The sequence below is a fragment of the Escherichia sp. 94.0001 genome (assembly GCF_013369155.2).
Classification (GTDB): domain Bacteria; phylum Pseudomonadota; class Gammaproteobacteria; order Enterobacterales; family Enterobacteriaceae; genus Escherichia; species Escherichia coli_F.
Genome location: NZ_JABWMS020000002.1, coordinates 115,343 through 171,920 on the forward strand (window position 1 = coordinate 115,343; position 56,578 = coordinate 171,920).

General features: G+C 49.9%; 60 protein-coding genes and 1 other annotated feature (1 of these 61 only partly in view). Of the genes, 35 read left to right on the top strand and 25 right to left on the bottom strand.

The features are described 5' to 3' along the window. Positions 1-162: the 3' end of a DNA topoisomerase III gene (gene topB, locus HEN33_RS01640; RefSeq protein WP_105271083.1), read on the top strand. Its footprint begins 1,794 nt before the window's first position; 162 of the gene's 1,956 nt are visible here — the last part of the coding sequence; the start codon falls outside the window, past its left edge; the stop codon is at positions 160-162. A gap of 83 nt (positions 163-245) precedes the next feature. Here topB and gdhA read toward each other — a convergent pair whose 3' ends face one another. Further along, a complete protein-coding gene (gdhA, locus tag HEN33_RS01645) occupies positions 246-1,589 on the bottom strand; it encodes an NADP-specific glutamate dehydrogenase (protein WP_000373043.1) in 1,344 nt (447 codons plus the stop codon). 234 nt (positions 1,590-1,823) lie between these two features. Here gdhA and HEN33_RS01650 point away from each other — a divergent pair, with 234 nt between their 5' ends. After that, positions 1,824-2,096 carry a YnjH family protein gene (locus HEN33_RS01650; protein WP_105271084.1) on the top strand — a complete coding sequence of 91 codons (273 nt, stop codon included), beginning with the start codon at positions 1,824-1,826 and terminating at the stop codon, positions 2,094-2,096. On the opposite strand, the gene nudG is transcribed toward HEN33_RS01650, so the two are convergent. After that, positions 2,062-2,469, bottom strand: coding sequence for a CTP pyrophosphohydrolase (nudG, locus tag HEN33_RS01655; RefSeq protein ID WP_105271085.1), 408 nt, complete (start codon positions 2,467-2,469; stop codon positions 2,062-2,064). The two genes, HEN33_RS01650 and nudG, sit on opposite strands and share 35 nt — an antisense overlap. A gap of 86 nt (positions 2,470-2,555) precedes the next feature. Here nudG and HEN33_RS01660 point away from each other — a divergent pair, with 86 nt between their 5' ends. After that, a complete protein-coding gene (locus tag HEN33_RS01660; RefSeq protein ID WP_001353164.1) occupies positions 2,556-3,176 on the top strand; it encodes a CDP-alcohol phosphatidyltransferase family protein in 621 nt (206 codons plus the stop codon). An 8-nt stretch (positions 3,177-3,184) separates the two neighbouring features. On the opposite strand, the gene ynjE is transcribed toward HEN33_RS01660, so the two are convergent. The 9 genes from ynjE to xthA all read right to left on the bottom strand — a co-directional run bounded on the left by ynjE (position 3,185) and on the right by xthA (position 11,531). Beyond that, the gene (gene ynjE / locus HEN33_RS01665; protein ID WP_176263753.1) at positions 3,185-4,492 is read right to left on the bottom strand and encodes a thiosulfate sulfurtransferase YnjE; all 1,308 of its coding nucleotides are present in this window, start codon (positions 4,490-4,492) and stop codon (positions 3,185-3,187) included. 66 nt (positions 4,493-4,558) lie between these two features. Further along, positions 4,559-5,212 carry an ATP-binding cassette domain-containing protein gene (locus HEN33_RS01670; protein WP_176263752.1) on the bottom strand — a complete coding sequence of 218 codons (654 nt, stop codon included), beginning with the start codon at positions 5,210-5,212 and terminating at the stop codon, positions 4,559-4,561. Then, positions 5,212-6,747: an ABC transporter permease subunit gene (locus HEN33_RS01675; protein WP_176263751.1), complete on the bottom strand. Its 1,536-nt coding sequence runs from the start codon at positions 6,745-6,747 to the stop codon at positions 5,212-5,214. Before HEN33_RS01675 ends, HEN33_RS01670 begins: the two co-directional genes overlap by 1 nt. Further along, complete coding sequence (locus tag HEN33_RS01680; protein WP_176263764.1) at positions 6,720-7,886, bottom strand: ABC transporter substrate-binding protein; 1,167 nt, start codon at positions 7,884-7,886, stop codon at positions 6,720-6,722. Before HEN33_RS01680 ends, HEN33_RS01675 begins: the two co-directional genes overlap by 28 nt. 9 nt (positions 7,887-7,895) lie before the next feature. Further along, positions 7,896-8,444, bottom strand: a complete 549-nt coding sequence (locus HEN33_RS01685) for a carboxymuconolactone decarboxylase family protein (protein ID WP_000524105.1) — start codon at positions 8,442-8,444, stop codon at positions 7,896-7,898. Then, positions 8,444-9,151, bottom strand: coding sequence for a TVP38/TMEM64 family protein (locus tag HEN33_RS01690; RefSeq protein WP_000977148.1), 708 nt, complete (start codon positions 9,149-9,151; stop codon positions 8,444-8,446). The genes HEN33_RS01685 and HEN33_RS01690 overlap by 1 nt, the downstream gene beginning before the upstream one ends. A gap of 14 nt (positions 9,152-9,165) precedes the next feature. Next, positions 9,166-9,843 carry a lipoprotein YdjY gene (gene ydjY, locus HEN33_RS01695; protein ID WP_160530700.1) on the bottom strand — a complete coding sequence of 226 codons (678 nt, stop codon included), beginning with the start codon at positions 9,841-9,843 and terminating at the stop codon, positions 9,166-9,168. Between the two features lie 4 nt (positions 9,844-9,847). Further along, positions 9,848-10,558, bottom strand: coding sequence for a TVP38/TMEM64 family protein (locus tag HEN33_RS01700; protein ID WP_176263750.1), 711 nt, complete (start codon positions 10,556-10,558; stop codon positions 9,848-9,850). A gap of 166 nt (positions 10,559-10,724) precedes the next feature. Beyond that, positions 10,725-11,531, bottom strand: coding sequence for an exodeoxyribonuclease III (gene xthA / locus HEN33_RS01705; RefSeq protein ID WP_115738666.1), 807 nt, complete (start codon positions 11,529-11,531; stop codon positions 10,725-10,727). A 445-nt stretch (positions 11,532-11,976) separates the two neighbouring features. Here xthA and astC point away from each other — a divergent pair, with 445 nt between their 5' ends. The 7 genes from astC to ves all read left to right on the top strand — a co-directional run bounded on the left by astC (position 11,977) and on the right by ves (position 19,597). After that, the gene (gene astC, locus HEN33_RS01710) at positions 11,977-13,197 is read left to right on the top strand and encodes a succinylornithine/acetylornithine transaminase (RefSeq protein WP_000081972.1); all 1,221 of its coding nucleotides are present in this window, start codon (positions 11,977-11,979) and stop codon (positions 13,195-13,197) included. Next, positions 13,194-14,228 carry an arginine N-succinyltransferase gene (gene astA / locus HEN33_RS01715; RefSeq protein WP_000989430.1) on the top strand — a complete coding sequence of 345 codons (1,035 nt, stop codon included), beginning with the start codon at positions 13,194-13,196 and terminating at the stop codon, positions 14,226-14,228. The genes astC and astA overlap by 4 nt, the downstream gene beginning before the upstream one ends. Next, positions 14,225-15,703 carry a succinylglutamate-semialdehyde dehydrogenase gene (gene astD, locus HEN33_RS01720; RefSeq protein ID WP_000177310.1) on the top strand — a complete coding sequence of 493 codons (1,479 nt, stop codon included), beginning with the start codon at positions 14,225-14,227 and terminating at the stop codon, positions 15,701-15,703. Before astA ends, astD begins: the two co-directional genes overlap by 4 nt. Further along, on the top strand, positions 15,700-17,043 hold the full coding sequence (astB, locus tag HEN33_RS01725) for an N-succinylarginine dihydrolase (protein WP_000994976.1): 1,344 nt from the start codon (positions 15,700-15,702) through the stop codon (positions 17,041-17,043). The genes astD and astB overlap by 4 nt, the downstream gene beginning before the upstream one ends. Further along, the gene (astE, locus tag HEN33_RS01730; protein WP_000368482.1) at positions 17,036-18,004 is read left to right on the top strand and encodes a succinylglutamate desuccinylase; all 969 of its coding nucleotides are present in this window, start codon (positions 17,036-17,038) and stop codon (positions 18,002-18,004) included. The genes astB and astE overlap by 8 nt, the downstream gene beginning before the upstream one ends. 329 nt (positions 18,005-18,333) lie before the next feature. Continuing rightward, positions 18,334-18,819, top strand: a complete 486-nt coding sequence (gene spy, locus HEN33_RS01735; protein ID WP_001228990.1) for an ATP-independent periplasmic protein-refolding chaperone Spy — start codon at positions 18,334-18,336, stop codon at positions 18,817-18,819. A gap of 202 nt (positions 18,820-19,021) precedes the next feature. Next, positions 19,022-19,597, top strand: a complete 576-nt coding sequence (gene ves / locus HEN33_RS01740; RefSeq protein WP_001353168.1) for an environmental stress-induced protein Ves — start codon at positions 19,022-19,024, stop codon at positions 19,595-19,597. Here the strand turns inward: ves and cho are convergent. Next, positions 19,557-20,444 (bottom strand): excinuclease Cho, encoded by an 888-nt coding sequence (cho, locus tag HEN33_RS01745; protein WP_000252370.1) that lies wholly within the window; start codon positions 20,442-20,444, stop codon positions 19,557-19,559. The two genes, ves and cho, sit on opposite strands and share 41 nt — an antisense overlap. 229 nt (positions 20,445-20,673) lie before the next feature. Continuing rightward, positions 20,674-21,501 (bottom strand): ammonia-dependent NAD(+) synthetase, encoded by an 828-nt coding sequence (gene nadE / locus HEN33_RS01750; protein ID WP_000175037.1) that lies wholly within the window; start codon positions 21,499-21,501, stop codon positions 20,674-20,676. A gap of 201 nt (positions 21,502-21,702) precedes the next feature. Between nadE and osmE the strand changes: the two genes are divergently transcribed. From osmE to chbG, 7 genes are all read left to right on the top strand, one after another. Continuing rightward, complete coding sequence (osmE, locus tag HEN33_RS01755) at positions 21,703-22,041, top strand: osmotically-inducible lipoprotein OsmE (RefSeq protein WP_001039044.1); 339 nt, start codon at positions 21,703-21,705, stop codon at positions 22,039-22,041. 298 nt (positions 22,042-22,339) lie between these two features. Continuing rightward, positions 22,340-22,660 (top strand): PTS N,N'-diacetylchitobiose transporter subunit IIB, encoded by a 321-nt coding sequence (gene chbB, locus HEN33_RS01760; protein ID WP_000412169.1) that lies wholly within the window; start codon positions 22,340-22,342, stop codon positions 22,658-22,660. An 84-nt stretch (positions 22,661-22,744) separates the two neighbouring features. Beyond that, a complete protein-coding gene (gene chbC / locus HEN33_RS01765; RefSeq protein ID WP_000073040.1) occupies positions 22,745-24,103 on the top strand; it encodes a PTS N,N'-diacetylchitobiose transporter subunit IIC in 1,359 nt (452 codons plus the stop codon). Positions 24,104-24,153: 50 nt separating this feature from the next. Further along, positions 24,154-24,504 carry a PTS N,N'-diacetylchitobiose transporter subunit IIA gene (chbA, locus tag HEN33_RS01770; protein ID WP_000968919.1) on the top strand — a complete coding sequence of 117 codons (351 nt, stop codon included), beginning with the start codon at positions 24,154-24,156 and terminating at the stop codon, positions 24,502-24,504. 7 nt (positions 24,505-24,511) lie between these two features. Beyond that, positions 24,512-25,354: a transcriptional regulator ChbR gene (gene chbR, locus HEN33_RS01775; protein ID WP_000983653.1), complete on the top strand. Its 843-nt coding sequence runs from the start codon at positions 24,512-24,514 to the stop codon at positions 25,352-25,354. A gap of 102 nt (positions 25,355-25,456) precedes the next feature. Further along, a complete protein-coding gene (gene celF, locus HEN33_RS01780) occupies positions 25,457-26,809 on the top strand; it encodes a 6-phospho-beta-glucosidase (RefSeq protein WP_176263749.1) in 1,353 nt (450 codons plus the stop codon). Positions 26,810-26,821: 12 nt separating this feature from the next. After that, positions 26,822-27,580, top strand: a complete 759-nt coding sequence (gene chbG / locus HEN33_RS01785; protein ID WP_176263748.1) for a chitin disaccharide deacetylase — start codon at positions 26,822-26,824, stop codon at positions 27,578-27,580. A 46-nt stretch (positions 27,581-27,626) separates the two neighbouring features. On the opposite strand, the gene katE is transcribed toward chbG, so the two are convergent. Beyond that, positions 27,627-29,888 carry a catalase HPII gene (gene katE, locus HEN33_RS01790; RefSeq protein ID WP_176263747.1) on the bottom strand — a complete coding sequence of 754 codons (2,262 nt, stop codon included), beginning with the start codon at positions 29,886-29,888 and terminating at the stop codon, positions 27,627-27,629. 182 nt (positions 29,889-30,070) lie between these two features. Here katE and cedA point away from each other — a divergent pair, with 182 nt between their 5' ends. Next, positions 30,071-30,334 (top strand): cell division activator CedA, encoded by a 264-nt coding sequence (gene cedA, locus HEN33_RS01795; protein WP_001241561.1) that lies wholly within the window; start codon positions 30,071-30,073, stop codon positions 30,332-30,334. 289 nt (positions 30,335-30,623) lie between these two features. After that, positions 30,624-31,427, top strand: a complete 804-nt coding sequence (locus HEN33_RS01800; protein ID WP_183083411.1) for a hypothetical protein — start codon at positions 30,624-30,626, stop codon at positions 31,425-31,427. Between the two features lie 3 nt (positions 31,428-31,430). Here HEN33_RS01800 and tcyP read toward each other — a convergent pair whose 3' ends face one another. The 3 genes from tcyP to hxpB form a co-directional block, all read right to left on the bottom strand. After that, complete coding sequence (tcyP, locus tag HEN33_RS01805) at positions 31,431-32,822, bottom strand: cystine/sulfocysteine:cation symporter (RefSeq protein ID WP_001010714.1); 1,392 nt, start codon at positions 32,820-32,822, stop codon at positions 31,431-31,433. A gap of 132 nt (positions 32,823-32,954) precedes the next feature. Then, positions 32,955-33,545: a metal-dependent hydrolase gene (locus HEN33_RS01810; RefSeq protein ID WP_001295408.1), complete on the bottom strand. Its 591-nt coding sequence runs from the start codon at positions 33,543-33,545 to the stop codon at positions 32,955-32,957. A gap of 162 nt (positions 33,546-33,707) precedes the next feature. Further along, a complete protein-coding gene (gene hxpB, locus HEN33_RS01815; protein ID WP_000106834.1) occupies positions 33,708-34,376 on the bottom strand; it encodes a hexitol phosphatase HxpB in 669 nt (222 codons plus the stop codon). A gap of 146 nt (positions 34,377-34,522) precedes the next feature. Between hxpB and HEN33_RS01820 the strand changes: the two genes are divergently transcribed. After that, positions 34,523-35,059: a YniB family protein gene (locus HEN33_RS01820; protein WP_000222172.1), complete on the top strand. Its 537-nt coding sequence runs from the start codon at positions 34,523-34,525 to the stop codon at positions 35,057-35,059. Between the two features lie 40 nt (positions 35,060-35,099). Here the strand turns inward: HEN33_RS01820 and HEN33_RS01825 are convergent, their stop codons facing one another. From HEN33_RS01825 to pfkB, 3 genes are all read right to left on the bottom strand, one after another. Continuing rightward, positions 35,100-35,960 carry a fructosamine kinase family protein gene (locus HEN33_RS01825; RefSeq protein ID WP_000267670.1) on the bottom strand — a complete coding sequence of 287 codons (861 nt, stop codon included), beginning with the start codon at positions 35,958-35,960 and terminating at the stop codon, positions 35,100-35,102. A 105-nt stretch (positions 35,961-36,065) separates the two neighbouring features. Beyond that, entirely contained in the window at positions 36,066-36,356 is a 291-nt protein-coding gene (ghoS, locus tag HEN33_RS01830; protein ID WP_176263873.1) for a type V toxin-antitoxin system endoribonuclease antitoxin GhoS, read from the bottom strand. Between the two features lie 100 nt (positions 36,357-36,456). Next, complete coding sequence (gene pfkB, locus HEN33_RS01835; protein WP_000251742.1) at positions 36,457-37,386, bottom strand: 6-phosphofructokinase II; 930 nt, start codon at positions 37,384-37,386, stop codon at positions 36,457-36,459. A 286-nt stretch (positions 37,387-37,672) separates the two neighbouring features. On the opposite strand from pfkB, the gene HEN33_RS01840 reads away from it, so the two are divergent. After that, the gene (locus HEN33_RS01840; RefSeq protein ID WP_000771396.1) at positions 37,673-38,431 is read left to right on the top strand and encodes a DUF481 domain-containing protein; all 759 of its coding nucleotides are present in this window, start codon (positions 37,673-37,675) and stop codon (positions 38,429-38,431) included. Between the two features lie 52 nt (positions 38,432-38,483). On the opposite strand, the gene yniD is transcribed toward HEN33_RS01840, so the two are convergent. Both yniD and espL1 read right to left on the bottom strand, forming a co-directional pair. Next, on the bottom strand, positions 38,484-38,591 hold the full coding sequence (yniD, locus tag HEN33_RS01845; protein WP_001142445.1) for a small membrane protein YniD: 108 nt from the start codon (positions 38,589-38,591) through the stop codon (positions 38,484-38,486). 162 nt (positions 38,592-38,753) lie between these two features. Next, a complete protein-coding gene (espL1, locus tag HEN33_RS01850) occupies positions 38,754-40,652 on the bottom strand; it encodes a type III secretion system effector EspL1 (protein WP_176263872.1) in 1,899 nt (632 codons plus the stop codon). Between the two features lie 520 nt (positions 40,653-41,172). On the opposite strand from espL1, the gene thrS reads away from it, so the two are divergent. From thrS to selO, 14 genes are all read left to right on the top strand, one after another. Beyond that, positions 41,173-43,101, top strand: coding sequence for a threonine--tRNA ligase (gene thrS / locus HEN33_RS01855; RefSeq protein ID WP_001144202.1), 1,929 nt, complete (start codon positions 41,173-41,175; stop codon positions 43,099-43,101). A gap of 3 nt (positions 43,102-43,104) precedes the next feature. Then, positions 43,105-43,647, top strand: coding sequence for a translation initiation factor IF-3 (infC, locus tag HEN33_RS01860; protein ID WP_001700733.1), 543 nt, complete (start codon positions 43,105-43,107; stop codon positions 43,645-43,647). Between the two features lie 96 nt (positions 43,648-43,743). Beyond that, positions 43,744-43,941, top strand: a complete 198-nt coding sequence (gene rpmI / locus HEN33_RS01865) for a 50S ribosomal protein L35 (RefSeq protein WP_001124225.1) — start codon at positions 43,744-43,746, stop codon at positions 43,939-43,941. Positions 43,942-43,993: 52 nt separating this feature from the next. Then, on the top strand, positions 43,994-44,350 hold the full coding sequence (gene rplT, locus HEN33_RS01870; RefSeq protein WP_000124850.1) for a 50S ribosomal protein L20: 357 nt from the start codon (positions 43,994-43,996) through the stop codon (positions 44,348-44,350). A 116-nt stretch (positions 44,351-44,466) separates the two neighbouring features. Next, positions 44,467-44,591: a sequence feature (Phe leader region), on the top strand. Continuing rightward, entirely contained in the window at positions 44,473-44,517 is a 45-nt protein-coding gene (pheM, locus tag HEN33_RS01875; protein WP_001386830.1) for a pheST operon leader peptide PheM, read from the top strand. It overlaps the preceding feature by 45 nt. Before the next feature lie 209 nt (positions 44,592-44,800). Then, on the top strand, positions 44,801-45,784 hold the full coding sequence (gene pheS, locus HEN33_RS01880; protein ID WP_000018588.1) for a phenylalanine--tRNA ligase subunit alpha: 984 nt from the start codon (positions 44,801-44,803) through the stop codon (positions 45,782-45,784). 14 nt (positions 45,785-45,798) lie between these two features. Then, positions 45,799-48,186, top strand: a complete 2,388-nt coding sequence (gene pheT, locus HEN33_RS01885) for a phenylalanine--tRNA ligase subunit beta (protein WP_032303156.1) — start codon at positions 45,799-45,801, stop codon at positions 48,184-48,186. Between the two features lie 4 nt (positions 48,187-48,190). Then, positions 48,191-48,490, top strand: coding sequence for an integration host factor subunit alpha (gene ihfA / locus HEN33_RS01890; protein ID WP_001229265.1), 300 nt, complete (start codon positions 48,191-48,193; stop codon positions 48,488-48,490). Positions 48,491-48,590: 100 nt separating this feature from the next. Beyond that, positions 48,591-49,571, top strand: a complete 981-nt coding sequence (gene btuC, locus HEN33_RS01895) for a vitamin B12 ABC transporter permease BtuC (protein WP_176263871.1) — start codon at positions 48,591-48,593, stop codon at positions 49,569-49,571. A 60-nt stretch (positions 49,572-49,631) separates the two neighbouring features. Beyond that, positions 49,632-50,183: a bifunctional thioredoxin/glutathione peroxidase gene (gene btuE / locus HEN33_RS01900; RefSeq protein WP_001154187.1), complete on the top strand. Its 552-nt coding sequence runs from the start codon at positions 49,632-49,634 to the stop codon at positions 50,181-50,183. Beyond that, on the top strand, positions 50,183-50,932 hold the full coding sequence (gene btuD, locus HEN33_RS01905; protein ID WP_176263870.1) for a vitamin B12 ABC transporter ATP-binding protein BtuD: 750 nt from the start codon (positions 50,183-50,185) through the stop codon (positions 50,930-50,932). The genes btuE and btuD overlap by 1 nt, the downstream gene beginning before the upstream one ends. Before the next feature lie 77 nt (positions 50,933-51,009). After that, entirely contained in the window at positions 51,010-51,474 is a 465-nt protein-coding gene (locus HEN33_RS01910) for a C40 family peptidase (protein WP_001209785.1), read from the top strand. 246 nt (positions 51,475-51,720) lie between these two features. Further along, positions 51,721-52,434: an anti-FlhDC factor gene (gene ydiV / locus HEN33_RS01915; RefSeq protein ID WP_176263869.1), complete on the top strand. Its 714-nt coding sequence runs from the start codon at positions 51,721-51,723 to the stop codon at positions 52,432-52,434. 62 nt (positions 52,435-52,496) lie between these two features. Further along, positions 52,497-53,933, top strand: a complete 1,437-nt coding sequence (selO, locus tag HEN33_RS01920; protein ID WP_032184347.1) for a protein adenylyltransferase SelO — start codon at positions 52,497-52,499, stop codon at positions 53,931-53,933. Between the two features lie 3 nt (positions 53,934-53,936). Here selO and hemP read toward each other — a convergent pair whose 3' ends face one another. The 3 genes from hemP to ppsR form a co-directional block, all read right to left on the bottom strand. After that, positions 53,937-54,128 carry a hemin uptake protein HemP gene (hemP, locus tag HEN33_RS01925; RefSeq protein WP_001270810.1) on the bottom strand — a complete coding sequence of 64 codons (192 nt, stop codon included), beginning with the start codon at positions 54,126-54,128 and terminating at the stop codon, positions 53,937-53,939. 131 nt (positions 54,129-54,259) lie between these two features. After that, positions 54,260-55,306 carry a 3-deoxy-7-phosphoheptulonate synthase AroH gene (aroH, locus tag HEN33_RS01930; RefSeq protein ID WP_001082226.1) on the bottom strand — a complete coding sequence of 349 codons (1,047 nt, stop codon included), beginning with the start codon at positions 55,304-55,306 and terminating at the stop codon, positions 54,260-54,262. A 156-nt stretch (positions 55,307-55,462) separates the two neighbouring features. Further along, the gene (gene ppsR, locus HEN33_RS01935) at positions 55,463-56,296 is read right to left on the bottom strand and encodes a posphoenolpyruvate synthetase regulatory kinase/phosphorylase PpsR (RefSeq protein WP_000368046.1); all 834 of its coding nucleotides are present in this window, start codon (positions 56,294-56,296) and stop codon (positions 55,463-55,465) included. Positions 56,297-56,578: the final 282 nt, after the last annotated feature.

Consider the following 56,578-nt stretch of genomic DNA (forward strand, 5'->3'; position numbering starts at 1 on the left):
CTGTATCAGCTAATTGATCAAGCCAAACGTACACCGGTGCGGCAGTTTCGCGGCATAGTGGCTCCAGATGGCGGAGAAGGAAATAAAAAGACTTCATCACGTAAGCGAGCAGCGAAAAAAAGCCCGCCAGCAGCAGAGGCGGGCAGTGGAGTGATAATGTAATGCTCTGATGCAGTCAGTTTTCGTAGGCCAGATAAGGCGTTCACGCCGCATCTGGCATAAACGCCTGAAACGGCGCTAATGACTTAAATCACACCCTGCGCCAGCATCGCATCGGCAACCTTCACAAAACCGGCAATGTTCGCGCCCTGCACGTAGTTGGTTTGCTCACCTTCACCACCATGCTCAACACAGGCATGGTGGATATCCAGCATGATGTGATGCAAACGTGCGTCAACTTTCTCGGCTTTCCAGCCCAGGCGCGCAGCGTTTTGCGCCATTTCCAGGCCGGATGTAGCTACGCCACCAGCATTAGCCGCTTTACCCGGTGCAAACAGTACGCCTGCCTGCTGGAACAGTTCAGTCGCTTCGATGGTGGTCGGCATATTTGCCCCTTCGGCGACGGCTTTAACGCCATTGGCGATAAGCTGATGCGCGGCGTCTACATCCAGTTCGTTCTGGGTGGCGCAAGGCAGGGCGATATCAACTGGTACAGACCACGGCTGTTGGCCTTCGAGATAGACCAGACCAAATTCTTTGGCGTAATCTGCCACACGACCATCGCGGCTGGCTTTGATTTCGATAAGACGCGCCAGTTTCTCTTTCGTGAATCCGCTTTCATCAACGACAGTGCCACTGGAGTCTGACGCAGTGATCACACGAGCACCAAATTCCATCGCTTTTTCGATAGCGTACTGAGCGACGTTGCCGGAGCCAGAAACGGAAACGCGCATCCCTTCAAAACCCATACCGTGGCGTTTTAGCATTGCTTCTGTGAAATAAACCAGACCGTAGCCGGTTGCTTCCGGGCGAATAAGACTGCCGCCAAAAGAAAGCCCCTTACCGGTGAAGACGCAGGCGGTATTGTTGGAGAGCTTTTTCATCATCCCCGCCATAAAGCCGACTTCACGACCACCAACGCCGATATCGCCCGCCGGAACGTCGGTATCTGCGCCCAGGTGGCGATACAGTTCAGTCATTAGCGCCTGGCAGAACCGCATCACTTCGCCTTCGCTTTTCCCTTTCGGGTCAAAATCGCTGCCGCCTTTACCACCGCCCATCGGCAGAGTTGTCAGGGCATTTTTGAAGGTTTGCTCGAAGCCGAGAAATTTGAGAATGGAGAGGTTAACTGACGGATGGAAACGCATACCGCCTTTGTACGGGCCGATGGCGGAGCTGAACTGCACGCGCCATGCACGGTTGACCTGCACCTGGTTGCGATCGTCAACCCATACCACGCGAAACTGGATCACGCGCTCCGGCTCAACCAAGCGCTCCAGTAATGACATTTGGCGATATTTTGGATTTTGTTCAAGAAAAGGCCAGAGTGTGGTCATTACTTCACGAACGGCTTGCGCGAACTCGGTTTGATTCGGGTCGCGCTTTTGGACATGGTTGAGGAATGACTCCAGAGAATATGTCTGATCCATAGATATAAAACCCTTATATATTAATACGATTATGCTTATGTTGTTTATGTCATGTGCTTTTGCAGTTTTCGACTATACCATCAAGAATGTGACGGTAAGCAAGAAAAAAATGACTCACGAAAGCAAATTAATAACGGGAGAAATCTCATAACCAAAAGCGATAACTCAGACGCTAAAGTTTTGCCGCCAGGCTACCGTTATCAGTAACAGAGACAAAACGTTAAGGAGTTCCCTGTGAGTCGAGCATTGTTCGCCGTAGCATTGGCATTTCCATTCATTGCACTGGCTAACCCGCATTATCGTCCGGACGTGGAGGTGAACGTACCGCCAGAAGTGTTCAGTTCAGGCGGGCAGTCAGCGCAGCCCTGTAATCAGTGCTGCGTCTATCAGGATCAAAACTATTCTGAAGGGGCGGTAATTAAAGCCGAAGGAATACTGCTGCAATGCCAGCGGGATGACAAAACTCTTAGCACTAATCCGCTGGTCTGGCGGCGCGTAAAGCCATAAACGCCTTTAATAGTGGAATGTCAGCAGGGGCCAGCGGATATTGCAGAGCCTCTTCAGGTGAGCACCAGACCAGCGCCTGATGTTCATGTGCCTGTAACGTCCCGTGGAAGTGGGGTACGTGCCAGGCATGAAGATGGATAATCCGCCCCGACACTTCTCGCTGATGGCTGGCAACATACTCACCCACAGTTGCTTCGATGCCCAATTCTTCGCGTAACTCACGCACCAGCGCCTGCCGCTGGCTTTCATCCGGCTCGACTTTACCACCGGCAAACTCCCATAATCCCGCCTGATCGCTATGGGCGGGGCGTTGAGCGAGTAAAATTTTGCCATCACGTTCGATGATGGCGGCAACAACTTCAATCATATTCATAAATTACACACGGGCAGATAAGCGAAAAATGCCATAATATCCGCACTGTTGCTCAATCAGAAAGGCTTTATATTTAAGGAGTGCCTGTGTTAGACCGCCATCTTCATCCCCGAATTAAACCTTTGTTGCATCAGTGTGTGAAGGTGCTGGATAAACCCGGCATTACGCCAGATGGTTTAACATTAGTGGGATTTGCCATCGGCGTGCTGGCACTGCCGTTTCTGGCGCTGGGCTGGTATCTGGCGGCGCTAATCGTCATTTTGTTGAACAGGCTGCTTGATGGTCTGGACGGCGCGTTGGCGCGGCGAAGAGGACTTACCGACGCGGGTGGCTTTCTCGATATTTCTCTCGATTTTCTTTTTTACGCACTGGTGCCTTTTGGGTTTATCCTCGCCGCACCGGAGCAAAACGCGCTGGCAGGCGGCTGGCTGCTGTTTGCGTTTATCGGCACGGGCAGCAGTTTTCTCGCTTTTGCTGCGCTGGCGGCGAAACATCAGATTGATAATCCCGGTTATGCGCATAAATCGTTTTATTATCTGGGCGGGTTAACCGAAGGCAGCGAGACGATTTTGCTGTTTGTTCTGAGTTGCCTCTTGCCAGCTTATTTTCCGTGGTTTGCGTGGGTATTTGGTGCGTTGTGCTGGATGACGACCTTTACGCGGGTGTGGAGTGGGTATCTGACGCTGAAGTCGCTCCAGCGCCAGTAATTGCAATGTTATTTGCTGCTGTCCGGGCCGCGCTCACCGGTTGCTACGGGATTTTTCGGATCGCTGCTCCATTCATACCAGCCGCCATCATATACGGAGACGTTATTCCAGCCCATTGCTCGTGCGTACATAAAGGTTTCGGACGCGCGCCAGCCGGTGCCGCAGTAGAATGAAACTTGCTGATCTGGTTTGATATTCCATGCTTTCCACATAGCGGCAATATCATCGGCGCTACGCATGGTGCCATCCGGGTTATGGAAATCCTCCATATGCGTCGAGTCGCTACCAGCGTGTCCCCAACGGGCTCCGGCTATTTCACCTTTTGGCTTAATATAGCTGTAACCACTGGTCGTACCGATAAATTCTGGCCACGAACGAATGCTCACCAGCGATGCATCCTGGCGATGCAGCAGCCTACGGGCCTGTTCCATATCAAGCATCAACTGCGGTTGCGCCGGGATCTTCACGCCGAAATCCGGTTCAGCTTTCACTTTCGGTGGCGTTCCGCGCTCAACAGGCAGTCCCGCGTCGGACCAGGTTTGCCAGCCGCCGTCCAGCAGGCGCATATCTTTCACCCCTGCATAGAGCATAATCTGTGCTACACGCGCTGCTGCGTATACATCACGACCATATAGAATCACCGTGGTGTCATGACGAATGCCATGCTTTGCCAGCATCGCTTTCAGTTGTTCATCAGAGACTTTATTCCACAGCGGTTCGCTTTCCACTTCGTTGGTATCGATGTAATCCGCGCCAGGAATATGGCTAATAAGATAAAGTTTCGGTGCGCCCCAGGCTGCTTCAATGATTTTCCAGTCACCGGCAGGTTTCGCTGTAACGTCTTTTCCTTGTTGCAGGTCATGCAGCCATTGTGGATAAACCAGCTGCTCAAAGTGCGGAAGTTTTTGCAGACGGGAAGGTTCGCTTAGCGCGTCACTCAAAATGGAGATATGCGTAAAGCCTGCTTTTTGCAGACGCGTTTTGACGGCGTTGACATCTTTGTCATTACCGTACAGCGCCACCGGAGCATCGGTTTTCAGGTTATGTAGCTTGATCCACTCGTTGAGCTGTTCGGTGCTCATTTTGTCGAGCCAGCTAGCAGAAAGGTTTAAGGCGGCAGGTTCATGACCGGAAGGGCCATTTAAGGTTTGTGGCCAGCCGTTATAAAACGCGCTGGGGCGAGTATCTATCGCTTTGCCATTTTGTTGTTGAAGCTGGTCAAGAGTAAGAGGCTTCGCCAGTTCAGCGGCCCACGAAGAAGCGCAAGCCAGCCCTAAAGCCATTGCCAGCGCGGTCATTTGAGAAACACGTTTCATCGAAAATCCCGACATTGTAGTTTTGAGTGCGCCATTCTGAACTGACACATTGGGAAAAACTTTGCGTTATCGCAGTTTGTTGTAATTTTCTGACCACTGCGCCATATCCAGAACAGAACTATCAGCAGGAACATCCTGGAGATCGTGCGTTACCTGAACGACGGGGATCGCCAGTTCGCGAACTTCGCTGAACACCCACTGGCGAAAATTATCGCGCAGAGCCACATCAAGACGGCTGAACGGCTCATCCAGGAGTAACGCTTTTGGCTGGGCGAGAAGGGCGCGTAGCAGAGCAACGCGCGCTCGCTGACCACCAGACAAAGTGGCAGGATCCTGATGGAAAGCTCCGTCAAGGCCTGAACGCTCAAGTGCATCATTCACGGCATTATGTCGGGCATTCCCCTTAAGTGTCGCCGGTAGCGCCAGCAGTAAATTTTGCCCGACGCTGAACTGGTCAAATAACAGTGCATCCTGGAAAAGAATGCCAATCTGACGCTGTGCGGTGGGTAGCATGTCAATCCGTTGCTCATTGAGCCATAGCTCACCTGCACAAGAAAACTGTCCGGCCAGCGCACCAATCATCCATGAAAACAGTGTAGATTTTCCACAGCCAGACGGCCCCATTAACGTGACAATGTCACCTTTATCCACCGTAAAGTTAACGTTTGTCAGCAAGCGGCTTTCTGGTAAACGTAGCGAAACATTTTTCACGCAGAGCATTAGCGGAGTCCTTGTCTGACATAACCTACCCATTTTGCGACTAACGCGGTCAGGGCAAAAATAATAAGCGGCAACAGTAGTTGCCATAAAGCCTGGGCGGCGAGAATGCCGTTGCTGCCGCCGCTGCTTAATGCCACCGCTTCAGTGGTGAGCGTCGGAAAACGCCCCGCGCCCAGCCACAGCGTCGGCATATACTGCGCAATACTGACTGAAAATCCCACCGCGAAGGCAATCAGCGCAGGGCGCAACATGAGTGGGCATTTCACGTAAAAGAAGATTTTGGCCCGCGACCAGCCCAGTGTTTGCGCAATCAAAATTAACCGTGAATCAATGCGCTGCCAGGCGGGTTGCAGGATAAACAGCATCCACGGCATTACCCACAGCAGATGCCCCCAGACCACCGCTGTCCAGCTCCCATCTATGTTCAGCCATAGCGCCAGCATGTACTGGCCCGCCACCAGCGGCAGAGCGGGTAATAAAATGGGCAACCAGAGCCACAACTGGCGACGCTTTGCCCCCCATTCCAGCCACAGCAGCAACAGGACCAAAGCGATAAACGTCGCCACCAGCCCCATTGTCAGGCTGTTGATGAGCGCTTCACTATTGATCGTCGACGGATCCGCGAGGATCGCCAGCAGAACCACACACAGCACACCGGTTAAGGGTAAAAAAATCGCCAGCGTAATCCCTGGCAATAAAGGCGTGGCAGGCTTACGAACGCCATCTACGCGGGGAATAGTACGCCGCCAGCCACGCCATAGCAGATAGCCCAGCAAAACGTAGGCGGCAAGTAACAGCATCAGCAGCAGACTGGCAAGCGCGCCTTTTGTCTGTTGGTCAATGCCACCCTGGGTTAGCCACTGCCAGCTAATTACCGCCAGCGTCGGTGGATTACCCGGCCCGAGAATAATTGCCACATCCACGACCGACAACGACCATGCCACAATAGCCAGCATCGCCATTGCCAGTGCAGGCGCGACGGAGGGCAACAACAACCAGTTCAGACATTGCCAGCGGCTGTAGCCCAGCGAATCCAGTACAATAACCTGCTGCAACAGCCGTTTCTCGCTCAATACTGCCGCTAAGATCCACAGCAGAAATGCGCTTTCTTTCACCGCCAGGGTAAGGCCCAGCCCAATACCCAATTTGTCCATCGGCGGAGTGAGAAAAGGAAAAACCTGATAAACCAGGCCACCTTCAGCAAACAGCAACAGGGCGCTGGTGGCAAAAGCCACATGGGGAATGGCGAGCAGCCACGGCAGACGGGCGCACATACGCTGCCATTTCGGCCCAGGCCACAGCGCCATAATTACCAGCAGGGCAATCGTCAATGCGCCGAGCGCCGCGATGGTTGTTGACACCAGCGTTTCCAGTAAGGCCTGCGGTAGCTGCGGATCGGCAAATAACGCCTGCCAGTGTGCCAACGACAAAGCAGGCGATATCAGCGTGAGAGCTGCCGGGATCAGCGGTGCATAAATCACCGCCACCATCGCCCACAGCAACAAGATTAATGCGTACCGTAACGGTGTAGCCATTCTTGTTCCAGCGCATTTACCCAACCTGCGTGCGGTTCAGCCAGTACCGGCGGCAGATCCTGCGGCATTCTTGATTGCAATATTTCACGCTGCCCGTCAGGCAGTTTTTGTGGATCGAGAACCGATGGATCGCCCCAGACAGCAGGATCTGCCTTACGCAGCTGTGCATCAGGTGAGAGCAGGAAATTGGCAACCACCTTCGCCGCAGCACTGGCATTCGCGTTGACCGGAACGGTGACAAAATGCACGTTGCCAATCATCCCCTCGTTAAAACCAAAACTGTAACTGCTTGCCGGCAAATCGCCACTGGCGATTTTTTGCTGGGCATGTGCAGGATTAAAGGTCAGCGACAGGCGCAATGTGCCAGCTTTCAGCAGAGCATCCATCCGCGCGGGCGAAGGTGGGAAATCCTTTCCTTCGCGCCATAGATACGGATGCAGCGCATCAAGATATTGCCACAAGGGCGCAGTGATACGGGCGAAAGTCGCATCGTTCGGCGCTTCTTTTAATGCTGCGGGATCTGGCGTCAGCATAATCAGTAACTGTTCAAGAAATGCGGTGCCAGTAAAGTCTGGCGGGCGCGGATAGGTAACCGTGCCAGGATTGGCTTTAGCAAATTCCAGTAAGTCTTGCGGTGTTTGTGGTGGCTGTGGCGTAACATCGCGGCGGGCGATAAACGTCAGTTGTGCGCCGCCCCACGGTGATTCTGCGCCTTCTGTAGGCACTGAAAAATCTTCCCGTACCGGCAGTTGTGTGTCGACATAGCGCCAGTTGGGCAGAGTCTCCGCCCAGCCTGTTTGTAATAAATTAGCCTCTTTTAAGGTGCGGAAGTTTTCGCCGTTCACCCAGAGCAGATCCACCGAACCGCCTGTCTCGCGCCCGGCTGCGGCTTCGGTCTGAATGCGCTTCACCGCGTCTGCGGCATCCGCCAGGCGGACAATCTTCAGGTTTATATCATAATGGGTTTTCATCTCGCCGCTAACCCAGTCGAGATAGCGGTTAATTGCGGTATCGCCGCCCCAGGCGTTAAACCAGACGGTTTGCCCTTTGGCCTCATTTTTAACTTCCTGCCAGTCACTGGCATGTGTTGCCAGAGAAAACAGCGATAACAATCCCAGCAACCACCCACAATGGCGCATCATCTCTCCTTAAGAACGTTTTTCAGGAATACGGCACAGCCCCTGAGCGGGAATGTCCATGGCAGAATTAAAACGGGCTGACAGGTTTTGCAGGCCGATCAATGCCGTCAGTTCGGTGAGCGCCTGGGCGTCAAAATGCGCAGCCAGTCGGGTACGCAGGGCATCATCGACCGTTGGCGGCGTTACGCTTGCGGCTTCGGCGTACTCCAGCGCCAGCCGTTCTTCATCGCTAAAGAGCGGGCTTTGCCGCCAGTCAGCCACTGCCAGCAGTTTATCGGTGCTGCCAGTGCGCTCGGCGACTTTCATACTGGTGATATCCACGCAAAACTCACACAGGCACATTTGCGCAATGCGCGCGCTGACAAGCGATCGCACTACCGGATCGAGCGGTGAGCGTTTACGCTCCAGCCAACCGACAAACATCGACACCAGATAAAAGATAAACGGGATCCGTCCCCACCAGCGAATTGGACTTAGCACCTCGCCGTAATGGCGACGATGCAGCCACGCCTGCGGACGTAAACTTAAAGGAATTTTGCTAAGCGGTGGTAAACCCATCAGGCATTCCTCTTCTGGCGTTCAAGCCATATTTTTTTCGCCATAAAAATCACCACGGTCAGGGCAAACAGAATAAACAGTCCGGTGACAAACCAGAAGGTACCGCCCGTTAACATACTGCCCGCCCAGGAATAAACAATAGTCGCCGGTAATTGACCAAGCCCGGTGGCGATAAAAAACGAGCGAAAACGTATTGACGTCAAACCGGCAGCATAGCTGATTGGATCGAAAGGGACAAAAGGCAATAACCGGCATACCAGGATAGTGTGTTTGCCGTAGCGAGTGAAAAAGCCGTCCATACTGTCAAGCACGGTTTTACCGGTTAATTTTTCCACCACTTCGCGGCCCATCACTCTGGCAATAAAAAAGCATAGCGCCGCGCCCGCCATAGAACTGGTCCACGACAGCAAGCCACCCCAGAACGCACCGAACAGCGAGGCATTGGCAAAGGTGATCAAAAATGCAGGCAGCGGTGCAGCAATGGCCTGTAAAATCATCAACATGAACGAGACAACTGCTGCCAGTGCGCCGTAAGACTGAATAAAGCGTTCTATACCCTGTTGGTCCACGGCGGCAAACGCCGCAACGCTGCGATTGATAAACTGATGGACGCCGGGAAGCAGTGCCCATGCCAGCAGCATAGCGAACAACAGGATGATGAGGGTTATACGGTAGTACCAGATTTTACGCGATTGCATCTTCATCATCCTTTATCGTGGCTTTATTCGGTGATTTTAAAGGTAACCGTAGCCAGCGTGTTATCTGCCGGGAGAACCGAGGCATTGCCTTTGAATTGCACTTCACCACGTTTTTCCACCGCACCATAAGTGTATGTTGCATTGCTGACGATGCCGACCGGGCAGCTATCCAGACATACCAGGCAGCCCGTTTTCTTCTCTTCTGCGGCGGCTAAATTACCGCCAAAGCGCATGTCCAGTTTTTTACCGTTATTGTCGACAATCACCTCATCGAAGGAATACGCTTTTGCTGCCCCTTGCCAGTTGACCGAAATATCCAGTTTGCTGCCCGCTACATGAGTCGTTTCTTTATTCTCCATGGTCATGTTTTCGCCCGGGATACCACCGGCTTGTTTCAGTGCTTCATAAAATGCTTTCGGGGTCGCATAACCCATAAACAGCGATTTATGTCCGTTGGAGCCATCTTTAAACACTATGCCGTGTCGAGTGTCGTCTGTCAGGAAACGGCCATTAATTTGTACCAGCATGGTGACCGTATGGTTATTGGCATCGACACGCAGCGGTTGGCTGTTCGAAAGTCCGTCGTATTCCACTTTTGCAGCCGCATTCTCTTTTTGATCGCAGCCGCTAAGCCCGGCAACAGCCAGTAAGCAGAGTGCAGCCAGTCCTTTTTTCCATGACGCTGAATAATGTTGCAACATCGTTCTATCCTTCATTTTTTGGGTGAGTAAGTGGGCTGCGGCGCGAAGCAGACAGATCCACGTGTTTGTGTCGGGCGTAGAGTTTGGCAAGCTGGACGAGAATAAACAGTGCCAGGCCCGCCAGACAGAGTTGTAAAATAAAGCGCAGCGTAATGCCTTCACTGGCGAGATCGCTGGCCATCACGGTATAAATAACGATACCGGGCAGGGTAGTGAGTGCCGAAATAAAGGTATAAGGCCAGAAGGCGATAGTGGTTAATCCGTAGGCGTAATTTTGAATATTGTAAGGAAACAGCGGGATTAAGCGGGTAAGAATTAAAAAATCGATACCGTTACGTGCAATGCCTTTTTCAATGGCCTGGAAGGTATGGCTGTGACCAACGTATTTCAGCAATAAATCGCGCCCCAAAAAGCGTGCCAACAGGAATGAACTCGAGGAGGCCAGCGTGGCGGCAATTAATGATAGTAGTGTCCCTAAGATCGGGCCAAAAACTATGCCTCCAGCGATCACCAGTATGCTTCCTGGTAACAGAAAGAGGGTGGCAATGATGAATAACAGAATATAGAGGCTATAACCGAACAATCCGCTCTGGCGAATGAGTGTCTGTAAGTGGGGTAAATCGGTGAGCAGATCGAATAAACCGAAAGCGTGGATAGCGTAAATGACCAGCGCAAAAATAAGACAGGCAAAAAGAAATTTACGCTCAGCGTTCATCGTGGAGTTTCCTATATCAAACTTGATAATAGAGAAGTGGTCAGACAACTAAAAACGCAGTGACGGTATAACAAAGGACGGCAGGCAACAAATCATTACTGACAGTTTGTTGATTTTTCTCAAGGTTAATTCTCCTGACTCCGTTTGAGTCAGGAGAGCAGCTAAATTAGCGGCGGAAGGTCGCCCAGACGGGGGCGTGATCGGACGGTTTTTCCATGCTGCGGATTTCATAGTCGATGCCGGTTTCTACGCAACAGTCTGCCAGCGGTTGGCTGGCGAGCAGCAGGTCGATACGCAGACCACGGTTATCGTCAAAACCTTTTGAGCGGTAATCAAACCATGAGAAACGATCTGCTGTTTGCGGATTCGCATGGCGGAAGGTATCCACCAGCCCCCAACTTATCAGCCTGTCCATCCATTCACGTTCTTCAGGCAGGAAAGAACATTTACCAGTACGCAGCCAGCGTTTGCGGTTCTCTTCGCCAATGCCGATATCCAGGTCGGTGGGGCTGATATTCATATCGCCCATAATCAGCACCGGATTTTCGCGCTTAAGTTCGGTTTCGAGATAGTTTTGCAGGTTCTGATAAAACTGCGCTTTCGCCGGGAATTTAATCGGATGGTCGCGACTTTCGCCCTGTGGGAAGTAACCGTTGATCACGGTGACATTACCCAGCGGCGAGGGGATTTCCGCCATAATAATTCGCCGTTGTGCCTCTTCGCCGTCGTCAGGGAAGCCGCGACGCACAGCAATCGGCGTCTCTTTGGTCAACAATGCCACGCCGTAATGGCCTTTCTGCCCGTGATAAAACACGTTGTAGCCGAGCTTTGCCACCTCTTCGAGCGGAAACATATCGTCATGAACTTTTGTCTCCTGCAGGCCAATCACATCCGGCTGGTGCTTTTCGACAATGGCTTCAAGCTGGTGAGGTCTGGCGCGCAGGCCGTTGATATTAAAAGAGACAAATTTCATAGTCGCTGCCATTTATTCAGATAAAGAGTGCGTGGATGGTAGCAGAATTTCGCTTTGCTTACCGCCTGTTGTTAAGTGATTTGATCGATGGTTGTTAATGATGTCAACGATGGCGCAAAAATTGCCCGCTTTTGGTGCGCGCTGCGTCAGAATGGCGCAGTAATTTCCAGTAAATTTCGTCAATGATCACAATTCCAGAATTATATTTTACTTTTGCATAATATTGCGTTTTTTATTCTTTCTATTCACCATCATCGCAAACATATTCACTTTTTATGCACTTTAAATGCATAGCGTACAGTTATAACTCCTTGATTATCAGTTAATCGCCCCCTTTTATGCACTTTTATCACTGGCTGGCACGAACCCTGCAATCTACATTTACAGCGCAAACATTACTTATTATTAACATATAAATAACGAATCATTTACTGTAGAGGTCGCTATGTCTCAGCCAATTACGCGTGAAAACTTTGATGAATGGATGATACCTGTTTACGCTCCGGCACCATTTATTCCGGTACGTGGCGAAGGTTCGCGCTTGTGGGATCAGCAGGGGAAAGAGTATATCGACTTCGCGGGTGGCATTGCGGTGAACGCACTGGGCCATGCGCACCCGGAACTGCGCGAGGCGCTGAACGAACAGGCGAGTAAGTTCTGGCATACCGGTAATGGTTACACCAACGAGCCGGTACTGCGACTGGCGAAAAAATTGATCGACGCCACTTTTGCCGATCGCGTGTTCTTCTGTAACTCTGGTGCGGAAGCCAATGAAGCGGCGCTCAAACTGGCACGTAAATTCGCTCACGACCGCTTCGGCAGCCATAAGAGCGGCATCGTGGCGTTTAAAAATGCGTTCCACGGGCGCACGCTGTTTACCGTCAGCGCGGGCGGGCAGCCAGCCTATTCACAGGATTTTGCGCCACTGCCGCCGGATATTCGTCATGCTGCATATAACGATATTAACTCTGCCAGTGCGCTGATTGACGACTCCACCTGTGCGGTGATTGTCGAACCCATCCAGGGAGAAGGTGGTGTGGTGCCTGCCAGCAACGCATTTTTACAGGAGCTTCGCGAACTGTGTGACCGCCACAACGCATTGCTGATTTTTGATGAAGTACAAACGGGCGTCGGGCGTACCGGGGAACTGTATGCCTATATGCACTACGGCGTGACGCCCGATCTGTTAACTACCGCAAAAGCACTGGGCGGCGGTTTCCCCGTTGGCGCTCTGTTGGCAACCGAAGAATGCGCCAGCGTGATGACCGTGGGCACTCATGGCACCACTTATGGCGGTAATCCGCTGGCCTCGGCGGTGGCAGGCAAAGTGCTGGATCTCATCAACACGCCAGAGATGCTTATTGGCGTTAAACAGCGTCACGACTGGTTTGTTGAGCGTCTTAATACCATTAATCACCGCTATGGTTTGTTCAGTGAAGTTCGCGGCTTAGGTCTTTTAATTGGCTGTGTACTGAATGCTGATTACGCCGGGCAAGCGAAACAAATTTCTCAGGAAGCGGCGAAAGCAGGCGTGATGGTACTGATTGCGGGTGGCAACGTGGTGCGTTTTGCACCAGCGCTCAATGTCAGCGAAGAAGAGGTGACGACCGGACTGGATCGCTTTGCAGCTGCTTGCGAACACTTTGTTAGCCGAGGTTCATCATGATGGTCATCCGTCCCGTTGAGCGCTCAGATGTCTCGGCGCTGATGCAGCTTGCCAGCAAAACGGGCGGCGGCCTGACGTCGCTTCCCGCCAATGAAGCCACGCTTTCGGCGCGTATCGAAAGGGCAATCAAAACCTGGCAAGGCGAACTGCCCAAAAGTGAGCAGGGCTATGTGTTTGTACTGGAGGATAGTGAGACAGGCACTGTGGCGGGAATTTGCGCTATAGAGGTAGCGGTTGGTCTGAACGATCCCTGGTATAACTATCGCGTCGGCACGCTGGTTCACGCCTCAAAAGAGCTAAATGTCTATAACGCGTTACCGACGCTGTTTCTCAGTAACGATCACACCGGCAGCAGCGAGTTGTGCACGCTATTTCTCGATCCGGAGTGGCGCAAAGAGGGCAACGGCTATTTGCTGTCGAAATCGCGCTTTATGTTTATGGCGGCTTTTCGCGACAAGTTTAATGACAAAGTGGTCGCCGAAATGCGCGGGGTGATAGACGAACACGGCTATTCACCGTTCTGGCAAAGCCTCGGTAAACGCTTCTTTTCGATGGATTTTAGCCGCGCCGATTTTCTCTGCGGCACCGGGCAAAAGGCGTTTATTGCAGAACTGATGCCGAAACATCCGATCTATACCCACTTTTTATCCCAGGAAGCGCAGGACGTCATCGGTCAGGTACATCCGCAGACCGCGCCTGCCCGCGCGGTGCTGGAGAAAGAAGGTTTTCGCTACCGTAACTATATCGACATTTTTGACGGCGGACCGACGCTTGAGTGTGACATCGACCGCGTGCGCGCCATTCGCAAAAGTCGGCTGGTGGAAGTGGCAGAAGGTCAGCCTGCGCAGGGCGAATTCCCGGCCTGCCTGGTCGCCAATGAAAATTATCACCATTTCCGCGTGGTGCTGGTGCGTACCGATCCAGCGACCGAGCGTTTGATTTTAACCGCCGCACAACTGGATGCCCTCAAATGCCACGCAGGGGATCGCGTTCGTCTGGTGCGCCTGTGCGCAGAGGAGAAAACAGCATGACTTTATGGATCAACGGTGACTGGGTGACCGGCCAGGGTGCATTGCGTGTGAAGCGTAATCCGGTATCGGGCGAGGTGTTATGGCAAGGCAATGATGCCGATGCCGCTCAGGTCGAGCAGGCTTGTCGGGCTGCCCGAGCGGCGTTTCCGCGCTGGGCGCGACTCTCCTTTGGCGATCGTCAGGTAAGAGTTGAACGCTTTGCCGGATTGCTGGAAAGCAATAAAGCCGAATTAACCGCGATTATTGCCAGAGAAACCGGTAAGCCGCGCTGGGAAGCGGCAACCGAAGTGACGGCGATGATCAATAAAATCGCGATATCAATTAAGGCGTATCACGTTCGTACCGGCGAGCAGCGTAGCGAAATGCCGGACGGCGCGGCGAGCTTGCGTCATCGTCCACACGGTGTGCTGGCGGTGTTTGGACCGTACAATTTCCCCGGACATCTGCCTAACGGGCACATCGTTCCGGCGTTACTGGCTGGCAACACGGTAATCTTTAAACCCAGCGAACTGACCCCCTGGAGCGGCGAGGCAGTCATGCGTTTATGGCAGCAGGCTGGCTTGCCGTCTGGCGTGCTGAACCTGGTGCAGGGCGGGCGCGAAACCGGTCAGGCGCTGAGTGCGCTGGAGGATCTCGACGGCTTGCTGTTTACCGGCAGCGCCAATACCGGTTACCAGCTACATCGCCAGCTCTCTGGTCAGCCGGAGAAAATTCTCGCCCTTGAGATGGGTGGTAATAACCCGCTAATAATCGATGACGTGGCGGATATCGACGCGGCTGTCCATCTGACCATTCAGTCGGCATTTGTCACAGCCGGGCAACGCTGCACCTGCGCCCGCCGTTTATTGCTGAAAAGCGGGGCGCAGGGCGATGCGTTTCTTGCTCGTCTGGTTGCCGTCAGCCAGCGATTAACGCCGGGCAACTGGGATGACGAACCGCAGCCGTTTATTGGCGGGCTGATATCAGAGCAGGCCGCACAGCAGGTGGTTACTGCCTGGCAGCAACTGGAAGCGATGGGCGGACGAACCCTGCTTGCGCCACGTTTACTGCGCGCAGGAACATCGTTGCTGACGCCGGGGATCATTGAAATGACAGGCGTTGCTGGCGTACCAGATGAAGAGGTGTTCGGACCGTTATTGCGCGTCTGGCGGTATGATACTTTCGATGAAGCGATTCGAATGGCGAATAACACTCGCTTCGGACTCTCTTGCGGTCTGGTTTCCCCCGAGCGGGAAAAATTCGAGCAACTGTTGCTGGAGGCGCGGGCGGGGATTGTTAACTGGAATAAACCGCTTACCGGCGCTGCCAGTACCGCGCCATTCGGCGGTATTGGCGCTTCCGGTAACCATCGCCCCAGCGCCTGGTATGCCGCCGATTACTGCGCCTGGCCGATGGCGAGCCTGGAGTCGGACTCGTTAACATTGCCCGCCACGCTTAACCCTGGGCTGGATTTTTCCGAGGAGGTGGAGCGATGAACGCCTGGGAAGTCAATTTCGACGGACTGGTGGGGCTGACGCATCATTACGCGGGCCTGTCGTTTGGTAATGAAGCTTCTACCCGTCATCGTTTTCAGGTGTCTAACCCGCGACTGGCAGCGAAACAGGGCTTACTGAAAATGAAAGCCCTTGCCGATTTGGGATTCCCCCAGGCGGTGATCCCGCCGCACGAGCGTCCGTTTATTCCGGTGCTGCGTCAACTGGGATTCAGTGGTAGCGATGAGCAGGTACTAGAAAAAGTTGCACGCCAGGCACCGCACTGGCTTTCCAGCGTCAGCTCCGCTTCGCCAATGTGGGTAGCCAATGCGGCAACGATCGCGCCATCTGCCGATACGCTGGATGGCAAAGTGCATCTCACCGTTGCCAACCTGAACAATAAATTTCACCGTTCGCTGGAAGCCCCCGTCACCGAATCACTGTTAAAAGCGATTTTTAACGACGAAGAGAAATTTAGTGTCCATTCGGCGTTGCCGCAGGTAGCGTTGCTCGGTGATGAGGGGGCGGCAAACCACAATCGTCTCGGCGGTCATTACGGTGAACCGGGTATGCAACTTTTTGTCTACGGGCGAGAAGAGGGCAATGATACCCGGCCTTCCCGTTATCCGGCGCGACAGACTCGCGAAGCCAGCGAGGCGGTGGCAAGGCTGAATCAGGTGAATCCCCAACAGGTGATTTTCGCCCAGCAAAACCCGGACGTTATCGACCAGGGCGTTTTTCATAATGACGTGATTGCCGTGAGTAACCGCCAGGTGCTGTTTTGTCATCAACAGGCGTTCGCTCGACAGGTGCAGTTACTGGCAAACCTGCGTGCGCGGGTGAACGGTTTTATGGCGCTAGAAGTTCCGGCGACTCAGGTTTCCGTGTCAGATGCGGTGTCTACATATCTGTTTAACAGCCAACTGCTGAGCCGCGATGATGGTTCCATGATGTTGGTGCTGCCTCAGGAGTGTCGGGAACACGCCGGAGTATGGGGTTATCTCAATGAACTCCTTGCCGCTGACAACCCGATTAGCGAACTAAAAGTTTTTGATTTACGTGAAAGTATGGCAAACGGCGGCGGCCCGGCGTGCCTGCGGTTGCGCGTGGTGTTGACAGAAGAAGAACGCCGGGCGGTGAATCCGGCGGTGATGATGAACGATACGCTGTTTAATGCGCTCAATGACTGGGTGGAGCGTTACTACCGCGATCGTCTTACTGCTGCGGATCTTGCCGACCCGCAATTGCTGCGCGAAGGGCGGGAAGCACTGGATGTATTGAGCCAATTACTGAATCTCGGTTCGGTTTATCCGTTCCAGCGCGAGGGAGGGGGAAATGGATAATTTTCTTGCTCTGACCTTAACGGGTAAAAAACCGGTTATCACCGAGCGAGAAATCAACGGCGTTCGCTGGCGCTGGCTGGGCGATGGCGTGCTGGAACTGACGCCATTAACGCCACCGCAAGGCGCACTGGTGATTTCAGCGGGAATACACGGTAATGAGACGGCACCTGTGGAAATGCTGGATGCGTTGCTTGGCGCGATATCTCACGGTGAGATCCCGTTACGTTGGCGGCTGCTGGTGATCCTCGGGAATCCTCTTGCGCTGAAGCAAGGGAAACGTTATTGCCATAGTGATATGAACCGAATGTTTGGCGGTCGTTGGCAGCTATTTGCTGAAAGCGGGGAAACCTGTCGGGCGCGCGAACTGGAACAGTGCCTGGAAGATTTTTATGACCAGGGCAAAGAATCTGTGCGCTGGCACCTTGATCTACATACCGCAATTCGTGGCTCCTTGCATCCGCAGTTCGGTGTATTACCGCAACGCGACATTCCCTGGGACGAGAAATTTCTGACGTGGCTGGGTGCGGCGGGGCTGGAGGCACTGGTGTTCCATCAGGCGCCTGGTGGTACGTTTACCCATTTCAGCGCCAGACATTTTGGCGCGCTGGCCTGTACGCTGGAACTTGGCAAAGCGTTACCCTTTGGGCAAAACGATCTTCGCCAGTTTGCAGTCACTGCCAGCGCAATTGCTGCGCTGCTATCTGGTGAGAGTGTCGGTATCGTGAGAACGCCGCCACTACGTTATCGGGTGGTTTCGCAAATTACTCGCCACTCGCCGTCCTTCGAAATGCATATGGCAAGTGACACGCTGAATTTTATGCCGTTTAAGAAAGGAACGTTGCTGGCGCAGGACGGTGAGGAACGTTTTACCGTAACCCATGATGTAGAGTATGTGTTATTCCCTAATCCGTTGGTAGCGTTGGGATTACGCGCGGGATTAATGCTCGAAAAAATAAGCTAATACTTACCCGCAGAAATCATTCTGCGGGTATTAAGTTACTTTCTTATAAATTAATACAGATTAATCCTGGTTATTTGCTTTATTTATCACCAGTCATCCGGTATAGTTCTTCATAATCTCTGCAAAATCATCGTGTTGTAATATTCTCTCATTACTCTCCATCAAATTTTCTTCTTTTCTCCATAATTGGCGCAAAAGTGTTTTTTACACTTTCATTGTTTTACCGTTGCTCTGATTAATTGACGCTAAAGTCAGTAAAGTTAATCTCGTCAACACGGCACGCTACTTAAGAAAGCCGTAATAAATAACTGAAAGGAAGGATATAGAATATGCGTAAATTAACTGCACTGTTTGTTGCCTCTACCCTGGCTCTTGGCGCGGCTAACCTGGCCCATGCCGCAGACACCACTACCTCAGCACCGGCTGACGCGAAGCCGATGATGCACCACAAAGGCAAGTTCGGTCCGCATCAGGACATGATGTTCAAAGACCTGAACCTGACCGACGCGCAGAAACAGCAGATCCGCGAAATCATGAAAGGCCAGCGTGACCAGATGAAACGTCCGCCGCTGGAAGAACGCCGCGCAATGCATGACATCATTGCCAGCGATACCTTCGATAAAGCAAAAGCTGAAGCGCAGATCGCAAAAATGGAAGAACAGCGCAAAGCTAACATGCTGGCGCACATGGAAACCCAGAACAAGATTTACAACATCCTGACGCCGGAACAGAAAAAGCAATTTAATGCTAATTTTGAGAAGCGTCTGACAGAACGTCCAGCGGCAAAAGGTAAAATGCCTGCAACTGCTGAATAATCTTTCAGCCAAAAAACTTAAGACCGCCGGTCTTGTCCACTACCTTGCAGTAATGCGGTGGACAGGATCGGCGGTTTTCTTTTTTGTTCTCAAACAGATGCAAAAAAAGCCTGATCGCCACTAACGTAAATCACCCGAGTTGCCGATAACCATCCACGGTTACCTGAACGATAACAATGAAAAGAACGGGCCGGGAGCGAGTATGGAATACTTTGATATGCGTAAAATGTCGGTGAATTTGTGGCGAAACGCTGCCGGTGAAACGCGCGAAATTTGCACTTTCCCACCGGCAAAACGTGATTTTTACTGGCGCGCCAGCATTGCATCCATCGCGGCGAATGGGGAGTTTTCTTTGTTTCCTGGTATGGAAAGGATAGTGACGTTGCTGGAAGGCGGCGAGATGTTCCTTGAAAGCGCAGACCGCTTTAACCATACCCTAAAACCGTTACAGCCTTTTGCCTTTGCGGCGGACCAGGTGGTTAAAGCGAAACTGACGGCAGGGCAGATGTCGCTGGATTTCAACATCATGACACGCCTGGATGTCTGTAAGGCGAAAGTCAGAATTGCCGAACGTACGTTTACTACCTTTGGCTCACGCGGCGGGGTAGTATTTGTCATTAACGGGGCGTGGCAATTGGGCGATAAACTGCTCACTACCGACCAGGGCGCGTGCTGGTTCGATGGCAGGCACACCCTGCGGCTTTTACAACCGCAAGGTAAACTGTTGTTCAGTGAAATCAACTGGCTCGCTGGTCATTCGCCGGATCAAGTTCAGTAATTTCATAGTTACCGGAAAGCAGCGGCTTACAAAGAATTTTATAACCGTCGTGATCAAACCCGGCGGGTGTCCGAATTAACATTGTCGCTTCTTCCAGCGAATTAACCGCCCCCAGCCACAGCCAGTTTTGAATAATATGATATTGAGTCATTTCCGGGTGCTGTTCTTTCAGTGCCACCGCACCTTGCCAAGGCCAACACACCACCCGCAAACGCTCCAGAGCCTGGCGCAAGCGTAGCGCATGATCGTCAGGGCTCTCTTTACCGCAACACGCCCCGGCGCAACGTTTTAATGCAGAACGAAAACATGCACGCCCGCGGCTTAACGGTTCCAGTCCCAACAGGCCATAACAAAGTTTTTGTTCATCAGCGATGGTCTGCAATGCTTGCAAAGCTGCGCGCCTATTGGCAAACAGGCCAAACAGGTTGGGGGCTCGTGAAAAATCCACCTCTTTGGCATACACCACATCGACGCGCTTTTCATTTAATTGCAGGGCGCAGAGCTGGCGATTGCGGCGCAATCGTTTATTAAATAGCGGCTGCTGCTCTTTGATTAATCGCGCTTCAAGGAGCAGTGCGCCGATTTCACCGGCGGTACATATCCAGCTGATGCGTCGGGATTGTCGCAGCATGGCGGCTTCATCCGGGGTACGTAAATGAGAAAGGACGCGGCTGCGGATGTTAATGCTTTTGCCGATATAGAGCGGCATGGTGTCACTTTCGCCATGAAACAGATACACCCCTGGTCGGGTGGGTAAGTCATTAAGGAATGAACGTAAATGTTCGGGATATTCATAAATTGCCGCAGCTTCAAATTCGAGCCGCGGAGAAGTTAAACGCCGTACCACTGTTGACTCCGAATGCTGGTTATCTATCCAGTGTAACAGGCGGGATGCGATTAAAAAAGAGGCGGGTCGATAACAAAGGTTACACCGTCTGACGTGCTACGCATGTCAGGCCTATTCGACTCCTGCAATGTATTGAATTTGCATAGTTTTGTAGGTCGAATAAGACGTTCACGCCGCATCCGGCGTGAACAAAGTACTCTTTTTCGCACAAACCAATATGTGCAAATTATTACTTTTTCCAGAAATCATCGAAAACGGTAATTGGCGGACGGCGTTTATGTTCGGTTTTCAGATACCAGTTCTCTATTGTTCTGGCGACCTGTTCAGGTACGTTTTTCCCTTCCAGATAGTCGTCGATATTGTCATAGGTCACGCCGAGTGCCACTTCATCTGGCAGAGAAGGGCGATCATCTTCCAGATCGGCCGTTGGGGCTTTCTTATAAAGATGTTCCGGACAACCTAATGCCGCCAGTAACTGTTTACCCTGACGTTTGTTGAGGCGATACAGCGGATTAATGTCCGTACCGCCGTCACCATATTTAGTGAAGAATCCGGTAATGGCTTCTGCTGCATGATCGGTGCCCACCACGACACCGCTGGTCATACCCGCAATGCTATATTGTGCTTTCATCCGCTCACGCGCTTTTTCATTGCCACGGACAAAATCACTTAATTCAATACCCGCTTCGCGCAGCGCCTGTTCGCTGGCCAATACCGCGCCCTTGATATTAACGGTTAATACGCGATCCGGTTGAATAAAGGCAATGGCATCCTGACAATCTTGTTCGTCGGCCTGAACACCATAGGGCAGGCGTACGGCAATAAATTGCAGCGATTCGTTGCCGGTTTCCTGGCGCAGCTCATTAATCGCCATCTGGCACAGCTTACCGGCAAGCGTGGAGTCCTGACCGCCGCTGATCCCGAGCACCAGTGATTTAATGAACGGATAAGTTTGCAGGTAGCTTTTCAGAAAATCGACACTACGACGAATTTCCTCTTCAGCATTAATCTGCGGTTTTGCGCCCAGCGCCTTTATTATTTGTTGTTGCAATGTCATTGAACCCCTCCAGACAGAAAAGACAAAACTTCCTTAAAGCTAACCCGTTGCTACTGAAACGACAAGCGACAGCGGGCTGAATGGTGGTTAAAACGTCATACAGGAATCCTCTGAAAGCGGAGCCGTTTCGTTCACGGGCTTGAAAAAGCGCCCAATGTATTCCAGGCTTATCTAACACGCTGATAAACAAGAGGACGGAATATGAACAAGAATATGGCAGGAATTCTGAGTGCAGCGGCGGTATTAACCATGCTGGCGGGTTGTACGGCTTATGATCGTACCAAAGACCAGTTTGTACAGCCTGTGGTGAAAGACGTCAAAAAAGGCATGAGCCGGGCGCAGGTTGCACAAATTGCGGGTAAACCTTCGTCTGAAGTGAGCATGATTCATGCTCGTGGTACTTGCCAGACCTACATCCTGGGTCAACGTGATGGTAAAGCAGAAACCTACTTTGTCGCGTTAGATGATACCGGACATGTCATCAACTCCGGTTATCAGACCTGTGCTGAATACGACACTGATCCACAGGCTGCGAAGTAATCACTTCGTCTGAAAGCTTGAGTAACAACGGAAACCGGCCATTGCGCCGGTTTTTTTTGGCCTGTGTTCTTAATTATCTTCGCGAATTATTTGCCCGAAATGTGAAGAGGGTCATAACCACAGGTCAAGGAGAGACAATTTATAAGGTCAAAGAAATACTATTGCTCAGGTCTATACCGTATACTCCTTTCAGCCACAAAAAAAGTCATGTTGGTTTCGCAAGTTACCCAGAGCATGGAAGCAGGTTAAGGCTTGCGGAGTGTCTGGCTGACAGATAATCGTCGATGAGGGCAGTTTTATGGAAAAGAAACACATTTATCTGTTTTGTTCTGCGGGCATGTCTACCTCTTTACTGGTATCAAAAATGCGCGCACAGGCAGAAAAATATGAAGTTCCGGTCATTATTGAAGCATTTCCGGAAACACTGGCTGGTGAAAAAGGTCAGAATGCCGATGTCGTGTTATTAGGGCCACAGATTGCTTATATGTTGCCCGAAATCCAGCGTTTGTTACCCAACAAACCGGTCGAAGTAATTGACTCGCTGCTTTATGGCAAAGTCGATGGTTTAGGCGTGCTTAAGGCTGCGGTTGCGGCGATTAAAAAAGCCGCAGCAAATTAATTTATTTTAAATTTTCCCGTCAAAGAGTTATTTCATAAATCAATACCGCAATATTTAAATTGCGGTTTTTAAGGGTATTTTTCTATGAGTAATGTTATTGCATCGCTTGAAAAGGTACTCCTCCCTTTTGCAGTTAAAATAGGAAAGCAGCCACACGTTAATGCAATCAAAAATGGTTTTATTCGCTTAATGCCGTTAACCCTTGCGGGAGCCATGTTTGTATTAATTAACAACGTTTTTCTAAGCTTTGGGGAGGGGTCGTTTTTTTATTCCTTAGGTATTCGCCTGGATGCCTCAACCATTGAAACACTTAATGGTCTGAAAGGTATCGGCGGCAACGTATATAACGGAACATTAGGGATAATGTCTTTAATGGCACCGTTCTTTATTGGCATGGCGCTGGCAGAAGAGCGTAAAGTCGATGCGCTGGCGGCTGGGTTGTTATCCGTTGCAGCATTTATGACCGTCACCCCATATAGTGTCGGTGAGGCCTATGCGGTTGGCGCAAACTGGTTAGGTGGGGCGAATATCATCTCCGGGATTATTATTGGCCTGGTGGTGGCAGAAATGTTTACCTTTATTGTCCGCCGCAATTGGGTCATTAAATTGCCCGACAGCGTACCTGCTTCAGTATCGCGTTCCTTCTCGGCATTAATTCCCGGCTTTATTATTCTTTCCGTGATGGGGATTATTGCCTGGGCGTTGAATACCTGGGGCACCAACTTCCATCAGATCATTATGGATACCATCTCAACCCCACTGGCATCGTTGGGTAGCGTGGTGGGCTGGGCCTATGTGATCTTTGTTCCACTGCTCTGGTTCTTCGGTATTCATGGTGCGCTGGCGCTGACCGCACTGGACAACGGCATTATGACGCCTTGGGCGCTGGAAAATATCGCGACCTATCAGCAATATGGTTCCGTCGAAGCGGCGCTGGCAGCCGGTAAGACCTTCCATATCTGGGCCAAGCCGATGCTGGACTCCTTTATTTTCCTCGGTGGCAGTGGTGCGACTTTGGGTCTGATCCTGGCTATCTTTATCGCTTCTCGCCGTGCTGATTATCGTCAGGTGGCAAAACTGGCGCTGCCGTCCGGCATCTTCCAGATTAACGAACCGATTCTGTTTGGTCTGCCAATTATCATGAACCCGGTGATGTTTATTCCGTTTGTACTGGTACAACCGATTCTGGCGGCAATCACCCTCGCAGCGTACTACATGGGCATTATTCCTCCGGTGACCAATATTGCACCGTGGACCATGCCAACCGGTCTGGGAGCCTTCTTTAACACCAACGGTAGTGTCGCCGCATTGCTGGTCGCATTCTTCAACCTTGGTATCGCAACGTTAATTTATCTGCCCTTTGTTGTGGTCGCTAACAAAGCACAAAACGCGATTGATAAAGAAGAGAGTGAAGAAGATATTGCTAATGCCCTGAAATTTTAATCGATGCCGGTACGGGTAATCGTGCCGGTAAGAAAAGAGAGGAACGATGTATGATGGATCTCGATAACATTCCCGATACGCAAACAGAAGCTGAAGAGCTGGAAGAAGTGGTGATGGGGCTTATCATCAACTCCGGACAAGCGCGCAGCCTGGCGTATGCCGCACTGAAACAGGCGAAGCAGGGCGATTTTGCCGCAGCAAAAGCGATGATGGATCAGTCACGGATGGCATTGAATGAAGCGCATCTGGTACAGACGAAACTGATTGAAGGCGATGCGGGCGAAGGTAAGATGAAAGTGAGTCTGGTGCTGGTCCACGCTCAGGATCATTTAATGACGTCCATGCTTGCGCGTGAACTGATTACTGAATTAATTGAGCTTCATGAAAAACTGAAGGCATAAGGAGTCGATGATGCAGCCAGTGATTAACGCGCCGGAAATTGCCACTGCCCGAGAACAGCAGTTGTTTAATGGCAAAAACTTCCATGTGTTTATCTACAACAAAACTGAGAGTATCAGCGGACTGCATCAGCACGACTATTATGAATTTACTCTGGTATTAACCGGGCGTTACTTCCAGGAGATTAACGGTAAGCGCGTGTTACTGGAACGGGGGGATTTTGTTTTTATTCCGTTAGGTTCGCACCATCAAAGTTTTTATGAGTTTGGTGCCACGCGCATATTGAACGTTGGGATCAGTAAACGCTTTTTTGAGCAGCATTACCTGCCGTTGTTGCCTTATTGCTTTGTCGCTTCGCAGGTATACCGGACCAATAACGCTTTTCTCACCTATGTGGAAACCGTGATTTCTTCATTGAATTTCCGCGAAACAGGGCTGGAAGAGTTTGTTGAGATGGTGACTTTTTATGTCATTAACCGTTTGCGTCATTACCGCGAAGAACAGGTGATTGATGATGTACCGCAGTGGCTGAAAAGTACGGTAGAAAAGATGCATGATAAAGAGCAGTTTAGTGAATCGGCGCTGGAGAATATGGTGACGTTGTCAGCCAAATCACAGGAATATTTGACGCGAGCGACTCAACGATATTATGGCAAAACGCCAATGCAGATTATTAATGAAATCCGTATTAATTTTGCCAAAAAACAACTGGAAATGACTAACTATTCAGTGACAGACATTGCGTTTGAGGCCGGTTATAGTAGCCCGAGTTTGTTTATTAAAACGTTTAAGAAATTAACGTCCTTTACGCCTAAGAGCTATCGTAAGAAATTGACTGAATTTAATCAGTAAGTCGTTATACCTGACAATTAACATATCTGTCCTGTTGCTGGATTATTTATGTCCGGGGGCAGATATGCCAGATATCAGTATTCTGTACTGAAGGGAGAAATTATGAGCCAGAAATTAAAAGTCGTCACTATTGGTGGCGGGAGCAGCTATACCCCGGAGTTACTGGAAGGATTTATTAAGCGTTATCACGAATTACCTGTCAGCGAATTATGGCTGGTGGATGTTGAAGGTGGTAAAGCTAAACTTGATATTATTTTTGATCTCTGCCAACGGATGATTGATAACGCTGGCGTCCCGATGAAGCTTTATAAAACGCTGGATCGCCGCGAAGCATTGAAAGATGCTGATTTCGTTACTACCCAACTGCGCGTAGGCCAATTACCGGCGCGCGAACTGGATGAACGTATTCCATTAAGTCATGGTTATCTTGGTCAGGAAACTAACGGTGCGGGCGGTTTGTTTAAAGGTCTGCGTACCATTCCGGTGATTTTTGACATCGTAAAAGATGTCGAAGAACTTTGTCCGAATGCATGGGTGATTAACTTTACTAACCCGGCGGGAATGGTCACTGAAGCCGTCTATCGTCATACCGGATTTAAACGCTTTATCGGCGTGTGTAATATTCCGATCGGCATGAAGATGTTTATTCGCGATGTTCTGACTCTGAAAGACAGCGATGATTTATCTATCGATTTGTTCGGCCTCAACCATATGGTGTTCATTAAGGATGTGCTGGTAAATGGCAAATCACGCTTTTCCGAATTGCTTGATGGTGTGGCATCCGGGCAGTTAAAAGCATCTGGCGTTAAAAATATTTTCGATCTGCCGTTTAGTGAAGGCTTAATTCGTTCGTTGAATCTGCTGCCATGTTCTTATCTACTGTATTACTTCAAGCAGAAAGAGATGCTGGCGATTGAAATGGGCGAATACTACAAAGGCGGTGCGCGTGCGCAGGTAGTACAGAAAGTCGAGAAAAACCTTTTTGACCTGTATAAAAATCCTGAGCTGAAAGTTAAACCGAAAGAGCTGGAACAGCGTGGTGGGGCTTATTACTCCGACGCAGCGTGTGAAGTGATTAACGCTATTTATAACGATAAGCAAACGGAACACTACATTAATATTCCACATCATGGGCATGTTGATAATATTCCGGCAGACTGGGCAGTAGAAATGACCTGCACGCTGGGGCGCAATGGTGCGACGCCTCATCCGCGCATTACCCATTTCGATGACAAAGTGATGGGGCTAATTCACACTATTAAAGGCTTTGAGATTGCTGCCAGCCATGCAGCACTAAGCGGTGAATTTAATGATGTGTTACTGGCGCTGAATCTTAGCCCGCTGGTGCATTCCGATCGCGATGCTGAGCTGCTGGCACGCGAGATGATTCTGGCGCACGAGAAATGGCTGCCAAATTTTGCCGACTGCATCGCAGAGCTTAAAAAAGCACATTAACCGAGGCTGATTATGGAACGCTTACTGATTGTTAATGCCGATGATTTTGGCTTAAGCAAAGGTCAGAACTACGGCATTATCGAGGCCTGTCGCAATGGGATTGTCACATCGACGACGGCGCTGGTGAATGGGCAGGCTATTGACCATGCAGTGCAGTTGAGTCGTGATGAACCGAGTCTGGCCATAGGGATGCACTTTGTCCTTACTATGGGCAAGCCACTGACAGCTATGCCGGGGTTAACCCGCGAGGGTGTGCTGGGAAAATGGATCTGGCAGTTGGCAGAAGAAGATGCTTTACCGCTGGAAGAAATTACTCAGGAGCTCGCCAGTCAGTATTTGCGTTTCATTGAGCTATTTGGACGCAAACCTACGCATCTTGATAGCCATCATCATGTGCATATGTTCCCGCAGATTTTCCCGATTGTTGCCAGGTTTGCGGCTGAAGAGGGGATAGCGTTGCGCATCGACCGTCAGCCGCTATCTAACGTTGGTGATTTACCGGCTAATCTGCGCAGTTCGCAGGGATTCAGTAGCGCGTTTTATGGTGAAGAGATTAGCGAGACACTGTTCCTGCAAGTGCTTGATGACTCCAGTCATCGCGGCGAGCGCTCTCTGGAAGTGATGTGCCACCCGGCGTTTATCGATAATACGATTCGCCAGAGTGCTTATTGCTTCCCTCGGTTAACGGAACTGGATGTGCTGACTTCAGCATCGTTGAAGTATGCCATCGCCGAGCGTGGTTATCGGTTGGGTAGTTATCTTGATGTGTAAGTAAGGTGGTAAGGTCACTCCCCAGGGGGCGTGACCTTATCCATATTTACGCCGGGATTTTGTCAATCTTAGGAATGCGTGACCACACGCGGTGTGCTGCCATCAGCGTTAACAGTTCATCCATAAAACTACCATCGGCGCTGTCAGCTTCCACAATCCCTTCTTCACCCTGGTCAGCGACCTTGATTGTTGCTTTAAACTTGCGCGCGTCTCCCGCCAGCGCAATCGGTTTAAGGTGTTTGTAGGCTTCCATCAGGTAGTAGTTGGCATCGCCGTTGTCAGCGATATCCGCGATATTGCCGCAAGGGACAATAATCGCATCGACCGTCAGCGAAGGCGCTCCGGCAAATGTAGCGGCTATAGGCAGCACCGTACCGTCATCCGCAGTCACTTCACCCATTCGGGAGTAGAGCAGTTTGGCATGAACGCCTTTGGCCTTCAGCGCCTTGAGAATGGCCAGAAGGTCTGCCGATCTCACTTCATCATTAAGCAAAATCGCTACCACGCGACCTTTTACATCACCGTCAGGAATGGCGTACAGACTTAAGGATGGATCCTTTTTCAGACCGTTGACGTCCGGAGGCGGGGTGATATTCAGCTGGTCGTCAGTCAGTTCGATACCGAGATTTTTCGCCACCGCCTGGGCCAGAGTGAGATCAATATGCGCCAGCTGATCAACAACGCGCTCACGAATATACGGACGAACTACTTTGCTTAACTCAAAGCTGAAACCATCGACAATATGGCGCTGCTCGAATGGCGTCTGACTTAGCCAGAACAGACGCGGATGGGAATAATATTCGCCAAACGATGGGCTGCGCTCGCGAACTTTATTGCCTTCCACGCGCTCCTGGTATGATTCAAAACCGCCGCGTTTCGGCCCCGGCGGTGTTTCGCGCGGCCAGTTATCGTTGATCGAGTTCGGTTCGTAATTCGCCGGGTTAGTGTCGATCCCCATACGATGCATGCCGTCACGCTGGAAATTATGGTAAGGACAGGTCGGGCGGTTAATCGGAATCTCATGGAAATTTGGTCCGCCAAGACGACTGATTTGTGTATCGGTATAAGAGAACAAACGCCCCTGCAACAGGGGATCGTTGGTGAAGTCCAGACCGGGGACAATATGCCCAGGATGGAAAGCCGCCTGTTCGTTTTCGGCAAAGAAGTTATCCGGGTTGCGATTGAGCACCATTTTGCCAACACGCTGAACGGGTACCAGTTCTTCCGGGATGAGTTTGGTTGGATCGAGAAGATCGAAGTCAAACTTGAATTCATCTTCTTCAGGAATCAACTGGAAGCCCAGTTCGTATTCCGGAAAATCGCCTGCTTCGATGGCTTCCCACAACTCGCGGCGTTGGAAGTCCGGGTCACGTCCGGTTAGTTTTTGTGCTTCATCCCAAACGAGTGAGGCTTTACCTGCCAGTGGTTTCCAGTGGAAACGTACGAACGTTGCCTTCCCTTCGGCATTAATCAGGCGGAAGGTGTGAATACCGAAGCCTTCCATGGTGCGATAGCTGCGCGGGATCCCGCGATCCGACATCGCCCACATCACGTTGTGCAGAGTTTCAGGTTGCAGAGAAACATAATCCCAGAAAGTATCGTGGGCGCTTTGCCCTTGTGGGATTGCCCAGTGCGGTTCTGGTTTTACCGCATGAACAAAATCGGGGAATTTATGCGCATCCTGAATAAAGAAGATCGGTGTGTTGTTACCAACAAGGTCAAAAATACCCTCTTCAGTGTAGAACTTGGTCGCGAAGCCACGGATATCTCGCACCGTATCCGCCGAGCCAGCACCACCCTGAACGGTGGAGAATCGGACAAAGACCGGGGTAATTTTGTTGGGGTCTGACAGAAAATCCGCTTTGGTGATATCGCTTAAGCTTTTATATGGCTGGAAATAACCGTGAGCGGCTGAGCCGCGCGCATGAACAATTCGTTCCGGGATGCGCTCATGGTCAAAGTGAGTGATTTTCTCGCGCAGAATAAAATCTTCCAGCAGTGTTGGGCCACGGCTACCGGCGCGTAGGGAGTTTTGATCATCGGCGATGCGTACACCCTGATTAGTGGTCAGCGCAAAATTTTCACTGCCTTTGCGTACGTCTTCCAGAGAATTAAGTTTTTCGTTACGCGTATCAGGGGCTTTCAGGCTCCCAGGGGCGGTTGGCTGCGCTCCCGGTGGCGTCGGTTCAGCCGCTGGACGATGAGATCCGTCCTCAGGTGCCAGTGAGTCCATCCCCGGTTTCGCTTCGCTGGAATCGTGTAGTGGTGACTGGTGCTGATGTGGGTTCTTTTCGTTATGTTGCGACATTGAACTCGTCTCCTTAATGTATTACTGAAAGGGCCGCTGTTTTGGTCAAAAAACTCTCTAACTATAGACCACCGGCCAGATCCCGCTTCGGAGACTATTCTGGAAACGGTGTTATGAAATACACGCAAAGCGGGACGTACAGGGGCTAAATCGGCTAAACTACAGTTTTTCTGATTTTTAATATGCGTTTAGTGAAGCCAGTAATGAAGAAACCGCTCCGTCAGCAAAACCGCCAGATTATTAGCTATGTCCCACGCACGGAACCCGCGCCGCCAGAACATGCGATAAAGATGGATTCGTTTCGTGATGTCTGGATGCTGCGTGGCAAATATGTTGCGTTTGTACTGATGGGAGAGTCATTTCTGCGCTCACCGGCGTTTACTGTGCCTGAATCCGCCCAGCGTTGGGCAAATCAGATCCGCCAGGAAGGGGAAGTGACTGAGTAAGGATTACGTACCTCCCGGTTTTGCCGGGAGTTACATGGCCTGAAATTCTGTATTTCGATGCTACATTCATTCAAATCACCTGTAACAAAAAACTGCATTTAACGATCTACTGCTATAAAATAAATGCTCTTTTTTCTTTAACTGGTTATTAGTTCTAAAATGTCAAAATTATCCTGGTCAGGATGAGCTATTTTTGATAGTTCATTCTGTGACGTTACTCTTAAACTTAGATTGTCAATTACTCAAATCAAAATGCGTAATGATTAGGGTTTATAAACTGAGGTGATAGATGATTTATACAAGTCTAATACAGAGTAATTATTACAATGTGAATATTCAAAATCAGGCATTCGAACTCTATAAGGGAAAGCTTCAATCGACCCTGACAGAACTCGCTTTCTTTATATCAACGGGGCAATGTGGCAGCGATGAAATCGTTGAATCACACTTTAATTATATGATTGCCTCTATGTCTAATATTAAGTTTGACGTATCCATACCCAGAGCACCAGTGCTTAGTTTTGACACGTCTCTGCCAGATAATATTAAATATAAAGTTATAATTGACAATCCCAATGGTAGTGAACTTCGTATAAGAAGTGTTAATGAGAGTTTTGCCGGAATGGATTTCGCTTTTGTCTTTCGCCCAGATAAGATGACTAATTTGATTAATATAAAAAATAAGTTGGTGATTTATTATTTGACAACCATTTACTATGATCAAGATTATATACATCCTGCCGGGAGTATTTTTTCTGCAATTCAAAATAATGAACGTTTGTTAAACTTCCCTTCGATAATATCAATGCTTAATGTCAATCTTCTTTTTAATCCACTGAATCTTCCGGGAATGGGAAGTGGTGTGCTTGAAGAGATTATGAGTATTTCAGATAGTTCACTTAGAAAACGTCTTGGGTATGAGGTTTTAAGCTTCTCGCTACAAGCACATTCATTGAGTCAGGAATGTATTGATAAGTTAGCCATTTTTTTCGCTGACGATCTGTTTAAATATGAGTCAGTATGCATCGCCGCGATGGAACATTTAAAAAGTAAGGCAACGGCCCCTATACAAAACGGACCGTTGCCAGCATAAGAATTAACGGTGTGCCAGTTCGGCGTCGTCTTCGCTATCCAGAATGGCTTTATCGGTTTGCTTCAGCCACTGGCTGGTCAGCGTGCCAGCGGTCATCGAGCCACTAACGTTTAGCGCCGTACGGCCCATGTCGATAAGCGGTTCAACGGAGATTAACAATGCCACCAGCGTTACAGGCAGGCCCATCGCAGGCAGCACAATCAGTGCGGCGAAAGTTGCGCCACCACCGACACCGGCAACGCCTGCGGAACTAACGGTAACAATACCGACCAGCGTCGCAATCCACATCGGGTCCAGCGGGTTAATGCCAACCGTAGGCGCAACCATCACCGCCAGCATTGCCGGATACAAACCGGCACAGCCGTTCTGACCAATGGTCGCACCGAAAGAGGCGGCGAAACTGGCGATAGATTCAGGTACACCCAGACGACGCGTTTGTGCTTCCACATTAAGCGGGATAGACGCGGCGCTGGAACGGCTGGTAAAGGCAAACGTCAGTACTGGCCATACCTTACGGAAGTACTTCAGCGGGCTCACGCCATTAATGCCCAGCAGAAGGCCATGCACTGCAAACATAATTAGAAGACCGAGGTAGGACGCGACAACGAAACTACCCAGTTTGATGATGTCTTGCAGGTTAGAACCTGCAACCACTTTGGTCATCAGCGCCAGAACGCCGTAAGGGGTCAGCTGCATGACCAGGCGAACCAGTTTCATCACCCAGCTTTGCAGGGTATCGATAGCGGTTAAGACGCGTTCACCTTTCGGCGCATCATCCTTCAGCAGCTTCAGCGCAGCTACGCCGAGGAATGCGGCAAAAATTACCACGCTGATAATTGACGTCGGATTGGCTCCGGTCAGATCGGCAAACGGGTTTTTCGGGATAAAGGACAAGACCAGCTGCGGAACGCTCAGGTCAGAGACTTTACCAACATAGTTACTTTCGATGGCATTCAAACGTGCAGTTTCTGCACCACCCTGAACCAGACCTTCAGCCGTCAAACCAAACAGGTTGGTGACCAGCACACCGACCAGCGCCGCAATCAGCGTGGTAAACAAAAGCGTTCCGATGGTCAGAAAACTGATTTTGCCTAACTGTGATGCGTTATGCAGACGGGCAACCGCGCTCAGAATAGAGGCGAAGACTAACGGCATAACGATCATTTGCAGCAGTTGAACATAGCCGTTACCAACGATGTTAAACCACTGTACAGAATCTTTAAGTACCTGGCTGTCAGAACCATAAATGGTATGCAGGGCGAGGCCAAAAACCACACCCATCACCAGACCCACCAGCACTTTTTTCGCCAGACTCCACTGTTTATGGCGGGTCTGAGCCAGCGCAAACAGCAGTACAACGAACACCACGATGTTCGCAATTAATGGAAAGTTCATCCCCGTTCTCCTGATCTTATTATTTCTATCACTGCGTAGCAGTCATAGTGTTGGCGCAAGATTAACAGAACTGTGAGCTGGCTCTTATATTCAAATGGAATTGCTTATTCCAGAAAGGCGATTTTTGCCTTTTTAGTATTCAACCTGATGCTTAATAAGCCGATGAAACTGGATCTGCAAGGTATTGATCATTTGCGATGACCAACGAACAGCGCTGTTTTCGGGTAATGAATGGGGCATCCATACCGACCAGACAAATAATGCCATGCAGATAAAACGTTCCAGTTGGTTGCCCTTTTGGGGAACCAGGATAGGCAAGCGGAAACGCCAGCGGCATGGCCAGAGCAGGGGAACACCGGCGGGTGTCAGCATATCGGCAAGTATGTGGCTCAAATAACCCAGTACCATTCCCTGCAACGCATCAGCAGGAATAAACCAGCTTTCAGGAACCTTAAGGTAAAAGGTTGCCAGCAGCGCAAATACCGCCAGCAGACTGTGGGTAAAACCACGATGCCCAAAAGCGCGGGCGATCGGTTTTGATATCCACTTTAATCGCTGCCCAAGAAACGACTTTGGGTGATCGATGTCCGGTAACAAACACGTCAGGATTGCGGAAGGGACAATATGCCACCAGTCACCCTGTGCCAGCACGGGCGTCAGCTCGGCATTTTTGGCAAATACCGCACAAGCAATAGAAAAGAGAAGGTGACCTTCCGCCGTCATGATAAAACTCACTAAACTGTCGATACGTACAGTATAGGATTTTTATACAGTGCACGGAAGTAGTGACGGTGTAACTCTTTCTCTTAAATTGACGATTAATCCGCCAGTTGAATGCAAATTCAGATAAAGAACCAGGGGCAGCGTGATAACTGCCCTTGGTTATTAACCGAGAAGGTCTTTTGCGGTGAGTTCTGTCAGCGATGAGAGTTTGACGTTTGCTAATACAAAACGTGGATCATTTTGCGCTTCTGGCGCAGGAACGACGATGGAACGCATGCGGGCTGCTTTAGAGGCGATCATGCCATTTACCGAGTCTTCCAGCGCCACGCAGGTCAGTGGGTCAACGCCCAGTTTTGCTGCGCAGTCGAGATATACTTGCGGATGCGGCTTGCTGTAAGGCAGTTTTTCAGCCGAGGCGAGGGCATCGAAACTGTCGCGTAAGTCAAACATGGTCAACACTTTTTCCAGCATATGTAGTGGTGACGCGGAGGCCAGTCCCACCAATAAACCTTGTTCTTTGCATAACGCAACGGCTTCACGCACGCCTGGCAATAATGGGCGTGTCTCTTCAACCAGTGAAATGGCACGAGCAATAACCCGTTCAACCACCTCCTGACGGCTCGGCCCATTCCACGGTTGCCGGGCGTACCATAGATCGACCACCATATCGATGCGTAAACCTAAGGTGTCCGGCAGCTCGTTACGACGGGAGATATCCACCCCCAGGCTTGCCATCACATCCAGTTCGGCCCGATCCCATAAAGGTTCTGAGTCGATAAGTAATCCATCCATATCAAAAATTGCAGCAAGAATCTGACGCGGGGTTGACATTACAACCTCTCCTTTAGAGCATTATGTGTAAGGTATTAAGCCGTGCTTATGATTAAGCGCCTATCATATCGCCTTTAAAGAATGGGCGAAAACAGATATCTACAGGTAAACTAAGTGAAACGACGCGTCTTAATCAAGGAGAACTCATGACGTATCAACAAGCTGGACGCATTGCTGTTTTGAAAAGGATTTTAGGTTGGGTGATTTTTATACCTGCATTGATCTCTACATTGATTTCTTTGCTGAAATTTATGAATACCCGGCAGGAAAACCAGGAAGGCATTAATGCGGTCATGCTCGACTTTACTCATGTCATGATCGATATGATGCAGGCGAATACGCCTTTTTTGAATCTGTTCTGGTATAACTCCCCGACGCCCAATTTTAATGGTGGCGTGAACGTTATGTTCTGGGTGATTTTCATCCTGATTTTTGTCGGACTAGCGTTGCAGGATTCCGGTGCCCGGATGAGTCGCCAGGCGCGCTTCTTGCGGGAAGGTGTTGAAGATCAACTCATTCTGGAAAAAGCCAAAGGGGAAGAGGGGCTAACGCGTGAACAAATTGAGTCACGTATTGTTGTGCCGCACCATACTATTTTCCTGCAGTTTTTCTCGCTGTATATCCTGCCGGTTATTTGTATTGCTGCAGGTTATGTGTTCTTTTCTCTGCTGGGGTTTATTTAATCAAAAGGCCGCACGGAGCGGCCATTATCCTCACCCCATATTATGCTGCTAATAATCTATCCAGTGACTGCTGAGCAATAACCAAATGCTGACCGCCAAATAACCTTGCACGATTTAACAGCGTGTAGAGTTGGTAAACCGGTTGACGTTCAAGGAAATCGGCAGGTAGCGGGGATACTGACTGATAGCCGTCATAGATTTGTGGCGGCTGTTCAGTATGCAGCGGTAACATCGCCAGGTCGCACTCTCGGTCACCCCAGTAGCAGGCCGGGTCGAAAATGTACGGGCCATCCGGACCCAGCGCACAGTTGCCGGACCATAAATCGCCGTGCAACAGAGAAGGCTGCGGTTGATGCGAGGCCAGACGCTGCTGAATATGCTCGACGATGGCATCGATATTGCCGAAAGCGATCCCTTTTTCTGCCGCCAGTTCCAGCTGCCAGCCAATCCGTTGTTCAGCAAAAAAAGTTGACCAGCGACGTTGCCAGGTGTTGGGCTGGGGAGTTGTGGAGAGCGCGTTATCGAAATCGAGGCCAAATTGCGGTTGGTCGCTCCATTGATGTAAACGCGCAATTTGCTGACCAAGAATAAATGCGCTATGCGCATCCAGCGGGCGAGGTGGGAGATAATCCATCACCAGAAAACTGTAGTCACGGTCAGCGCCAACTGCCCAAACCTTAGGCACGGTGACGGTTTTACTACGCGACAGTAACTCCAGTTGGTCGGCTTCAGCGGTAAAACCGGGAAGCAGTTCCCTTTCATCACATTTGACGAAAAAGTCACGTCCTGCATAGCGCAAATGCCATGCGGCATGGACTTCTCCGCCAGGCAGTTCATTACGCAGTTCGATTTCGCCTTCACCTAACTGCTCGCTCAAAAGACGACTGATTGCCTGCCACATGATGTCTCTCCCATGTTGTCTGCCAGATCATAAGGTTAGCGCAAGAATGCGGTGTAAAAACACGAGCTAACGCACACCACAGACTGATTATTGCCCAAAAACCATTTATTTTCTGTTGCTATTCCATTCCTCCCAGGTCGTGATGGTGATTTCAGGATCTTTGCCGGTTGCACTTTGGGTAAGCCCCGAAACCAGCTCTCTAATTTCTTCTTCACTTTGGGTACTGATAAGTCCAAAAGTGTTAGTCCCCAGCTCATGGATATTTCCATCATCATCCGTCATGGTGAGCAAAAAACCGTCGCGAGTCAGGTAATTATTCAACTCGTTAATTTCAGTCAATGTATCCTCGTGCAACATGACGGTTATGACATAACGGACAAGAGCGCCACTGGCCATAGTTCACCCCTTTGTTATCACATGACTTTTGAGCATAGTCGGAGAAACGCGTTGCCGACAGGTTGGTGGTGATTCCCCCAATGCAGGGGGAATGTTTCAGTTAGCGGGAAAGGTAAGCGTAAATTTTTTGTGTATCGTCATGGGAGCACAGGCGTGTTCCCTGATTGAGTGTGGCTGCACTCCCCGCAGCTACGCCAAAACGGACCATCTCTTCAAGAGAGGCATTTTCTGCCAGTTTCAGTGTCATCGCGCCGACCATGCTGTCACCAGCGCCAACGGTGCTCTGGCTTTTCACCGGTGGTGGCACAACCTGAATGCAGTTTTCACTATCAACGCCCAGCGCCCCTTGTGGACCCAGGGAAACGACAACTCGTTTGGCCTTGCCGCTATTAACGATTTCCTGCGCGGCTTTGCGGACATCGTCTGGCTGGGTGAGTTCGCGATTCACCAGCGCACTGAGTTCTTTTTGGTTAGGCTTAACCAACTCGATGTTACCAATCGCCAGTGCTGCACTTAACGCTTCGCCAGAACTGTCGACGATACAGCGGATCCCTTGGTTTTGCGCAGCGGAAATCAGTTGGGTTAATTTTTCTAGCTTCACACCTGGCGGCAGGCTTCCGCTTATGACCAGGATAGCACCGGATTCAATTTCCAGAACTTGCTCTTCAAGCTGGCGAAACTCATCTTCACTTAATGCCGCGCCTGGCATGACAAAACGATACTGCTCACCGCTTGCTTCCACATGTACGTGTAAATTCTGCCGGGTCCAGTCTTTGGCTTCTACAGTAGCGACGGGGACATTTTCATCTGCCAACAGTGAAACCAGATGTTCGCCGGTCGCACCACCCGCCGGGAAGATCGCTGTGGCACTGCCTCCAAGATGGGCAATGGCGCGGGCGACGTTGATGCCGCCGCCTCCGGGTTCGAATACCGGTGCGGTACAGCGCAGCTTTCCTTCGGGATAAATTTGCGGGGTAATTGTTGCGCTATCGAGAGAGGGCGCAAGTGTCAACGTATAGATACGTACCATCATTTCCTCCTATAGGCTGATTTCAGTCTGGCACCGAATCAGCGGAAAGTGAAGAAATTAACAATATGATTTATTAGAGCTTTATTTAAAATTTTGCAGATAAATATATATAAATAAAAATCTGTTTTCGCCACATGCTTATTCAAAAAATGAAATAAGAATACATTGCTAAGTTATTCGCGCCTTTTTATAATTCGTTACCTTTCCAGGGACGCTAATCTTTGATCCTTAAGAAAGTTTCCGGGACCGCGAAGGTCTCTTTTTTTGTTGTACGGACTCTTGATAAATGAAGCTTTTGAAGACAGTTCCTGCCATCGTTATGTTGGCGGGGGGCATGTTTGCGTCACTGAATGCAGCTGCCGATGATTCCGTTTTTACTGTCATGGACGATCCTGCCAGCGCTAAAAAACCTTTCGAAGGTAATCTGAACGCAGGATATCTTGCACAATCAGGCAATACGAAAAGCTCCTCACTTACGGCTGACACCACCATGACCTGGTATGGACAAACCACTGCCTGGTCGCTGTGGGGGAACGCCAGTAATACTTCTTCTAATGATGAGCGTTCTTCAGAAAAATATGCGGCGGGCGGGCGTAGCCGTTTTAATTTAACTGATTATGACTATTTATTTGGGCAGGCAAGCTGGCTGACAGACCGTTATAACGGCTATCGAGAGCGCGATGTGTTGACCGCGGGTTATGGTCGCCAGTTTTTGAATGGCCCGGTACACAGTTTCCGCTTTGAATTCGGTCCAGGTGTGCGTTACGACAAATATACCGACAATGCCAGTGAAACCCAGCCGCTGGGTTATGCCTCCGGGGCTTATGCATGGCAGTTGACTGACAACGCTAAATTTACGCAGGGTGTTTCCGTCTTTGGCGCGGAAGACACAACGCTGAACTCTGAAAGCGCATTAAATGTTGCTATTAATGAACATTTTGGACTGAAGGTGGCTTACAACGTCACATGGAACTCTGAACCTCCAGAGTCTGCACCGGAACATACCGATCGTCGGACAACCTTATCGCTGGGCTACAGCATGTAACATTATCTGCCGGACCGTAGTATGCGGTCTGGCTGTTTTCGTTTGTCACTGCTCAGCCCCAAATCATTGCTGCCCAACGTAGCAACAACATAGCGCCACAGATTGCCAGTAGCACCACCACCATCTTCCAGTGTTTTTTATCAAAGCGTTTAGTCGGCATACCAGTGTCCTGCATATCTCTTGTGCGTGATAACGGAGTGTAACAAAAGGGACAGGCAACAAGGGATTTTTTGCAATTGCAGCCGTCGGGTGGCGTTGTGCACCCGGTCACTGTTATTGAGTTTAAAGTATATGTATCAACATATACATCGTAAATATTTAGTTATAAATACGCCTGTAGTTCATCTGGACTAAAGCTCAGGCTTTGGCTGATTACATTTATAGCTGCATAATATGTTTCTACCGTTTTATAATGATTATGATGAATGGCTATATGAACAGCTGATATGTTGTCATGATTTTTAGCGGCCAACAGTGTGAATAACTGATGTTGACTAAAAGAATATTTTTTTGCAAAAGTACACAGCGTCGATATATAAGATAGCACGACGTCTTCATTACCCTTGCTCATGGCGATGTATAAAGCAGGAGTTCCATGTGCTGTTGCGCCTTTTAATAAATCCATGATGTTAATTTTACTGAGGTTATATTTAAAGGCGATTCCATAAATTTTTGAGAGGAACCGTGTGACACACAAAGGGTGATTATTTTCCATTGCAGCAAATAATCCAGGCTCACCATCACGTGTTTTCATTGCTAAAATATCCATTACCAGCTTTTTGTTTAAAAGCTCTTGTGCTATTGGAGTGGTTAATGTATTAAGGAAGATATTGATTATTTCATCGAATCCATACAACATGGTAATGTAGAGTCCAGGTGTGTCATTGGCACTTTTAGTTTGCAGTAACTTAACTAGATTATTTTTATGAATGATGCGACTATTTACCAGTGACTGAATTTCTTGCATAAATATTTTTACGTTGTCAGTATGTCCGTTCATCATAGCCAGAAATAAAGCAGGTGTACCAACGCTATTCTGCGCAGTTATTATTTCAATGATTTCTTTTTCAGGGAGTATGCGCAACTGTTTGAATAATGTAATAAGCTGTTGAGTCTGGCCTGTGGCCATTATTAACAACATTGCCGATGGATGTATAGGGGCAAATGGCATTCGTGTCGCAACACCCGCGAAAATTGCCCCTGGAACTCCCTCAGGTAATAGAGGCAGAATAGCAATTGCACAGTTGCGAACATACATATCAGCCCAGGTCTGAGCATCGGGACCTGAACTGATGAACTTATCAAGCGAGAGAAAGCCCCGTGCTGTCCTGTGGGTGCCTCTGACGGCAACGTTGGTATCGTTCGGGTCGTAAACGGACACAACATAACTTAATTGTCCATACGCTGACTGCTTTATTCGTAGCCTTACTGACAAAGTATGATTGTCTATATATAAAATCGCGGATATATGACTGACATTGTTTGCCATCATTCGACAGAAGAAAATATCTAAAGCGAAGCCAAAATCCTTACTCGCGATAACGCGACTCCCTGCAGGAGGATGGCGAAGTAATGCTCTGAACTCCGCGTCCCGGACTATAGGGACATGCTGTTGTATGGATTCAACGGAGGAGTAATGTTTAATCAGGTTGACTTTGCCTTTTCCATTTCCCAATGAATCAAGGGCGTATTGTAATGACAGATGGCGACAAAAAATAGCGTCAGAAGGAGATTGCAAAAAAAATGCACTACCATTGAGATTTACTGTTGGTTGTATAGTTTTTTCTCTATGGATTTTTTTTGACAGCTTCATGCAATGGTTACGTTTTTCGGCAGTTGACTGTTCCTGTTCAATATAATCCAGTATGCTTCGCAAATGGTTAGCTTTAATGGGCGTGGTTTCCAGAAGTAAGGAAATGATTTCTTTTTTATAGTGTAATGTAATGAGTATATTTTCTGCATGGATGGGGGAAGTGGCAAAGTTAATGATAAAAAGGGCAGTGGAATAACAATTTTGTGATATTTTTCGACAGCTTGCGGTAAATTCCTGAGTAACACAGTATGACAGCATCGAACTTAAATCAGAGCTATCAAGTAGGGTGATGAGCTGGCGCGCAAATTGATTAATAGGCTCTGCTGAAGGCGTTGGTATGTCGCTATCGATGTGCACTCTATGAGGAGACTTATAATGAGTTCTGATAATGATATCGTTTTCACTCATAATCTATTCGCCTTATATATGTCTGGAGGTTTTGAGTATGATGATTAATTATTATCGCCAGAACGAAATGTGCACGAAAAATTGCTATAAGAATTGTGTCACTTTTATCATTGCGATATGACCAGTTCGTCATTAATCTCATGATCGTTTAAATACCACCGCCAAATAGCGCAACGAACTTTGCTGGATTCAGTTTATCTGCGTAAATCCGCTCGCAGTAAACCTTTCAGACGCTGCGTGATGTTATCAGTGGTTCTTTAAGCGTTTTGCTGGTGTACTCACTACAAACGAATTGCGAATCGAATCAATGTGAAACGGAAAGGTACAATCTCCCTTTTTTTAGTGTTAACATCGTTCAACCGGGTGGAAGGTGAGAGGTTAATGTCTTTCATTTGTGTACCTGATTGCGAACCAATTTAGCATTTGTTGGCTAGATGGTTTCGCAATGAACTGTTAATAAACAAATTTTTCTTTGTATGTGATCTTTCGTGTGGGTCACCACTGCAAATAAGGATATAAAATGCCTGTTATAACTCTTCCTGATGGCAGCCAACGCCATTACGACCACGCTGTAAGCCCCATGGATGTTGCGCTGGACATTGGTCCAGGTCTGGCGAAAGCCTGTATCGCAGGGCGCGTTAATGGTGAACTGGTTGATGCTTGCGATCTGATTGAAAACGACGCACAACTGTCGATCATTACCGCCAAAGACGAAGAAGGTCTGGAGATCATTCGTCACTCCTGTGCGCACCTGTTAGGGCACGCGATTAAACAACTTTGGCCGCATACCAAAATGGCAATCGGCCCGGTTATTGACAACGGTTTTTATTACGACGTTGATCTTGACCGCACGTTAACCCAGGAAGATGTCGAAGCACTCGAGAAGCGGATGCATGAGCTTGCTGAGAAAAACTACGACGTCATTAAAAAGAAAGTCAGCTGGCACGAAGCGCGTGAAACTTTCGCCAACCGTGGGGAGAGCTACAAAGTCTCCATTCTTGACGAAAACATCGCCCATGATGACAAGCCAGGTCTGTACTTCCATGAAGAATATGTCGACATGTGCCGCGGTCCGCACGTACCGAACATGCGTTTCTGCCATCATTTCAAACTGATGAAAACGGCAGGGGCTTACTGGCGTGGCGACAGCAACAACAAAATGTTGCAACGTATTTACGGTACGGCGTGGGCAGACAAAAAAGCGCTAAACGCTTACCTGCAGCGCCTGGAAGAAGCCGCGAAACGCGACCACCGTAAAATCGGTAAACAGCTCGACCTGTACCATATGCAGGAAGAAGCGCCGGGTATGGTCTTCTGGCACAACGACGGTTGGACCATCTTCCGTGAACTGGAAGTGTTTGTTCGTTCTAAACTGAAAGAGTACCAGTATCAGGAAGTTAAAGGTCCGTTCATGATGGACCGTGTTCTGTGGGAAAAAACCGGTCACTGGGACAACTACAAAGATGCAATGTTCACTACGTCTTCTGAGAACCGTGAATACTGCATTAAGCCGATGAACTGCCCGGGTCACGTACAAATTTTCAACCAGGGGCTGAAGTCTTATCGCGATCTGCCGCTGCGTATGGCCGAGTTTGGTAGCTGCCACCGTAACGAGCCGTCAGGTTCGCTGCATGGCCTGATGCGTGTACGTGGTTTTACCCAGGATGACGCGCATATCTTCTGTACTGAAGAACAAATTCGCGATGAAGTTAACGGATGTATCCGTTTAGTCTATGATATGTACAGCACTTTTGGCTTCGAGAAGATCGTCGTCAAACTCTCCACTCGTCCTGAAAAACGTATTGGCAGCGACGAAATGTGGGATCGTGCTGAGGCGGACCTGGCAGTTGCGCTGGAAGAAAACAACATCCCGTTTGAATATCAACTGGGTGAAGGCGCTTTCTACGGTCCGAAAATTGAATTTACCCTGTATGACTGCCTCGATCGTGCATGGCAGTGCGGTACAGTACAGCTGGACTTCTCCTTGCCGTCTCGTCTGAGCGCCTCCTATGTGGGTGAAGACAACGAGCGTAAGGTACCGGTAATGATTCACCGCGCAATTCTGGGGTCGATGGAACGTTTCATCGGTATCCTGACCGAAGAATTCGCTGGTTTCTTCCCGACCTGGCTTGCGCCGGTTCAGGTTGTTATCATGAATATTACCGATTCACAGTCTGAATACGTTAACGAATTGACGCAAAAACTATCAAATGCGGGCATTCGTGTTAAAGCAGACTTGAGAAATGAGAAGATTGGCTTTAAAATCCGCGAGCACACTTTGCGTCGCGTCCCATATATGCTGGTCTGTGGTGATAAAGAGGTGGAATCAGGCAAAGTTGCCGTTCGCACCCGCCGTGGTAAAGACCTGGGAAGCATGGACGTAAATGAAGTGATCGAGAAGCTGCAACAAGAGATTCGCAGCCGCAGTCTTAAACAATTGGAGGAATAAGGTATTAAAGGCGGAAAACGAGTTCAAACGGCGCGCCCTAACCGTATCAATGGCGAAATTCGCGCCCAGGAAGTTCGCTTAACAGGTCTGGAAGGCGAGCAGCTTGGTATTGTGAGTCTGAGAGAAGCTCTGGAGAAAGCAGAAGAAGCCGGAGTAGACTTAGTCGAGATCAGCCCTAACGCCGAGCCGCCGGTTTGTCGTATAATGGATTACGGCAAATTCCTCTATGAAAAGAGCAAGTCTTCTAAGGAACAGAAGAAAAAGCAAAAAGTTATCCAGGTTAAGGAAATTAAATTCCGTCCTGGTACAGATGAAGGCGACTATCAGGTAAAACTCCGCAGCCTGATTCGCTTTCTCGAAGAGGGTGATAAAGCCAAAATCACGCTGCGTTTCCGCGGTCGTGAGATGGCGCACCAGCAAATCGGTATGGAAGTGCTTAATCGCGTGAAAGACGATTTGCAAGAACTGGCAGTGGTCGAATCCTTCCCAACGAAGATCGAAGGCCGCCAGATGATCATGGTGCTCGCTCCTAAGAAGAAACAGTAAGGCCTTCAAGTAGCATTGTCTGTGGAGCCTTTGGGCTTCACAGGCATTGTTCGCCTTTGTTTCGTTTATTAACAATGCGAAGTGGAAGTTATTAAAATGCCAAAAATTAAGACCGTACGCGGTGCTGCTAAGCGCTTCAAAAAAACCGGTAAAGGTGGTTTTAAGCACAAGCACGCTAACCTGCGTCACATTCTGACCAAAAAAGCGACCAAACGTAAACGTCACCTGCGTCCGAAAGCCATGGTTTCCAAAGGCGATCTGGGCCTGGTAATCGCGTGCCTGCCGTACGCATAAGCCGTTAACGTTTTTAACTTTTTAATTAGAATATAGATACAGGAGAGCACATATGGCTCGCGTAAAACGTGGTGTAATTGCACGCGCACGTCACAAGAAAATTTTGAAACAAGCTAAAGGCTACTACGGTGCGCGTTCTCGCGTATACCGCGTTGCCTTCCAGGCTGTTATCAAAGCTGGTCAGTATGCTTACCGTGACCGTCGTCAACGTAAGCGTCAGTTCCGTCAACTGTGGATTGCGCGTATCAACGCAGCAGCACGTCAGAACGGTATTTCTTACAGCAAATTCATCAATGGCCTGAAAAAAGCCTCTGTTGAAATCGACCGTAAGATCCTGGCTGATATCGCAGTATTCGACAAAGTAGCGTTCACCGCTCTGGTTGAAAAAGCGAAAGCAGCTCTGGCATAAGCCAGTTGAAAGAGGGAGCTAGTCTCCCTCTTTTCGTTTCAACGCCATCAAAACATTGACTTTTATCGCCGTAGCCTTTTCAATAAAGGTCTTTTGAAAAGTACCAAAAGGTAACGCAAGCAATGAATGCTGCTATTTTCCGCTTCTTTTTTTACTTTAGCACCTGACTCCAGGAGGCTAGCGCGTGAGAAGAGAAACGGAAAACAGCGCCTGAAAGCCTCCCAGTGGAGGCTTTTTTTGTATGCGCGTTTTGAAAAATAAAAAGCCAGTCTCATCAGGCGTAATTGTCGCAGCCAGTCTGGGCACGGCCAGCGCGGAGAAACCGGAGCGTACTTAAGTACGTGAGGATTTCGAGCACTGCCCGGGACCAAAATGGCAAGTAAAATAGCCTGATGGGATAGGCTCTAAGTCCAACGAACCAGTGTCACCACTGACACAATGAGGAAAACCATGTCACATCTCGCAGAACTGGTTGCCAGTGCGAAGGCGGCCATTAGCCAGGCGTCAGATGTTGCCGCGTTAGACAATGTGCGCGTCGAATATTTGGGTAAAAAAGGGCACTTAACCCTTCAGATGACGACCCTGCGTGAGCTGCCGCCAGAAGAACGCCCGGCAGCCGGTGCGGTTATCAACGAAGCGAAAGAGCAGGTTCAGCAGGCGCTGAATGCACGTAAAGCGGAACTGGAAAGCGCAGCGCTGAATGCGCGTCTGGCTGCGGAAACGATTGATGTCTCCCTGCCGGGTCGTCGTATTGAAAACGGCGGTCTGCATCCGGTGACCCGTACCATCGACCGTATCGAAAGTTTCTTCGGTGAGCTTGGCTTTACCGTGGCAACCGGGCCGGAAATCGAAGACGATTATCATAACTTCGATGCTCTGAACATTCCTGGTCACCACCCGGCGCGCGCTGACCACGACACTTTCTGGTTTGACGCTACCCGCCTGCTGCGTACCCAGACCTCTGGCGTACAGATCCGCACCATGAAAGCTCAGCAGCCACCGATTCGTATCATCGCGCCTGGCCGCGTTTATCGTAACGACTACGACCAGACTCACACGCCGATGTTCCATCAGATGGAAGGTCTGATTGTTGATACCAACATCAGCTTTACCAACCTGAAAGGCACGCTGCACGACTTCCTGCGTAACTTCTTTGAGGAAGATTTGCAGATCCGCTTCCGTCCTTCCTACTTCCCGTTTACCGAACCTTCTGCAGAAGTGGACGTCATGGGTAAAAACGGTAAATGGCTGGAAGTACTGGGCTGCGGGATGGTGCATCCGAACGTGCTGCGTAATGTTGGCATCGATCCGGAAGTTTACTCTGGTTTCGCCTTCGGGATGGGGATGGAGCGTCTGACTATGTTGCGTTACGGCGTCACCGACCTGCGTTCATTCTTCGAAAACGATCTGCGTTTCCTCAAACAGTTTAAATAAGGCAGGAATAGATTATGAAATTCAGTGAACTGTGGTTACGCGAATGGGTGAACCCGGCGATTGATAGTGATGCGTTGGCAAATCAAATCACCATGGCTGGCCTGGAAGTTGACGGTGTAGAACCGGTTGCCGGTAGCTTCCACGGCGTGGTTGTGGGTGAAGTGGTTGAGTGTGCGCAGCATCCGAACGCTGACAAACTGCGAGTGACAAAAGTGAATGTCGGCGGCGATCGCCTGCTGGACATTGTCTGCGGTGCGCCAAACTGCCGTCAGGGCCTGCGTGTGGCGGTAGCGACCATTGGTGCTGTTCTGCCGGGTGATTTCAAAATTAAAGCGGCAAAACTGCGCGGCGAACCGTCTGAAGGGATGCTGTGCTCCTTTTCTGAGCTGGGAATTTCTGACGATCACAGCGGCATTATCGAACTGCCAGCGGATGCGCCGATTGGCACCGACATCCGCGAATACCTGAAACTCGATGACAACACCATCGAAATCAGCGTGACACCAAACCGTGCCGATTGCTTAGGCATTATCGGCGTGGCGCGTGATGTTGCCGTGCTGAACCAGCTGCCGCTGGTTGAACCGGAAATCGTTCCGGTTGGTGCGACCATCGACGACACGCTGCCGATTGCAGTAGAAGCGCCGGAAGCCTGCCCGCGTTATCTTGGCCGTGTGGTAAAAGGCATTAACGTTAAAGCGCCAACTCCGCTGTGGATGAAAGAAAAACTGCGTCGTTGCGGGATCCGTTCTATCGATGCAGTTGTTGACGTCACCAACTATGTGCTGCTCGAACTGGGCCAGCCGATGCACGCTTTCGATAAAGATCGCATTGAAGGCGGCATTGTGGTGCGGATGGCGAAAGAGGGCGAAACGCTGGTACTGCTCGACGGTACCGAAGCGAAGCTGAACGCTGACACCCTGGTCATCGCCGACCACAACAAGGCGCTGGCGATGGGCGGCATCTTTGGTGGCGAACACTCTGGCGTGAATGACGAGACGCAAAACGTCCTGTTGGAATGCGCTTTCTTCAGCCCGCTGTCTATCACCGGTCGTGCTCGTCGTCATGGCCTGCATACTGATGCGTCTCACCGTTATGAGCGTGGCGTTGATCCGGCACTGCAGCACAAAGCGATGGAACGTGCGACCCGTCTGCTGATCGACATCTGCGGTGGTGAGGCTGGTCCGGTAATTGATATCACCAACGAAGCAACGCTGCCGAAGCGTGCAACCATCACTTTGCGTCGCAGCAAACTGGATCGCCTGATTGGCCATCATATTGCCGATGAGCAGGTCACTGACATTCTGCGTCGTCTCGGCTGCGAAGTGACCGAAGGCAAAGACGAGTGGCAGGCAGTTGCGCCGAGCTGGCGTTTCGACATGGAGATTGAAGAAGATCTGGTCGAAGAAGTCGCGCGTGTTTACGGCTACAACAACATCCCTGATGAGCCGGTGCAGGCAAACCTGATTATGGGTACTCACCGCGAAGCCGATCTGTCGCTCAAGCGCGTGAAAACGCTGCTCAACGACAAAGGCTATCAGGAAGTGATCACCTACAGCTTCGTTGATCCGAAAGTGCAGCAGATGATCCATCCAGGCGTTGAAGCCTTACTGCTGCCAAGCCCTATTTCCGTTGAAATGTCAGCAATGCGTCTTTCCCTGTGGACCGGCCTGCTGGCAACCGTGGTGTACAACCAGAACCGTCAGCAGAACCGTGTGCGCATTTTCGAAAGTGGTCTGCGTTTCGTGCCAGATACTCAGGCACCGTTGGGCATTCGTCAGGATCTGATGTTAGCCGGTGTGATTTGCGGTAACCGTTACGAAGAGCACTGGAACCTGGCAAAAGAGACCGTTGATTTCTATGATTTGAAAGGCGATCTTGAATCCGTTCTCGACCTGACCGGTAAACTTAATGAGGTTGAGTTCCGTGCAGAAGCGAATCCGGCACTGCATCCGGGGCAATCCGCAGCGATTTATCTGAAAGGTGAACGTATTGGTTTTGTTGGGGTTGTTCATCCTGAACTGGAACGTAAACTGGATCTTAACGGTCGCACTCTGGTGTTCGAACTGGAGTGGAACAAGCTCGCAGACCGCGTGGTGCCTCAGGCGCGCGAGATTTCTCGCTTCCCGGCGAACCGTCGTGACATCGCGGTGGTGGTCGCAGAAAACGTTCCCGCAGCGGATATTTTATCCGAATGTAAGAAAGTTGGCGTAAATCAGGTAGTTGGCGTAAACTTATTTGACGTGTACCGCGGTAAGGGTGTTGCGGAGGGGTATAAGAGCCTCGCCATAAGCCTGATCCTGCAAGATACCAGCCGTACACTCGAAGAAGAGGAGATTGCCGCTACCGTCGCCAAATGTGTAGAGGCATTAAAAGAGCGATTCCAGGCATCATTGAGGGATTGAACCTATGGCGCTTACAAAAGCTGAAATGTCAGAATATCTGTTTGATAAGCTTGGGCTTAGCAAGCGGGATGCCAAAGAACTGGTTGAACTGTTTTTCGAAGAGATCCGTCGAGCTCTGGAAAACGGCGAACAGGTGAAACTCTCTGGTTTTGGTAACTTCGATCTGCGTGATAAGAATCAACGCCCGGGACGTAACCCGAAAACGGGCGAGGATATTCCCATTACAGCACGGCGCGTGGTGACCTTCAGACCCGGGCAGAAGTTAAAAAGCCGGGTCGAAAACGCTTCGCCCAAAGACGAGTAATCTGATCTAACTAAAAAGGCCGCTCTGCGGCCTTTTTTCTTTTCACTGTCGAAGAGTCACCGTAAAATCAACGCCATGACACTTCAGCAGAACGGATACCATGCTGACACTTGCCCGCCAACAACAGCGACAAAATATTCGCTGGTTATTATGCCTGTCAGTTTTGATGCTGCTGGCGCTTCTCTTAAGCCTTTGCGCCGGTGAACAATGGATTTCGCCAGGTGACTGGTTTACTCCTCGTGGCGAACTGTTCGTCTGGCAAATTCGCCTGCCACGTACGCTGGCTGTATTGCTGGTTGGTGCGGCGCTGGCTATATCCGGCGCTGTAATGCAGGCATTGTTTGAAAATCCTCTGGCAGAACCTGGACTACTTGGCGTCTCTAACGGCGCAGGCGTAGGGCTTATCGCCGCGGTATTGCTTGGGCAAGGGCAACTCCCAAACTGGGCACTAGGGCTGTGTGCGATTGCTGGCGCGCTTATCATCACTTTAATACTCTTACGTTTTGCCCGTCGTCATCTTTCGACCAGTCGGTTATTGCTGGCTGGTGTTGCATTAGGGATTATCTGTAGCGCACTAATGACGTGGGCTATCTATTTTTCCACCTCTGTTGATTTACGTCAGCTGATGTACTGGATGATGGGCGGTTTTGGCGGCGTAGACTGGCGGCAAAGTTGGCTGATGCTGGCATTGATCCCCGTGTTGTGGTGGATCTGTTGTCAGTCCAGACCGATGAATATGTTAGCACTTGGCGAGATCTCGGCGCGGCAACTGGGTTTACCCCTGTGGTTCTGGCGCAATGTGCTGGTGGCAGCGACCGGCTGGATGGTTGGCGTCAGTGTGGCGTTGGCGGGTGCTATCGGCTTTATTGGTCTGGTGATCCCACATATTCTCCGGTTATGTGGTTTGACCGATCATCGCGTATTACTTCCCGGCTGCGCGCTGGCAGGGGCGAGCGCATTGCTGCTGGCCGATGTTGTAGCGCGCCTGGCATTAGCTGCCGCAGAGCTGCCTATTGGCGTGGTCACCGCAACGTTGGGTGCGCCGGTGTTTATCTGGTTATTGTTAAAAGCAGGACGTTAGCCGCAAAAAGACGGTCTATGATTAAAAGCTAAGATTTTTACTGACCACCCAGGAGAAACGATGCAAGATTCCATTCTGACGACCGTAGTGAAAGATATCGACGGTGAAGTGACCACGCTGGAGAAGTACGCCGGTAATGTGCTGTTGATTGTCAATGTCGCCTCAAAGTGTGGCTTAACGCCGCAATATGAGCAGTTGGAGAATATTCAGAAAGCCTGGGCCGATCGTGGTTTTGTGGTGTTGGGATTCCCGTGCAACCAGTTTCTGGAGCAAGAACCGGGCAGCGATGAAGAGATTAAAACTTACTGCACCACTACATGGGGGGTGACGTTCCCGATGTTCAGTAAGATTGAAGTTAATGGCGAAGGACGCCATCCGCTGTATCAAAAATTGATTGCCGCAGCGCCGACGGCAGTCGCGCCGGAAGAGAGCGGATTCTATGCCCGTATGGTCAGCAAAGGTCGTGCACCGCTGTACCCTGATGATATTTTATGGAATTTTGAGAAATTTTTAGTTGGCAGGGACGGATTGGTCATCCAGCGTTTTTCCCCGGATATGACGCCGGAAGATCCCATTGTGATGGAAAGCATTAAACTGGCGTTGGCGAAATAATGTCTATTGTGATGCAGCTACAGGATGTTGCGGAATCAACCCGCCTTGGGCCGCTTTCTGGCGAGGTTCGGGCTGGGGAGATCCTGCATCTGGTGGGGCCGAATGGCGCGGGTAAGAGTACCTTACTGGCGCGAATGGCCGGAATGACCAGCGGTAAGGGAAGCATTCAGTTCGCGGGGCAACCACTGGAAGCATGGTCCGCAACAAAACTCGCGCTGCATCGCGCCTATCTTTCACAACAACAGACGCCACCGTTTGCAATGCCGGTCTGGCACTACCTGACACTGCATCAGCACGATAAAACGCGTACCGAACTACTGAATGATGTCGCAGGGGTGCTGGCTCTTGATGACAAACTCGGACGTAGCACCAATCAACTTTCCGGCGGCGAATGGCAACGCGTACGTCTTGCTGCGGTGGTGCTGCAAATCACACCCCAAGCCAATCCCGCAGGTCAATTGCTGCTTCTTGATGAGCCTATGAACAGTCTTGACGTTGCGCAACAAAGTGCGTTAGACAAAATTCTGAGCGCACTGTGTCAGCAAGGACTGGCGATTGTGATGAGCAGTCACGATCTCAACCACACCTTGCGTCATGCGCATCGGGCGTGGTTGCTAAAAGGTGGAAAAATGCTGGCCAGTGGACGCAGAGAAGAGGTGCTCACGCCGCCAAATCTGGCGCAGGCCTATGGGATGAATTTTCGCCGTCTGGATATCGAAGGTCACAGAATGCTGATTTCGACCATCTGATTTCATTAGTATCTTGAAAATCGGGTAATTACGACGCTAAATTAATGCAAGAATAAAAAACAGAGGAACCGTACGGAATGCGTTTCTGCCTTATTTTGATCACAGCACTGTTTCTGGCCGGGTGTAGCCACCATAAAGCACCGCCGCCAAATGCCAGACTTTCTGATTCGATTACCGTTATTGCCGGTTTGAACGACCAGCTACAGAGCTGGCATGGCACGCCGTATCGTTATGGTGGCATGACGCGGCGCGGTGTGGACTGTTCGGGGTTTGTGGTTGTGACGATGCGCGATCGTTTCGATTTGCAGCTGCCCCGTGAAACCAAACAACAAGCCTCTATCGGCACGCAAATTGATAAAGACGAGTTGCTGCCTGGTGACCTGGTCTTTTTCAAAACGGGCTCCGGACAAAATGGTTTGCATGTAGGTATTTACGATACCAACAACCAATTTATCCACGCCTCTACCAGCAAGGGAGTGATGCGTTCCTCACTCGATAATGTCTATTGGCAGAAAAATTTCTGGCAGGCGAGACGAATCTAGTATGTCGAAAAATGGACGGCGATGATACATCTCCGTCCATTTACTCCTGAATACAGTAGTATTTTACAGACAAAAATACCGTATATGGATTATTCGTTTATAATCAGGATAATCTAATAAAAGGACCCCTGAAAAAGTGGTTAACATGGAACAAATGAAAGTTACTCCTTCTGTAATTGTTATGTCTTATGGCCTCATCCCTTTTAGCCGGATACTGAAAAACATCCTTCGAGAGGGACGGTTACCATGAAGATTTTTTTGGAGAATCTTTATCATTCTGATTGCTATTTCCTGCCGATAAGAGATAACCAGCAAGACCTTGTCGGCGTTGAGTTAATTACCCATTTCTCCAGTGAAGATGGTACGGTTCGTATACCGACGAGTCGGGTTATAGCGCAACTTACCGAGGAGCAACATTGGCAATTATTTTCTGAGCAGTTGGAATTGCTAAAATCATGCCAACACTTTTTTATTCAACATAAACTCTTTGCCTGGCTTAATTTAACCCCACAAGTGGCTACTTTATTATTAGACAGGGATAATTACGCGGGCGAACTATTAAAATATCCGTTTATTGAACTGTTGATTAATGAGAATTACCCGCATCTCGATGAAGGAAAAGATAATCGCGATCTTTTGTCCTTATCGCAAATGTATCCCCTTGTGTTAGGTAATTTGGGCGCAGGTAACAGCACAATGAAAGCGGTTTTTGATGGTCTTTTCACCCGCGTCATGCTGGATAAAAGTTTTATTCAGCAACAAATCACGTATCGCTCCTTCGAACCGTTTATTCGTGCGATCCAGGCGCAAATTTCCCCATGTTGCAATTGCATCATCGCGGGGGGCATTGATACGCCAGAAATAATGGCACAGATTACCCCCTTTGATTTCCATGCTCTCCAGGGATGCCTGTGGCCTGCCGTTCCTGTAAATCAGATAACGACGTTGGTTCAGCGATAACCCTCCTGTTTGCTGGTGTTTAAGACGAGAGTAACCGTCTACACTATCAAACAGGAGGATCTATGACCCTGTCTTTTATTACCCGTTGGCGCGATGAATTGCCAGCAACCTATACAACACTTTCCCCTACGCCTTTAAATAATGCCCGGCTGATTTGGCATAATGCCGAACTGGCTAACACGCTGGGTATTCCATCGTCACTGTTTAAAAATGGCGCAGGTGTCTGGGGTGGCGAAACCCTACTGCCTGGTATGTCACCACTGGCGCAGGTTTACAGTGGTCATCAGTTCGGCGTCTGGGCGGGCCAACTGGGTGATGGGCGCGGCATTTTACTCGGCGAACAACGGCTTGCTGATGGCACTACAATGGACTGGCATCTGAAAGGTGCTGGCCTGACGCCTTATTCGCGAATGGGTGATGGACGGGCGGTTTTACGTTCGACGATACGAGAAAGTCTCGCCAGTGAGGCGATGCATTATCTGGGCATTCCGACGACCCGCGCGTTAAGTATCGTCACCAGCGATTCGCCAGTGTATCGGGAAACGGTGGAGCCAGGCGCGATGCTGATGCGTGTGGCACCAAGTCATCTGCGCTTTGGTCATTTCGAACATTTTTACTATCGCCGCGAGCCGGAAAAGGTTCGTCAGTTAGCTGAATTTGCTATTCGTCATTACTGGTCACATCTTGCAGATGATGAGGACAAATACCGTCTCTGGTTTACCGATGTTGTCGCACGTACCGCATCGTTAATTGCCCAATGGCAGACGGTCGGCTTTGCTCATGGGGTGATGAATACCGACAACATGTCGCTGCTGGGGCTGACGCTTGATTACGGGCCGTTTGGTTTTCTTGATGATTACGAACCCGGTTTTATTTGTAATCACTCGGATCACCAGGGGCGTTATAGCTTTGATAATCAACCTGCCGTCGCGTTGTGGAATTTACAGCGTCTGGCGCAGACATTGTCACCATTTGTTGCCGTAGATGCCCTGAATGAGGCCCTGGACAGCTATCAGCAGGTTTTGTTGACGCATTATGGACAAAGGATGCGGCAGAAACTGGGATTCATGACGGAGCAAAAAGAGGATAACGCGCTACTGAATGAATTATTCAGTCTGATGGCGCGAGAGCGCAGCGATTATACCCGAACATTCCGCATGCTGAGTCTGACCGAGCAGTACAGCGCGGCGTCACCGCTACGTGATGAGTTTATCGATCGTGCGGCATTTGATGACTGGTTTGCCCGTTATCGGGTACGTTTGCAACAAGACGAGGTTACCGATAGTGAGCGTCAGCAGCTGATGCAAAGCGTTAACCCAGCTCTGGTGTTGCGCAACTGGTTGGCGCAACGGGCGATTGAAGCGGCAGAAAAGGGTGATATGACGGAATTGCACCGCCTGCATGAGGCGTTGCGAAATCCTTTCAGCGACAGGGATGATGACTATGTCAGTCGTCCACCTGACTGGGGTAAACGGCTTGAAGTCAGCTGCTCGAGTTAAAGGCTACTTGGTCAACAGCAGCTTGCCAGCCTGAGTTTTACGGAGCAGATATTCTTGCCCGTCATGATCGATAATCAGTTTGCCATCCGGACCTAACAGTGTCTGGCTGGTAATTCGCCGAATGGGCTGCGGGGAGGCGGTCTTGTGATTGGCATCCGTTTCAGGCGTGAGTTTTCTGCTATCCGTATAACGCATAAAAATTAATAATAATTGATATAACAATGATTCTTATTATCAATATTCTGGCGGGCCAGAGCAAGCAGTAATTTGTTGAGAAGACAACAAGTTGCGCAGAAATGCCCATTCCGTCAGGAATGGGCACGCATTCAGAAGCGGGTATCAACCGCAGAGGCGAGTTTTTCGACCAGGCGTTCGGTATCTTCCCAGCCCAGACACGGGTCGGTAATGGATTGACCGTAAGTGAGCGGCTGACCGCCGACGATTTTTTGCGTTCCTTCGCGCAGGAAACTTTCCGCCATAATTCCAGCAATCGCCGTAGAGCCATTGCGGATTTGCTGACAAATATCCTCACAAACTTCTAACTGGCGACGGTGCTGCTTCTGGCAGTTGCCGTGGCTGAAATCCACCACCAGATGTTCAGGTAAATCAAACTCGTGCAGCGTATCGCAGGCTGCGGCGATATCATCGGCATGGTAATTCGGTTTTTTGCCGCCACGCATAATAATATGGCCATACGGGTTGCCACTGGTCTGATAGATGGTCATCTGACCATTTTTGTCTGGCGAGAGGAACATATGGCTGGCGCGGGCTGCGCGGATAGCATCCACGGCAATCCGCGTGTTGCCATCGGTACCATTTTTAAAACCTACCGGACAGGAGAGTGCCGAAGCCATTTCACGGTGGATCTGACTTTCGGTAGTACGTGCGCCAATTGCGCCCCAACTGATTAAATCAGCAATAAACTGACCGGTCACCATATCGAGAAACTCAGTCGCGGTAGGGACGCCCAGCTCATTGACCTGTAAAAGTAATTTGCGCGCCAGCTCCAGACCGTGATTTACCCGATAGCTGCCGTTTAAATCCGGGTCGGAAATTAATCCTTTCCAGCCGACTACAGTTCGTGGTTTTTCAAAATAGGTGCGCATTACGATTTCCAGCCGTGACTGGTACTGATTGCGCAGTGACTGCAGACGGGTGGCATACTCCATTGCAGCGGTGAGATCGTGGATCGAGCAGGGGCCAATAATGACCAACAGTCGCTTGTCTTCACCATTCAGTATTTTTTCAATTCTGCGACGGGAGTCGGTGACATGGGTGGCGACGCCAGGCGTTACGGGATACCGTAGCGCGAGTTCGGCGGGCGTTACCAGGCTCTCGATACGCGCAGTACGGAGTTCGTCAGTTCTGTTCATTACAAGTCTCAGAAATTTGTTGCTTCTACGGCAGGACTACCGGGAAGTGATGCGCATCACGATAAACCAATCGCAGCTGATTTCAAGTGCGAGGTGTGTCACACCTCGCCGGGTGGTTAGCATGATAACAAAAAAACAAGTTAATGCACTAGTTCTCTAGTACATTCGACGACTAAGGCCCATGATATCAAGGATCTTGGTGGCAATCTCTTCTACCGAATAATTGGTACTGTTAATCCATGGGATCTGATTTTTACGGTACAACGCTTCCACTTCCGCGACTTCCATCCTGCACTGACGAAGCGAGGCATAGCGACTGTTCTCCCGACGTTCCTCGCGAATCGCCGCCAGACGTTCCGGGTCGATAGTCAGGCCGAACAATTTATGCTGAAGCGGTTTGAGCGACGCGGGTAGCACCAGATTATCCATATCGTCGGCAATAAAGGGGTAGTTTGCCGCGCGGATACCAAATTGCATTGCCAGATACAGACTGGTGGGGGTTTTACCACAGCGAGAAACGCCGAGCAGGATCACCTGAGCCTGGTCCAGATTGCGCAACGAAATGCCGTCGTCATGGGCAAGGGTGTAATCAATCGCCGCAATGCGCGCATCGTATTTATTGAGATTATTAGGGTTAAGGCCATGGGTACGATGAGCAATCGGCGTTGGATCCAGTTTCATCTCTTGTTGTAGCGGGGCAACCAGCGCCTGAACGATATCCTGGCAAAAGCCTTCACTTTGCAAGATGATGGCGCGAATCTCCGGCAACACGATGGAGTAGAAGACCAGTGGGCGCACACCTGTCTGGTGATAAATTGCGTCAATCTGATCCTTCACTGCCCGTGCACGGCTCTCATTTTCGACAAACGGCAGCGTAATGCTGCTGATAGTGACGGGAAATTGTGACATTACTGCGTGTCCTAATACCTCCGCAGTTATTGCCGTACCATCAGAAATATAAAAAACGTGGCGATCAACAGCATTATCCATTTTGTTCTTCCCGTAATGCAGACATAATTCTATGAAAGCATAAATTAAAAACGCACATAAGCGTAGAACGTTATGTCTGGTTTATAAAATGAACCTTCAATTTTATTTTTTATGAAAACAGCATTTCATTTTTACGGTTTCGTTTATACCGATGGTTTATGTGGAAATTGTCGAAGAGAGCAGATTTGCGCAACGCTGGGATCAGTCTTAAAAAGTAAAAAAATATATTTGCTTGAACGATTCACCGTTTTTTTCATCCGGTTAAATATGCAAAGATAAATG

What these genes read in the sequence shown, in the direction of transcription:
- gdhA (WP_000373043.1), bottom strand. Translation starts at nt 1,589, where the DNA reads ATGGATCAGACATATTCTCTGGAGTCATTCCTCAACCATGTCCAAAAG.
- nudG (WP_105271085.1), bottom strand. Translation starts at nt 2,469, where the DNA reads ATGAATATGATTGAAGTTGTTGCCGCCATCATCGAACGTGATGGCAAA.
- ynjE (WP_176263753.1), bottom strand. Translation starts at nt 4,492, where the DNA reads ATGAAACGTGTTTCTCAAATGACCGCGCTGGCAATGGCTTTAGGGCTG.
- HEN33_RS01670 (WP_176263752.1), bottom strand. Translation starts at nt 5,212, where the DNA reads ATGCTCTGCGTGAAAAATGTTTCGCTACGTTTACCAGAAAGCCGCTTG.
- HEN33_RS01675 (WP_176263751.1), bottom strand. Translation starts at nt 6,747, where the DNA reads ATGGCTACACCGTTACGGTACGCATTAATCTTGTTGCTGTGGGCGATG.
- HEN33_RS01680 (WP_176263764.1), bottom strand. Translation starts at nt 7,886, where the DNA reads ATGCGCCATTGTGGGTGGTTGCTGGGATTGTTATCGCTGTTTTCTCTG.
- HEN33_RS01685 (WP_000524105.1), bottom strand. Translation starts at nt 8,444, where the DNA reads ATGGGTTTACCACCGCTTAGCAAAATTCCTTTAAGTTTACGTCCGCAG.
- HEN33_RS01690 (WP_000977148.1), bottom strand. Translation starts at nt 9,151, where the DNA reads ATGATGAAGATGCAATCGCGTAAAATCTGGTACTACCGTATAACCCTC.
- ydjY (WP_160530700.1), bottom strand. Translation starts at nt 9,843, where the DNA reads ATGTTGCAACATTATTCAGCGTCATGGAAAAAAGGACTGGCTGCACTC.
- HEN33_RS01700 (WP_176263750.1), bottom strand. Translation starts at nt 10,558, where the DNA reads ATGAACGCTGAGCGTAAATTTCTTTTTGCCTGTCTTATTTTTGCGCTG.
- xthA (WP_115738666.1), bottom strand. Translation starts at nt 11,531, where the DNA reads ATGAAATTTGTCTCTTTTAATATCAACGGCCTGCGCGCCAGACCTCAC.
- astC (WP_000081972.1), top strand. Translation starts at nt 11,977, where the DNA reads ATGTCTCAGCCAATTACGCGTGAAAACTTTGATGAATGGATGATACCT.
- astA (WP_000989430.1), top strand. Translation starts at nt 13,194, where the DNA reads ATGATGGTCATCCGTCCCGTTGAGCGCTCAGATGTCTCGGCGCTGATG.
- astD (WP_000177310.1), top strand. Translation starts at nt 14,225, where the DNA reads ATGACTTTATGGATCAACGGTGACTGGGTGACCGGCCAGGGTGCATTG.
- astB (WP_000994976.1), top strand. Translation starts at nt 15,700, where the DNA reads ATGAACGCCTGGGAAGTCAATTTCGACGGACTGGTGGGGCTGACGCAT.
- astE (WP_000368482.1), top strand. Translation starts at nt 17,036, where the DNA reads ATGGATAATTTTCTTGCTCTGACCTTAACGGGTAAAAAACCGGTTATC.
- spy (WP_001228990.1), top strand. Translation starts at nt 18,334, where the DNA reads ATGCGTAAATTAACTGCACTGTTTGTTGCCTCTACCCTGGCTCTTGGC.
- ves (WP_001353168.1), top strand. Translation starts at nt 19,022, where the DNA reads ATGGAATACTTTGATATGCGTAAAATGTCGGTGAATTTGTGGCGAAAC.
- nadE (WP_000175037.1), bottom strand. Translation starts at nt 21,501, where the DNA reads ATGACATTGCAACAACAAATAATAAAGGCGCTGGGCGCAAAACCGCAG.
- osmE (WP_001039044.1), top strand. Translation starts at nt 21,703, where the DNA reads ATGAACAAGAATATGGCAGGAATTCTGAGTGCAGCGGCGGTATTAACC.
- chbB (WP_000412169.1), top strand. Translation starts at nt 22,340, where the DNA reads ATGGAAAAGAAACACATTTATCTGTTTTGTTCTGCGGGCATGTCTACC.
- chbC (WP_000073040.1), top strand. Translation starts at nt 22,745, where the DNA reads ATGAGTAATGTTATTGCATCGCTTGAAAAGGTACTCCTCCCTTTTGCA.
- chbA (WP_000968919.1), top strand. Translation starts at nt 24,154, where the DNA reads ATGATGGATCTCGATAACATTCCCGATACGCAAACAGAAGCTGAAGAG.
- chbR (WP_000983653.1), top strand. Translation starts at nt 24,512, where the DNA reads ATGATGCAGCCAGTGATTAACGCGCCGGAAATTGCCACTGCCCGAGAA.
- celF (WP_176263749.1), top strand. Translation starts at nt 25,457, where the DNA reads ATGAGCCAGAAATTAAAAGTCGTCACTATTGGTGGCGGGAGCAGCTAT.
- chbG (WP_176263748.1), top strand. Translation starts at nt 26,822, where the DNA reads ATGGAACGCTTACTGATTGTTAATGCCGATGATTTTGGCTTAAGCAAA.
- katE (WP_176263747.1), bottom strand. Translation starts at nt 29,888, where the DNA reads ATGTCGCAACATAACGAAAAGAACCCACATCAGCACCAGTCACCACTA.
- cedA (WP_001241561.1), top strand. Translation starts at nt 30,071, where the DNA reads ATGCGTTTAGTGAAGCCAGTAATGAAGAAACCGCTCCGTCAGCAAAAC.
- HEN33_RS01800 (WP_183083411.1), top strand. Translation starts at nt 30,624, where the DNA reads ATGATTTATACAAGTCTAATACAGAGTAATTATTACAATGTGAATATT.
- tcyP (WP_001010714.1), bottom strand. Translation starts at nt 32,822, where the DNA reads ATGAACTTTCCATTAATTGCGAACATCGTGGTGTTCGTTGTACTGCTG.
- HEN33_RS01810 (WP_001295408.1), bottom strand. Translation starts at nt 33,545, where the DNA reads ATGACGGCGGAAGGTCACCTTCTCTTTTCTATTGCTTGTGCGGTATTT.
- hxpB (WP_000106834.1), bottom strand. Translation starts at nt 34,376, where the DNA reads ATGTCAACCCCGCGTCAGATTCTTGCTGCAATTTTTGATATGGATGGA.
- HEN33_RS01820 (WP_000222172.1), top strand. Translation starts at nt 34,523, where the DNA reads ATGACGTATCAACAAGCTGGACGCATTGCTGTTTTGAAAAGGATTTTA.
- HEN33_RS01825 (WP_000267670.1), bottom strand. Translation starts at nt 35,960, where the DNA reads ATGTGGCAGGCAATCAGTCGTCTTTTGAGCGAGCAGTTAGGTGAAGGC.
- ghoS (WP_176263873.1), bottom strand. Translation starts at nt 36,356, where the DNA reads ATGGCCAGTGGCGCTCTTGTCCGTTATGTCATAACCGTCATGTTGCAC.
- pfkB (WP_000251742.1), bottom strand. Translation starts at nt 37,386, where the DNA reads ATGGTACGTATCTATACGTTGACACTTGCGCCCTCTCTCGATAGCGCA.
- HEN33_RS01840 (WP_000771396.1), top strand. Translation starts at nt 37,673, where the DNA reads ATGAAGCTTTTGAAGACAGTTCCTGCCATCGTTATGTTGGCGGGGGGC.
- yniD (WP_001142445.1), bottom strand. Translation starts at nt 38,591, where the DNA reads ATGCCGACTAAACGCTTTGATAAAAAACACTGGAAGATGGTGGTGGTG.
- espL1 (WP_176263872.1), bottom strand. Translation starts at nt 40,652, where the DNA reads ATGAGTGAAAACGATATCATTATCAGAACTCATTATAAGTCTCCTCAT.
- thrS (WP_001144202.1), top strand. Translation starts at nt 41,173, where the DNA reads ATGCCTGTTATAACTCTTCCTGATGGCAGCCAACGCCATTACGACCAC.
- rpmI (WP_001124225.1), top strand. Translation starts at nt 43,744, where the DNA reads ATGCCAAAAATTAAGACCGTACGCGGTGCTGCTAAGCGCTTCAAAAAA.
- rplT (WP_000124850.1), top strand. Translation starts at nt 43,994, where the DNA reads ATGGCTCGCGTAAAACGTGGTGTAATTGCACGCGCACGTCACAAGAAA.
- pheS (WP_000018588.1), top strand. Translation starts at nt 44,801, where the DNA reads ATGTCACATCTCGCAGAACTGGTTGCCAGTGCGAAGGCGGCCATTAGC.
- pheT (WP_032303156.1), top strand. Translation starts at nt 45,799, where the DNA reads ATGAAATTCAGTGAACTGTGGTTACGCGAATGGGTGAACCCGGCGATT.
- ihfA (WP_001229265.1), top strand. Translation starts at nt 48,191, where the DNA reads ATGGCGCTTACAAAAGCTGAAATGTCAGAATATCTGTTTGATAAGCTT.
- btuC (WP_176263871.1), top strand. Translation starts at nt 48,591, where the DNA reads ATGCTGACACTTGCCCGCCAACAACAGCGACAAAATATTCGCTGGTTA.
- btuE (WP_001154187.1), top strand. Translation starts at nt 49,632, where the DNA reads ATGCAAGATTCCATTCTGACGACCGTAGTGAAAGATATCGACGGTGAA.
- btuD (WP_176263870.1), top strand. Translation starts at nt 50,183, where the DNA reads ATGTCTATTGTGATGCAGCTACAGGATGTTGCGGAATCAACCCGCCTT.
- HEN33_RS01910 (WP_001209785.1), top strand. Translation starts at nt 51,010, where the DNA reads ATGCGTTTCTGCCTTATTTTGATCACAGCACTGTTTCTGGCCGGGTGT.
- ydiV (WP_176263869.1), top strand. Translation starts at nt 51,721, where the DNA reads ATGAAGATTTTTTTGGAGAATCTTTATCATTCTGATTGCTATTTCCTG.
- selO (WP_032184347.1), top strand. Translation starts at nt 52,497, where the DNA reads ATGACCCTGTCTTTTATTACCCGTTGGCGCGATGAATTGCCAGCAACC.
- hemP (WP_001270810.1), bottom strand. Translation starts at nt 54,128, where the DNA reads ATGCGTTATACGGATAGCAGAAAACTCACGCCTGAAACGGATGCCAAT.
- aroH (WP_001082226.1), bottom strand. Translation starts at nt 55,306, where the DNA reads ATGAACAGAACTGACGAACTCCGTACTGCGCGTATCGAGAGCCTGGTA.
- ppsR (WP_000368046.1), bottom strand. Translation starts at nt 56,296, where the DNA reads ATGGATAATGCTGTTGATCGCCACGTTTTTTATATTTCTGATGGTACG.